The 57671-nt window shown below is 32.0% G+C and carries 66 protein-coding genes and 1 pseudogene; 56 read left to right on the forward strand and 11 right to left on the reverse strand.

The genetic code is table 11. From position 1 onward, the window contains the following. Nucleotides 1–149: 149 nt before the first annotated feature. The 3 genes and pseudogenes from ACTXGU_RS00005 to ACTXGU_RS00015 form a co-directional block, all read right to left on the reverse strand. Nucleotides 150–713, reverse strand: a pseudogene (locus ACTXGU_RS00005) (DUF3898 domain-containing protein); the annotation flags it as partial. A 19-nt stretch (nt 714–732) separates the two neighbouring features. Next, the gene (locus ACTXGU_RS00010; RefSeq protein WP_443479443.1) at nt 733–1854 is read right to left on the reverse strand and encodes a tyrosine-type recombinase/integrase; all 1122 of its coding nucleotides are present in this window, start codon (nt 1852–1854) and stop codon (nt 733–735) included. Between the two features lie 88 nt (nt 1855–1942). Continuing rightward, complete coding sequence (locus ACTXGU_RS00015) at nt 1943–2161, reverse strand: helix-turn-helix domain-containing protein (protein ID WP_443479444.1); 219 nt, start codon at nt 2159–2161, stop codon at nt 1943–1945. 150 nt (nt 2162–2311) lie between these two features. Here ACTXGU_RS00015 and ACTXGU_RS00020 point away from each other — a divergent pair, with 150 nt between their 5' ends. From ACTXGU_RS00020 to ACTXGU_RS00030, 3 genes are all read left to right on the forward strand, one after another. Further along, nucleotides 2312–2677 (forward strand): hypothetical protein, encoded by a 366-nt coding sequence (locus ACTXGU_RS00020; RefSeq protein ID WP_443479445.1) that lies wholly within the window; start codon nt 2312–2314, stop codon nt 2675–2677. After that, on the forward strand, nt 2677–2898 hold the full coding sequence (locus ACTXGU_RS00025) for a hypothetical protein (RefSeq protein ID WP_443479446.1): 222 nt from the start codon (nt 2677–2679) through the stop codon (nt 2896–2898). Before ACTXGU_RS00020 ends, ACTXGU_RS00025 begins: the two co-directional genes overlap by 1 nt. 132 nt (nt 2899–3030) lie before the next feature. Then, nucleotides 3031–3231, forward strand: coding sequence for a hypothetical protein (locus tag ACTXGU_RS00030; protein WP_443479447.1), 201 nt, complete (start codon nt 3031–3033; stop codon nt 3229–3231). A gap of 71 nt (nt 3232–3302) precedes the next feature. Here ACTXGU_RS00030 and ACTXGU_RS00035 read toward each other — a convergent pair whose 3' ends face one another. Then, nucleotides 3303–4037, reverse strand: a complete 735-nt coding sequence (locus ACTXGU_RS00035; RefSeq protein ID WP_443479448.1) for a helix-turn-helix domain-containing protein — start codon at nt 4035–4037, stop codon at nt 3303–3305. Nucleotides 4038–4300: 263 nt separating this feature from the next. Between ACTXGU_RS00035 and ACTXGU_RS00040 the strand changes: the two genes are divergently transcribed. The 33 genes from ACTXGU_RS00040 to ACTXGU_RS00200 all read left to right on the forward strand — a co-directional run bounded on the left by ACTXGU_RS00040 (nt 4301) and on the right by ACTXGU_RS00200 (nt 34852). Next, entirely contained in the window at nt 4301–4585 is a 285-nt protein-coding gene (locus tag ACTXGU_RS00040; protein ID WP_443479449.1) for a hypothetical protein, read from the forward strand. Between the two features lie 19 nt (nt 4586–4604). After that, a complete protein-coding gene (locus ACTXGU_RS00045) occupies nt 4605–4901 on the forward strand; it encodes a hypothetical protein (protein WP_443479450.1) in 297 nt (98 codons plus the stop codon). A gap of 165 nt (nt 4902–5066) precedes the next feature. Continuing rightward, on the forward strand, nt 5067–5447 hold the full coding sequence (locus tag ACTXGU_RS00050) for a hypothetical protein (protein ID WP_443479451.1): 381 nt from the start codon (nt 5067–5069) through the stop codon (nt 5445–5447). Further along, on the forward strand, nt 5447–6268 hold the full coding sequence (locus ACTXGU_RS00055; protein ID WP_443479452.1) for a helix-turn-helix domain-containing protein: 822 nt from the start codon (nt 5447–5449) through the stop codon (nt 6266–6268). The genes ACTXGU_RS00050 and ACTXGU_RS00055 overlap by 1 nt, the downstream gene beginning before the upstream one ends. Nucleotides 6269–6381: 113 nt before the next feature. Continuing rightward, nucleotides 6382–6918: a helix-turn-helix domain-containing protein gene (locus ACTXGU_RS00060; RefSeq protein WP_443479453.1), complete on the forward strand. Its 537-nt coding sequence runs from the start codon at nt 6382–6384 to the stop codon at nt 6916–6918. A gap of 73 nt (nt 6919–6991) precedes the next feature. Next, nucleotides 6992–7246: a hypothetical protein gene (locus tag ACTXGU_RS00065; protein WP_443479454.1), complete on the forward strand. Its 255-nt coding sequence runs from the start codon at nt 6992–6994 to the stop codon at nt 7244–7246. Nucleotides 7247–7287: 41 nt separating this feature from the next. Continuing rightward, entirely contained in the window at nt 7288–9474 is a 2187-nt protein-coding gene (locus ACTXGU_RS00070; protein WP_443479455.1) for a hypothetical protein, read from the forward strand. Nucleotides 9475–9709: 235 nt separating this feature from the next. Further along, nucleotides 9710–12592, forward strand: a complete 2883-nt coding sequence (locus tag ACTXGU_RS00075) for a hypothetical protein (RefSeq protein WP_443479456.1) — start codon at nt 9710–9712, stop codon at nt 12590–12592. A 286-nt stretch (nt 12593–12878) separates the two neighbouring features. After that, nucleotides 12879–13067: a hypothetical protein gene (locus ACTXGU_RS00080; protein ID WP_443479457.1), complete on the forward strand. Its 189-nt coding sequence runs from the start codon at nt 12879–12881 to the stop codon at nt 13065–13067. Nucleotides 13068–13305: 238 nt separating this feature from the next. Next, nucleotides 13306–13806 carry a hypothetical protein gene (locus ACTXGU_RS00085; protein WP_443479458.1) on the forward strand — a complete coding sequence of 167 codons (501 nt, stop codon included), beginning with the start codon at nt 13306–13308 and terminating at the stop codon, nt 13804–13806. Between the two features lie 10 nt (nt 13807–13816). Further along, on the forward strand, nt 13817–14290 hold the full coding sequence (locus tag ACTXGU_RS00090; protein WP_443479459.1) for a hypothetical protein: 474 nt from the start codon (nt 13817–13819) through the stop codon (nt 14288–14290). Between the two features lie 13 nt (nt 14291–14303). After that, on the forward strand, nt 14304–14552 hold the full coding sequence (locus ACTXGU_RS00095; RefSeq protein WP_443479460.1) for a hypothetical protein: 249 nt from the start codon (nt 14304–14306) through the stop codon (nt 14550–14552). Between the two features lie 292 nt (nt 14553–14844). After that, the gene (locus tag ACTXGU_RS00100; protein WP_443479461.1) at nt 14845–15120 is read left to right on the forward strand and encodes a hypothetical protein; all 276 of its coding nucleotides are present in this window, start codon (nt 14845–14847) and stop codon (nt 15118–15120) included. 68 nt (nt 15121–15188) lie between these two features. Continuing rightward, nucleotides 15189–15809: a hypothetical protein gene (locus ACTXGU_RS00105; RefSeq protein ID WP_443479462.1), complete on the forward strand. Its 621-nt coding sequence runs from the start codon at nt 15189–15191 to the stop codon at nt 15807–15809. A 229-nt stretch (nt 15810–16038) separates the two neighbouring features. Further along, nucleotides 16039–16710: a type II toxin-antitoxin system PemK/MazF family toxin gene (locus ACTXGU_RS00110; RefSeq protein ID WP_443479463.1), complete on the forward strand. Its 672-nt coding sequence runs from the start codon at nt 16039–16041 to the stop codon at nt 16708–16710. A gap of 232 nt (nt 16711–16942) precedes the next feature. Further along, on the forward strand, nt 16943–17680 hold the full coding sequence (locus tag ACTXGU_RS00115) for a hypothetical protein (protein WP_443479464.1): 738 nt from the start codon (nt 16943–16945) through the stop codon (nt 17678–17680). 89 nt (nt 17681–17769) lie between these two features. Beyond that, nucleotides 17770–23409, forward strand: a complete 5640-nt coding sequence (locus ACTXGU_RS00120; protein ID WP_443479465.1) for a phage tail tape measure protein — start codon at nt 17770–17772, stop codon at nt 23407–23409. An 83-nt stretch (nt 23410–23492) separates the two neighbouring features. Continuing rightward, entirely contained in the window at nt 23493–24263 is a 771-nt protein-coding gene (locus tag ACTXGU_RS00125; protein WP_443479466.1) for a hypothetical protein, read from the forward strand. A gap of 15 nt (nt 24264–24278) precedes the next feature. Continuing rightward, a complete protein-coding gene (locus ACTXGU_RS00130; RefSeq protein ID WP_443479467.1) occupies nt 24279–24722 on the forward strand; it encodes a hypothetical protein in 444 nt (147 codons plus the stop codon). A 14-nt stretch (nt 24723–24736) separates the two neighbouring features. After that, the gene (locus ACTXGU_RS00135) at nt 24737–25069 is read left to right on the forward strand and encodes a hypothetical protein (RefSeq protein ID WP_443479468.1); all 333 of its coding nucleotides are present in this window, start codon (nt 24737–24739) and stop codon (nt 25067–25069) included. A 131-nt stretch (nt 25070–25200) separates the two neighbouring features. After that, nucleotides 25201–25665: a phBC6A51 family helix-turn-helix protein gene (locus tag ACTXGU_RS00140; RefSeq protein ID WP_443479469.1), complete on the forward strand. Its 465-nt coding sequence runs from the start codon at nt 25201–25203 to the stop codon at nt 25663–25665. A 111-nt stretch (nt 25666–25776) separates the two neighbouring features. Next, on the forward strand, nt 25777–26328 hold the full coding sequence (locus tag ACTXGU_RS00145; protein WP_443479470.1) for a tyrosine-type recombinase/integrase: 552 nt from the start codon (nt 25777–25779) through the stop codon (nt 26326–26328). Nucleotides 26329–26570: 242 nt separating this feature from the next. Then, nucleotides 26571–28325 (forward strand): hypothetical protein, encoded by a 1755-nt coding sequence (locus tag ACTXGU_RS00150; RefSeq protein WP_443479789.1) that lies wholly within the window; start codon nt 26571–26573, stop codon nt 28323–28325. 14 nt (nt 28326–28339) lie between these two features. Continuing rightward, nucleotides 28340–29632, forward strand: coding sequence for a phage portal protein (locus tag ACTXGU_RS00155; protein ID WP_443479471.1), 1293 nt, complete (start codon nt 28340–28342; stop codon nt 29630–29632). Next, nucleotides 29625–30479: a minor capsid protein gene (locus ACTXGU_RS00160; RefSeq protein ID WP_443479472.1), complete on the forward strand. Its 855-nt coding sequence runs from the start codon at nt 29625–29627 to the stop codon at nt 30477–30479. The genes ACTXGU_RS00155 and ACTXGU_RS00160 overlap by 8 nt, the downstream gene beginning before the upstream one ends. A 113-nt stretch (nt 30480–30592) precedes the next feature. Continuing rightward, complete coding sequence (locus tag ACTXGU_RS00165) at nt 30593–31171, forward strand: DUF4355 domain-containing protein (protein WP_443479473.1); 579 nt, start codon at nt 30593–30595, stop codon at nt 31169–31171. 49 nt (nt 31172–31220) lie between these two features. Beyond that, nucleotides 31221–32105, forward strand: coding sequence for a phage major capsid protein (locus tag ACTXGU_RS00170; RefSeq protein ID WP_443479474.1), 885 nt, complete (start codon nt 31221–31223; stop codon nt 32103–32105). 58 nt (nt 32106–32163) lie between these two features. Beyond that, nucleotides 32164–32484, forward strand: a complete 321-nt coding sequence (locus ACTXGU_RS00175) for a hypothetical protein (RefSeq protein WP_443479475.1) — start codon at nt 32164–32166, stop codon at nt 32482–32484. Continuing rightward, on the forward strand, nt 32477–32626 hold the full coding sequence (locus ACTXGU_RS00180) for a hypothetical protein (protein ID WP_443479476.1): 150 nt from the start codon (nt 32477–32479) through the stop codon (nt 32624–32626). Before ACTXGU_RS00175 ends, ACTXGU_RS00180 begins: the two co-directional genes overlap by 8 nt. Further along, entirely contained in the window at nt 32613–32927 is a 315-nt protein-coding gene (locus ACTXGU_RS00185) for a phage head-tail connector protein (protein ID WP_443479477.1), read from the forward strand. Before ACTXGU_RS00180 ends, ACTXGU_RS00185 begins: the two co-directional genes overlap by 14 nt. Before the next feature lie 12 nt (nt 32928–32939). Continuing rightward, nucleotides 32940–33659, forward strand: a complete 720-nt coding sequence (locus ACTXGU_RS00190) for a hypothetical protein (protein ID WP_443479478.1) — start codon at nt 32940–32942, stop codon at nt 33657–33659. 39 nt (nt 33660–33698) lie between these two features. Beyond that, entirely contained in the window at nt 33699–34445 is a 747-nt protein-coding gene (locus ACTXGU_RS00195; RefSeq protein WP_443479479.1) for a hypothetical protein, read from the forward strand. 65 nt (nt 34446–34510) lie between these two features. After that, on the forward strand, nt 34511–34852 hold the full coding sequence (locus ACTXGU_RS00200; protein ID WP_443479480.1) for a hypothetical protein: 342 nt from the start codon (nt 34511–34513) through the stop codon (nt 34850–34852). A 55-nt stretch (nt 34853–34907) separates the two neighbouring features. On the opposite strand, the gene ACTXGU_RS00205 is transcribed toward ACTXGU_RS00200, so the two are convergent. Both ACTXGU_RS00205 and ACTXGU_RS00210 read right to left on the reverse strand, forming a co-directional pair. After that, entirely contained in the window at nt 34908–35417 is a 510-nt protein-coding gene (locus tag ACTXGU_RS00205; RefSeq protein ID WP_443479481.1) for a hypothetical protein, read from the reverse strand. Nucleotides 35418–35572: 155 nt separating this feature from the next. Then, on the reverse strand, nt 35573–36394 hold the full coding sequence (locus ACTXGU_RS00210; protein WP_443479482.1) for a hypothetical protein: 822 nt from the start codon (nt 36392–36394) through the stop codon (nt 35573–35575). Between the two features lie 185 nt (nt 36395–36579). On the opposite strand from ACTXGU_RS00210, the gene ACTXGU_RS00215 reads away from it, so the two are divergent. The 3 genes from ACTXGU_RS00215 to ACTXGU_RS00225 all read left to right on the forward strand — a co-directional run bounded on the left by ACTXGU_RS00215 (nt 36580) and on the right by ACTXGU_RS00225 (nt 38479). Next, the gene (locus tag ACTXGU_RS00215; RefSeq protein WP_443479483.1) at nt 36580–36729 is read left to right on the forward strand and encodes a hypothetical protein; all 150 of its coding nucleotides are present in this window, start codon (nt 36580–36582) and stop codon (nt 36727–36729) included. Nucleotides 36730–36842: 113 nt separating this feature from the next. Continuing rightward, nucleotides 36843–37586 (forward strand): hypothetical protein, encoded by a 744-nt coding sequence (locus tag ACTXGU_RS00220; protein WP_443479484.1) that lies wholly within the window; start codon nt 36843–36845, stop codon nt 37584–37586. 56 nt (nt 37587–37642) lie between these two features. Then, nucleotides 37643–38479 carry a hypothetical protein gene (locus ACTXGU_RS00225; protein WP_443479485.1) on the forward strand — a complete coding sequence of 279 codons (837 nt, stop codon included), beginning with the start codon at nt 37643–37645 and terminating at the stop codon, nt 38477–38479. 106 nt (nt 38480–38585) lie between these two features. Here the strand turns inward: ACTXGU_RS00225 and ACTXGU_RS00230 are convergent, their stop codons facing one another. Continuing rightward, nucleotides 38586–38804, reverse strand: coding sequence for a helix-turn-helix transcriptional regulator (locus ACTXGU_RS00230; protein WP_443479486.1), 219 nt, complete (start codon nt 38802–38804; stop codon nt 38586–38588). 191 nt (nt 38805–38995) lie between these two features. Here ACTXGU_RS00230 and ACTXGU_RS00235 point away from each other — a divergent pair, with 191 nt between their 5' ends. From ACTXGU_RS00235 to ACTXGU_RS00250, 4 genes are all read left to right on the forward strand, one after another. Next, nucleotides 38996–39193, forward strand: coding sequence for a hypothetical protein (locus ACTXGU_RS00235; protein ID WP_443479487.1), 198 nt, complete (start codon nt 38996–38998; stop codon nt 39191–39193). Nucleotides 39194–39210: 17 nt separating this feature from the next. Then, nucleotides 39211–39549: a hypothetical protein gene (locus tag ACTXGU_RS00240; protein WP_443479488.1), complete on the forward strand. Its 339-nt coding sequence runs from the start codon at nt 39211–39213 to the stop codon at nt 39547–39549. Between the two features lie 190 nt (nt 39550–39739). Further along, nucleotides 39740–39883, forward strand: a complete 144-nt coding sequence (locus ACTXGU_RS00245; RefSeq protein ID WP_443479489.1) for a hypothetical protein — start codon at nt 39740–39742, stop codon at nt 39881–39883. A 41-nt stretch (nt 39884–39924) separates the two neighbouring features. Continuing rightward, nucleotides 39925–40128, forward strand: a complete 204-nt coding sequence (locus ACTXGU_RS00250; RefSeq protein ID WP_443479490.1) for a hypothetical protein — start codon at nt 39925–39927, stop codon at nt 40126–40128. 281 nt (nt 40129–40409) lie between these two features. Here the strand turns inward: ACTXGU_RS00250 and ACTXGU_RS00255 are convergent, their stop codons facing one another. Further along, entirely contained in the window at nt 40410–41477 is a 1068-nt protein-coding gene (locus tag ACTXGU_RS00255) for a DUF3900 domain-containing protein (protein ID WP_443479491.1), read from the reverse strand. Between the two features lie 226 nt (nt 41478–41703). Here ACTXGU_RS00255 and ACTXGU_RS00260 point away from each other — a divergent pair, with 226 nt between their 5' ends. From ACTXGU_RS00260 to ACTXGU_RS00275, 4 genes are all read left to right on the forward strand, one after another. Then, entirely contained in the window at nt 41704–41886 is a 183-nt protein-coding gene (locus tag ACTXGU_RS00260) for an H-type small acid-soluble spore protein (protein ID WP_443479492.1), read from the forward strand. A 136-nt stretch (nt 41887–42022) separates the two neighbouring features. After that, on the forward strand, nt 42023–42940 hold the full coding sequence (locus tag ACTXGU_RS00265; RefSeq protein WP_443479493.1) for a CobW family GTP-binding protein: 918 nt from the start codon (nt 42023–42025) through the stop codon (nt 42938–42940). A 175-nt stretch (nt 42941–43115) separates the two neighbouring features. Then, on the forward strand, nt 43116–44126 hold the full coding sequence (locus ACTXGU_RS00270) for a permease (RefSeq protein ID WP_443479494.1): 1011 nt from the start codon (nt 43116–43118) through the stop codon (nt 44124–44126). 33 nt (nt 44127–44159) lie between these two features. Continuing rightward, the gene (locus ACTXGU_RS00275) at nt 44160–44930 is read left to right on the forward strand and encodes a TIGR03943 family putative permease subunit (protein WP_443479495.1); all 771 of its coding nucleotides are present in this window, start codon (nt 44160–44162) and stop codon (nt 44928–44930) included. Between the two features lie 76 nt (nt 44931–45006). On the opposite strand, the gene ACTXGU_RS00280 is transcribed toward ACTXGU_RS00275, so the two are convergent. Continuing rightward, nucleotides 45007–45573: a hydrolase gene (locus ACTXGU_RS00280; RefSeq protein WP_443479496.1), complete on the reverse strand. Its 567-nt coding sequence runs from the start codon at nt 45571–45573 to the stop codon at nt 45007–45009. Nucleotides 45574–45801: 228 nt separating this feature from the next. Here ACTXGU_RS00280 and ACTXGU_RS00285 point away from each other — a divergent pair, with 228 nt between their 5' ends. The 9 genes from ACTXGU_RS00285 (at nt 45802) to ACTXGU_RS00325 (ending at nt 53548) form a co-directional block, all read left to right on the forward strand. After that, entirely contained in the window at nt 45802–45903 is a 102-nt protein-coding gene (locus tag ACTXGU_RS00285; protein ID WP_443479790.1) for a DUF5412 family protein, read from the forward strand. A gap of 341 nt (nt 45904–46244) precedes the next feature. After that, a complete protein-coding gene (gene thiM / locus ACTXGU_RS00290; protein WP_443479791.1) occupies nt 46245–47060 on the forward strand; it encodes a hydroxyethylthiazole kinase in 816 nt (271 codons plus the stop codon). 3 nt (nt 47061–47063) lie between these two features. After that, nucleotides 47064–47876, forward strand: a complete 813-nt coding sequence (gene thiD, locus ACTXGU_RS00295) for a bifunctional hydroxymethylpyrimidine kinase/phosphomethylpyrimidine kinase (protein ID WP_443479497.1) — start codon at nt 47064–47066, stop codon at nt 47874–47876. A gap of 18 nt (nt 47877–47894) precedes the next feature. Then, nucleotides 47895–48575 carry a thiamine phosphate synthase gene (gene thiE / locus ACTXGU_RS00300; protein ID WP_443479498.1) on the forward strand — a complete coding sequence of 227 codons (681 nt, stop codon included), beginning with the start codon at nt 47895–47897 and terminating at the stop codon, nt 48573–48575. A gap of 168 nt (nt 48576–48743) precedes the next feature. Then, the gene (locus ACTXGU_RS00305; protein ID WP_443479792.1) at nt 48744–48863 is read left to right on the forward strand and encodes a YjcZ family sporulation protein; all 120 of its coding nucleotides are present in this window, start codon (nt 48744–48746) and stop codon (nt 48861–48863) included. Between the two features lie 615 nt (nt 48864–49478). Beyond that, a complete protein-coding gene (locus tag ACTXGU_RS00310) occupies nt 49479–50750 on the forward strand; it encodes an ammonium transporter (protein WP_443479499.1) in 1272 nt (423 codons plus the stop codon). Nucleotides 50751–50979: 229 nt separating this feature from the next. After that, complete coding sequence (locus ACTXGU_RS00315) at nt 50980–51963, forward strand: DUF294 nucleotidyltransferase-like domain-containing protein (protein WP_443479500.1); 984 nt, start codon at nt 50980–50982, stop codon at nt 51961–51963. A gap of 1 nt (nt 51964) precedes the next feature. Next, a complete protein-coding gene (locus ACTXGU_RS00320) occupies nt 51965–52693 on the forward strand; it encodes an exonuclease domain-containing protein (protein WP_443479501.1) in 729 nt (242 codons plus the stop codon). Between the two features lie 300 nt (nt 52694–52993). Continuing rightward, complete coding sequence (locus ACTXGU_RS00325; protein WP_443479502.1) at nt 52994–53548, forward strand: GNAT family N-acetyltransferase; 555 nt, start codon at nt 52994–52996, stop codon at nt 53546–53548. A gap of 118 nt (nt 53549–53666) precedes the next feature. Here the strand turns inward: ACTXGU_RS00325 and ACTXGU_RS00330 are convergent, their stop codons facing one another. Then, a complete protein-coding gene (locus ACTXGU_RS00330; protein ID WP_443479503.1) occupies nt 53667–54710 on the reverse strand; it encodes a ribonucleotide-diphosphate reductase subunit beta in 1044 nt (347 codons plus the stop codon). Between the two features lie 424 nt (nt 54711–55134). Continuing rightward, nucleotides 55135–57366, reverse strand: coding sequence for a ribonucleoside-diphosphate reductase subunit alpha (locus ACTXGU_RS00335; RefSeq protein ID WP_443479504.1), 2232 nt, complete (start codon nt 57364–57366; stop codon nt 55135–55137). Nucleotides 57367–57671: the final 305 nt, after the last annotated feature.

Here is a 57671-nt window from a genome sequence, read left to right on the forward strand (position 1 = left end):
CAGTTATAGAGTTATCTCTATAACTGTTTTCGTACTGTAGAATATGTTATAAGATAAAAATTAATAACAAGGATGATTATAAAACACTGTAATATCAATGATTTTTTATAATTATATTGCTCACATTTCGGCTTTTTTCCGTATGACTCTTAAGATTTATTGCGGATTTTTTCCAACACCACATCCAACTCATCAGGGCGCAATAGCTCGATCGGAGAATATCCTCCTTGCTCAAACTGTATCGAATCTGCCTCAACGAGCAATACATATTTATTATTTACCTTAGCCAAATGAATACTATCACCATAATCACTCAGCAATCCTTTCACGGCAATATGGTCAAGCTTCATCTTTAACTCCGCATCTGGTGAATGCTCAATAATTTGAGCGGTTGCTTCAACAACTTGTTCTGTGGTGAAACGTTCTTGCAATTCACGCTTTGGACTCGTAGCCCACACTTCCATCGCTGTTTCGAACTGCTCTTTTTCTTCACTTTCTGTATCATACGTTTCTTCAATATGGGTCTGTACCATTGTCATTACTTGCGATTTGATGATTTCTGGCATCGATTCTCCATATTCTACAAATTTCAGGAAATCCTCGAAATAGCGTGCATGGGAAGATTGATGGATTTTCAGTTCATTTTCCTCTATCATGCCTTCTTCTGGCATGTAGGGGACAATCCATATATGTTTTATGTTTAATGTAACTAGGTCACATGGTAAGTCACAGTTAGTCTATAATTTCATCTAATTTATCACTCACAGATCGCTGCATATTTGGCAATACATGCGAATATATATTAAATGTTGTTTCAATATTGCTGTGACCAAGTCGCTCGCTTATGAGTTTTATATTGACATTTTGCTCAACAAGTAAAGTAACATGTGTCGCACGGGTATCGTGAAATCGAATTCTTGGTAGTCCTAACTTTTCTGTTAACACGTAAAACTCTTTACGGAAATTACGAGGAATCATTGGCGAACCATATCGAGTAGGAAGAACTAGGTCATTGTCTCGATAGATACCAGTACATCTTTCTTTTTCCCATTCGATTTGCTCACGGTGTAATAATAACATGTTTAATAATTTATTCGAGATAGCAATAGATCTTACACTAGAGTTATTTTTTGCACCCTGTTTAATTTCACCCGATTGTGAGACTGTTTGACGAATATAGATGATTTTGTTTTCGAAGTCAATATCTCTCCAACGTAAACCGAGAATCTCTCCTTGCCGCAAGCCAGCTAGTAGTCCTAGTTGTATACCGATTAAACATCTAGTTACACGGCACACATGTGGTGCATTTTTGAGGAAATAGTTTACTTGTTTAAGAGTCCAGACGGTCATTTCACGCTTTCTACGCTTTGGTAACGTAACTTCTTGAGCTGGATTATTCTTAATAAGACTACGTAATTGTGCTTTTTTTAATGATCCGTAAATAATACGAAAAATTAGATGGGTGGTATGGGCTGAATGACCTTGCTCATGTGAATCATTAACTAAATTTTGGATATGACTGTATTTAATCTCTTGTAATTTAATATGACCAAGCTTAGGCAGTATATTATTTTCATAAATAATAAGATGTGTTTCGTATGTTGAGGTCTGAAGTTTAATTTTTCTTTCTCTCCAATACTCGCCCATATACTGAGCATAAGTTAATTTAGAAATATCTACAAATTCATTATCTAAAACTTCTCTTTTTACTTCTAAAAAAGCCTTCATAGCCTCATCTCTAGAAGCAAATCCCCTACGTCTAATTTGTTTTCTTTTACCGGTAATTGGATCTTTCCCAGCAGAAATACAAAATTCCCATTTGCCAGTCTTATCGTTTTTCTTTACGGTCGTCATGCTACAAGAGCCTCCTTAAACTCTCATAGCATGTCTCTACACTAAAATTATTTTATCATATCCCATAAAATAACAAAACGATGCTTACTTATTCGGCATCGTCTTTTGCATTCTTTATATGAGATATAACTTCTTCAATACTACAATCTAGATAATTACAAATATCATCAATCACTTTCATAGAAATATATTCATCTTTTCCTATTTTAGCAATTGTTGCAGAAGACGCCTTAATACTGTTCTGTAATTCTTTTTTAGATATTTTTTGTTTATGCAATGTTGTGATTAATGGAGCATATGAAATCATAAATGACCTCCTTATAGTAAAGATTTCTTTAATAAGTATAACATATCTTTAAAAAACTAAAATAATTTGTTGACAACGAAATTCAGAAAGGTTAATATATCTTTAGAAAGTTAAATATTATTTTATAAAAATAAACGAAAGGGTGAGCAAATGTACGAAATAGTTAAATTTCTCGTTGATGAGTCAGAAACAAATGGCTTAGGGAAACTCATTCAAGTGGAAGGCTGGTTAATGGCAGGATATAAGCTTAATGAAAATCATTGCTTATATATTAGTTCCGAACAGTTGATTTTAACAAGAAACCTTCACAAGTCTGATTTGGATATCTATTACACAACTTCATCTGTCCTGTTAGGGAAGACTCCTAATGATATTAAAGATGAAAGGGAGTATATTAACAAGTTTCTACAAAAATTAATGTTTACCCCATTATTAGACTGGCTTTTAAGCGAAAGTTTCGAGAATCATCTAGAAGACATTTCTGAAGATTTTTGGTTAACGGACGGTGTTGAGTAATGGATCATGCTATTTCTTCATTGCAACCATACTTGGAATGTGAATTGGATGAATTAACGGAAGAATGGCAGTCAAAAAAATACAAAAAATTATCCGATTTTCCTTCATATCCACCAGCTAAAGCCTTAGTAGACGCTATACATCGTTTAGAAAAGTATTATTACGGTGAATTTAAAACTATGTCCTTGAAAGAAGAAATGAAATGGAGAGAGGGTTTCTAATGGTGGTTACAACTAAAGAATGGAAAAGTCTTTCGTCAAAAATGAAATATTTATTACTTGTTGGATTATCCACGGTACAAAAAGAGAAGTAATTTAATCGGAATAAAAATTTAAAATTTGGGAGAGATACATATGAACGAATTAAATATTGATAAAGTATTAGAGTTAGAATACATGATCGAAGCATTAGAAATCCAAGTAGGAGCGATAATGGGTGGCTTAGAGGAATCAGAAGTACGTATCCCAGATAAGGAGTATGAATTTTATGAAAGAAGATATACTGAGTTTAATGAAAAGTTAGCTGAAATTAAGATGCATATTTTAGTGGACTAATATAACTTTAGTAAGTAAATTATAGATAAGTAATAGAGCCATCTAACAAATGGCTCCTTATTACTTTATTGTTAAAAATTTTTAATAAAATGACGTAAGTGTGGTTTACCAAATGCAGTATTTTCTTCATCAACTCTATTCAACTCTTCATATAAAGTATTTAAAACTTTTATGAAACCTTTTTCATCAAGAGTTTTTATATTTTTTTCTGAGAAAAATTTAATAATAAACTTGTATAATTTGACGTTTGTTGATAATGAACCAAACGTATCATTCAGTCCTTCTATAAGTTCATATCCATTTTGAGGATTATGTTCATAAATATTGTTGAGTACTTTTTCTATATTTTTAATATTTTCAGCAAGTATATCATCTAACAAATCATTTCCATTATTTTCATCTTTAAAGTTAGAACGTTCTTTCATTTCCCATTGAAGTCTTTCTTCCTCTTCTAAATTCTCATAATATTCTGCTTGTCTTTCCCATTCTTCGAAATCTTCTTGAGTGGGTTCGTTCATGGCTGCAATAGCTTGCTCTTCCTCCCAAGCTATTCTTTCTGGAGATAAAAAACCAAAGTAATACAGGTAATCTTCAATTTTTTTCTCTTCAACTCCAAGTTTCTTAAATATTTCATACAAAATTTCATAATCAGGGTTTTTATACCTTCCATTTTCAAGGTGGCTTATATAGGATTCACTTTTTCCAATGGATTTAGATAATTCAATCGAATTAATCTTATTCGATTTTCTTAAGATACGAATAAAGTCACCTATACTACCATCGAAATTTAAACTGTATTTATTCACTTAACTTTCACCTCACATAAAAAATACTAACATATAGAGAGGTATAGTACAATATTCTATTTTTATATACATAATTATATTGATTTATAGTTATTTTTTGTGTTTTATACAAAAATATATAAAAAATTAAATAATATACACTAATATATTGACTTATACTATATTTTTGGTATTATTAATGTATAGAAAAAAGAAGCGAGGATATGGGAAGGTAGTTTTAGAGCTTTAAAAATACATAATTAATCAAAACTAGGAGGGATATCATGTCAGTTTCAGCACCTGATAAAACGACTATAAATCGCTTACAACACATATTAAAAACAGAATTCATACTTTCGATGGATTTAGATGAAAAATATATTGAATTTCTTCAAGCATCTTTGGAGGATAATTGCAGTTTCATATATTCATATAGTGATAAACGAGAGGACGTTAAATTTGCTCCTATAGTCGCAGAAAGGGAAATGGCAGCGTATAACATCAATCCTAGCGAAGAAGAAATCAGCATGGAATGGGGCAATTTTATAACAGTTAATTCATATTATTAATTTTAAAGGGGGACTAATAATGCAAACAGTAGTAGATATTCATAAGGTGAAAGTAAATAAAGCTAAAAAAGTCGATTTTTACAAACTAGAAGAAGTAGCTAAAAATTTAGCAGATGAAAATCTAGAATCATTAAAAAACAAGATAAAAAGTATGCCTCAATTTCCAGCAGAACACATTCTCGATATATTTAGCTGCAATATCATTAATAAGGCTTATGAAAGGTACACAAAGGAAGAAATTCTCCAGTTAGTTTCATCAGGAGTTATTTTTCATTTGAAAAATTTGTTGGATGATCAATTCTATGAAAAATTATAAAAAGATAAATGAGCGAAAATATTTTATTTCTAGGGTATGAAATCTAGCATTGTGAATATATTAATATTTGAATGGAAAAAATAGGAGGTGGTTAAGATGTAATAGATTAATTGTTTCTTGTTACTTTGCCATAGGAAAATACATAAAAATTTGGAGGAATAGAAAATGAAGAAAATTAAAGCACTAAATGGAAGAACTGTAACTGAAGAGGATCAAGATTTTCAATATCCGTTATCTTGGTCAAAAGATGAAATTTTAGGATTTATGGATGATATTTTTGACTGGATACTCCATGAAGACCATTATTACAATCTTTATAAATATCTTCGTGAAACTCATGATCATGATGGTGGGGAGTTTCCAAATCCAACAAACGAATATACAGAGAAATTTGAAAAACTCTATCATAAATTTTTGAAAGAAGAAGAAATGATTGAACTATTTGAACAGTTATATAAGGAAGAAAAAGTAATTAATGAGCAACGCCGAAAAATTTGGGAAATGGAACAAATGGTAAAAGCAAAAGTTCAAGGGGGAGTAAATTAATGTCAAATATTGAGACTTTAAGAAACGATGGGGATTTTGATTACATAAAAAAGGAAGCATTGATTCATTTTGGATTTAAACCAATTCCAACAGGGGATTTTATTTACTGGTACGAAAAAGAAAGATGGGATTTTGAGTCAGATGAAATCGAGGAATTAAAGGCTTACAAAGGTGATTATGTTGATTTACTTACTGATGAAGAGAAAGCTATTATAGGTGAAGTCAACGAGGAAGATGACAATCCAAATAGAGTAGTCAAATGGTTATTAGAGGATGGAACTGCAATGGATGTGACAAGAAGCGATAGACGTAAAGAACGATATAAACTAGCCAATAAACTAGATTGGTTTAAGCGTGGTCAGGAGTTGAAACAACAACGTGAATCATTAGGACTTTCGCTGACTAAATTGGCTCAGATGATTGGAACGTCCCCGTCACGCATTAGCAATTTTGAGCAAGGTGAACCGGTAATGATGTCAAATCAGTTGGCACAATCTTATAAATTAGCCTTGGAGCATTATGAATTAAAAAATAAAGAAACACAAAATGCAATTAATAAAGTTAATCATGTTTTTGTACATGAATACGGTAAGGATTTCTTTATTATTTATTTGGCTATGGATAATGGGGAATTAGTACATATACAGGATATAGAAGGACTTCAATGGGCTTTATTTATTGCATCAAATAAATTTAAGCAATTAGAAGTTGACGTAATTCTTGAAAGTGATCAAGGAGAAAAAATGATTGTTGATAAAACAAAAGAAATTACTCACTTTCATCACAAACTTTGTCATGATTTTTTAAACAAAAATAAGTAAACAACTTCAATGCATAATACATAGAAACATAATGTACTTGTTTAACAGAGAAATAATTTGGATGAGTGAAAGTAATCCAATTACATATTTTAGAAAATAGGAGGAATTATAAAATGACAACAAATTATGAAACTGCTAAACAACAATTTATTTTAGACAATACAAAGGAATGGACACAACGTGGTCAGAGATTAAAAGAACGAAGAGAGAAGTTGCAAATATCACTAACTAGTCTTTCGAAAATGTTAGGAACATCCACTTCTAGAATCAGAAAATTTGAGAATGGCGAACCAGTAACGCTTTCTAAATCACTTGAAAGTTCTTACCAAATGGCTTTGGAAATGCATGAATTAAAGCAACCAAAGAATATGATAGATCACATTCATATTCAACATCATGGGGGCGGATATTATACATTGGATTTAGCACTGTTGGACAATAATTCAATTTATTTAGAAGAAACGAAAACATTAAAGGGTGCGATTCAATTAGCCTTTATTAAAGGTTCAATGCGTTTAGATGTACCCGTAATTTTGGAAAGTGCTAACGAGAGTAAATTAAATGTTGGTAAAATTAGATACTCATATTTAAAAACACATTTAAAAAAATGGCAAGAGTTTATGGATGAGAATAAATTCTATAAAAACTAGATAATTCACATAACAGAGACAACAAAATAGGACGAGGTGAGAGATAGTCCAATTACAAAAGGAGAGAAAATATATGTCCATTTACGATTTAGCAATGCAAGACCCGCAGTTTCGAAGAATCATACTAGTGGAATTTGGATTTGGTGATCACCCGGTAATTAAAGTAGAGAAATGGCTAAAGAAAAACTATCCCTATAAGGTAGCGGAATGGAAAAAGCAAGTGGCAAAGGGGAATGTTACGCAATTACATAGGGAAGGTATGGCAAGAGAAGAAAGAGACAGACTGCTGGATAAAGCTATGAGTTTAAATGAAATATTTAGAGATTAATAGTTATTCCCTAGTTTCAGGCAGTGAAAAGGAGGTTAAATATGCAGCAAAAGAAACTCATAGAGGATTTGGAGTACAACAGGAAATATAAAGAAATAAACGGACTCAAGGATATGCAAAATTACTCTTATTATTTAGCTAATAAGGAAGTTACATTGTACGCTGTAGACGATTTAATCACATACGAAGAGAAATACCAATACATAATTGATAATGTGTTAGAAGCTTTTAAAATGCTTATGGAACAACGTGGTAAACAAGCAACAAATGAGCAACTTGAATTTGCAGAAACAACTACAAAAATTTTACTTGGTGAATTAATCAACAATGAAAGTGTACCAGTTATTCCTGCTCCTTGTGGATTTGGAAAATCTTCTATTACATACTTATTTACTTTAGAGATATGCAAAGCTATTAAACTAGGGAAATGGCAGCATGGCATGATTATCGTTACTGATAAGCTAGAACAACTTAAAGATTTAAATGAATATATATACGATCATCTAGGCTATTACAATAATGAAGAAAATATACCATATTCTTATGTTTTAGAAGGTTGGACAGAAAGAAGCTATGAAGAAGGAATGTGCAAGAATAAAGAAATGAAAAGGTACGAAATGGGAATGTGTCAAGGTTGTCCTTTCTTTACTAGCTGTAAGATTTCTAAACAATCAAGTATACAAAAGGACTCACCGATTCTACTTATGACTAAAGCAAGGTTAGAAACTTTCGCTGACAGTGTAAATCAATACACGTACTATATCGATGATAACGGTGAAAAACAGTATAGGACACTATTAATTAATGACGAGAAGCCTAAAATGATAAATACTCTTGATGTCTCACGTTCATTAGTAAATAAAATAGATAGTGATTTATCCCTTATTGAAATTAGAAGTAAAGAATATGAAGAGAAAAAGGTCAAATTGATGGATAAATGGGAAATTATCCGTTCAATGGTGTTACATAAGTTGGAAACATACTCAAAATATGAAAGAATTATTGTTTCTAATATTAATAATGAACCTATCTTGCTCAACGATGAAGAATTTATACTGCTTTGGGACGAGCTAATGGGGAAGAAATATAGCTTTGAATTACAACACATACATAAAGTTTTAACGGTTGGCGGTTTATTTTGCAAGACGAACTTACGAGGATCTTTTATTAGCACATTAGGAATGAAAGAGACTATACATAATGAGAATTTTAAAACGGTAATTTTTGATGCTACTGCATTAACTGACCCAGAGTATTCTTCTGGTAAAGGTGAAGCATACGAAAATATAGTGAAGTTTGTAGACATAAGAAACACTAGGGAATTTCCTAATTTAACTTTTAACTTTTATATGAAACACAAACTCAATAAGTCAACATTTAAGAGTAAAAATTATCTAGTGAAAGCTGTTTCTAATTTTATTTCTACTTTGAGTACTAATGGATTCACGTACGTTGTTACATATAAGGACATTGCACCACTTTTATTCAATCAACTTACATTCAACAGGAACGTTTCTATTAACTCTCATGCTTTCAATAACAAGGTGAAAATTGTAGCTGAAGAAGATAAGACTTTCTACTTTGGAAACACAAAAGGCAGCAACAAAGCAGAGAAATGTGAAAACATGATTCAAGTTGGTTGGAACAATTTACCTGATTACACATATGCAACTAACTACCTTTGTACAGGGTTTAATGAAGAGAAGAAAATGGATATCATACGGACTTGTTCCAATATCGAACATTCTGAAAGTTTTGCTAAATACTTAATGATGGAAGATTACAAATTCAAACATCAACACTTACACCAGTTTAAATACTTCTGTATGCTAACTGATTTTATTCAAGAAGTTTTTAGAACAAAACTAAGAGATTATACATATGACGATCAAATAACTATCCATTGCTTCTCTATTGATCCATTGCTTATTGGAATGGTGGAACAATTATTCCCAGATTGCAAGATTAAGAGACATTACGATGAACTGAGTTCCTTTACTGAAGCAAAAGTATTAGGTAGACAGAACAAAAAGGAAAGTGTTGCTCAAAGGGTAATGTCATGGTGGAATAACTATGACTGGAATGGTAATGAATTACATATACGAGAGATATTGAAGGTTAATAACATAACTCAGCAACAATTTAATAAGGCTAAAAGTAATAATAAGCAATTTAAAAGTTTTATTGATAAACATAAAGGAAGTAAAAGTAGATATTATAAATGCTGAAATACCCCTAATCTCTTATAAATATATATAAGGAAATAGGGATATTAGAGAAGAAAAATCATATATTGAGCGAATGAACGAACGTGAATGTAGCGAACTTATGAGAATTTGCAACTCTTTTCCGCAAATTGTCATAAGACATCTTTGAACTATATAACGCAAGGCTTCTACATAATAGATTAAAGGTCAAACTTGGTCAGAAAATAGAGAGATGAAAATGGAGGAATAATTAAAAATGGAAAAAGGATACTTACAGAATCAAATATATACATATAGCTTGGATACTGATTGCTTCTATACTGCTACGGAAGCAGCTATAAATAAAAAGAGATTAAAATATTTTGGGATGATAAAAAAATTAGACAAGATAGTAGAACGTATTGATAAATACAACGCACTAACAGATGAATTAGAATGTTCAAAAGAAAGAAAACTTGAAGCTGAATCTGAAATGGAAATATTTGATAAGAAAAGTGATGAATTCAAGCAATCAAGAAAAGATGTTAAAAGATTAACTAAACGGATTCCTAAACTAAAAGAAAGAATAGTTAAACAAGAAGAATTGGTTAGAAAATTAGTAAAAAGTAAAAAGGATATTAAAGAGATCATTTCAGATGTGGAAAAGAAATCTGAAAATGTAAAAAATAGACTAAAAAAACGAATTGATTATTTAGAGAATAGATTGAAAATCGAAATATATATTCACAAAGGTATTCGGACGCTCAGAAAAGACGCTTTGATTGATAAAAATAAAATTAGTCAATTTGAGTCAACACTAACTAGAACATTAGGTATTAATAAGAATGAAACGACAACAGAAATATTTGTTATACGTGCTTTTAGATATTCTGTGTTCAAGAGTCTAATGTTAAATGGATTCAAATATGAGAATGAATTATACCAATATTATACAAGTAGTGCTGGGGGCATAAGAAATAAAAAGTCCATTTTCATGAAGAAAAAAACATACGAAAAATATAATAAAACTTTACTATGCGGACTGACCATTGAGGATATCAATAAAAAAGGAGGCATGAACTTGAATAAGTTTAATAGTTATCAAGCATTGTGTCTAACTGCCAGTGCTCCTTGGAATGATACCTTTGACATTGATAAATCTATAGTGGTTAATGACTTCGAGACAACAATATATACCGAGGTCGATGTAATAGATGATGAAACGTATGAAATTGAAAGAGTGAAAAGAGAACCATTAACAATTAATCACACTGATGGTGCTGGTATTTGCTTACCAAGTGTCAGTGATAAAAGTTTCCAATTTAGAATGCCGGGATTTAAAGGTCTTATGATTCCGTTTCCATTTGATGAATACATAAATGATAAGTGTACAGGTCAAAAGGTAATAGTTGAGGATATATACGGCAAAAAGCACGATATTCTCGAAGAAGGAATTTCCATCATATTTACTAAATCCCAGTTCAAACTTTGGAAATTCTTCATTGATGATGCAGATGAAGAAAACTCATGGGAGATATACAAAAATAATTTCAAGGATTATAAATGTGAAGCTGTCAAATGTAAGATTGAAGAAGATGAGGACGGATTTCAAGACAAAAGGATCTCTTATCAGGTACTTCAAACGCTTAATGAAATGAAAAAGGACGACTTAGACTATCTTGCTAGAAGAACAAATTATGACATTGATCGAATTGGGAAAGATATAGATGTTACTCTAAGAGTGTTAGGGGCTACAGATAGCAACAAAAAGAAAGATTACTTCCAACAAGCATTAGAAATATATCCTGAGTTATTAGCTGATCCATACGGTAAAAAGGTAATGACAGATGTAAGGGAAAGTTATATTGAGGATGCAAAGGCTGGAAAATTGTTGATTAGTGGAACAAAACGTACATATATTGCACCAGATGTTTATGCTTTTGCAGAGTGGTTATTTAAAAAGGAAAAGAAACCAACAGGAATATTACATAATAATGAGGTAAGTTGTGCTTTATACGAACATAGAAAAGAGCTTGATTTACTTCGCAGCCCACACAACTATCGGGAACACTGTGTAAAAACTAATGTCCTTAATGAATCTACTGAAAAATGGTTTATCACAAAGGATGTTTATACAAGTGTTCATGATCCGATTAGTAAAATTTTGATGTTCGATGTAGATGGAGATGACTCGCTTATCGTTTCAAATGAATTGTTCGCAAAAATTGCAAAGGAACATATGAAAGATATACGCCCATTGAAGTATAAATTAGCAGTTGCAGATGCTGAGGAAATTAATAATCCTAATATGTATGCTAAATTAAAATCCGCTTACAGTAAAAATATAGGGACTTTAGCTTTCAGTATTGCAAAAGTATGGAATCAACCAGATGTAGATAAGGATAAGCTTAAAATTATCGCTCAACTTTGTTTTGAGTCGAATGCAACAATAGATTTTGCAAAAACTTTGTGGATGCCTGTTAGACCGCCTGAAGTTAATAAGAAAATTAAAGAGTATACTAAGCAAAAGTTACCGCATTTCTTCAAGTATGCGAAGGATAAAAAGGATAATCAAATTGTACCAATTATTAAAGATAAATTTGTAAGTGTAGTCAACATGTTAGATGAGATTATTATTTCCAATAGGAATGATTTTTCAAGCATTGATGCTCAATTGACATTAGACTATACGAAATTAATGAAGAAAAAGCATAATCAAATTAACCTGAAAGATGAACAGGCAAAGGCAATAATTGAAGTACATACGAAAGAGAATCAACAAAAATACAGAACGATGAAAAAGCAGCTTAAAAATACTGAGGATAAAGACAGTACAACAAAATTAGGAATCTATGAGACTATTCGTAATAATATTTTAAAAGTAAACGATGATGTAGAATATGTGACAGATGTTTTAGTGAAATATCTATATGAAAACAATAGTGAGCATAAAGAAACATTGTGGAAAGCGTTCGGACAGCAAATTGTTATAAATATGAAAAAGAATATTGTTAACACTAATTGTTGTAAGGAATGTGGAGAATATATAGCTCCTAGACGACAATATTGTACTGATTGTGCAAAGGAGAGAAAAAAAGTAAGTAATAAAAAGGCAGATAATAAATACAAAGGTAAAAAGCGAGAAAACAAAGTAAGTTGAATAAATGTTGATATTGTGGAACCCTTGCTGTATAAGGGTTCCTTTAGTTTAATAGAAAAATAGAAAGTTCTCTATAAGGGAATGTGTAATTCTTTATTATAACACTATTGTTTAATATAATACAAGTATTATATTTTACCCTAATTCTAAAACTTTAGTTTTTTTCATTTTCCTTTTTTAATTATTCGCTACCATTTCGTAGCAATAGGCGTTAAGTCGCCTATTTTTTTAATGTAAATATATTGTTGTAATTAATTTATAAATGTAGATAAAGGAGGGGGTTGGTTTGGAGAAACTAACGGCTGAACAAATTGATCAATTATTTTTGATTAAACATCGGAAGAAAATTAAGAATAAAGAATTGGCTGCTATGGTTGGGTATAGTGAGACTCATATTAGTCGATTTTTTAACCACGATGGAACATTATCATATGAAGCAGAACAATTGGTAAAGCGAACAATTGAAGAAGCTTAAAATATACAGGGCAGAGGTGTAAAACTCGTAAACTTACTCCCTGTATAAATAAAAGGGTTCTACAGTATTAGTCATTAAACTTACATGAGGCTGACAAAAGCAACGGTAGTCAGTTTGTATTGTGTAAGATACATGCGTATTTTGATATGTATGTCCTCCGAGATGCACAAGGGGTAGAAGCTTTTCTAAGGCTCCTACCTTTGATTGTGCATATTTAAATTAGAAAAGGAGAAAAGTTATGGGAATGCTTAGTAATATTAATACGTTTCTCAATGTATTCCGCAGCGATGAGGGACTGTTGCGTTTTTTATATTATGCACCAATTGATTTAAACACTAATCAGCCAGATCCTTTATCAGATTTATTGGATGATATTTTGAGTAAAGATGAGGATGAGATATGGGCGATAAGAGATAGACATATCATGACTACTTTAGATATAGAAGATTTATCTAGTGAAAAGCTATGTAGATTATATGTTTATTTAGGTAGAAGAAGTCCCGAAAGAAATAATTACACATTAGCCAGTCAAGAAATTGTGGTAGATGTATTATGTCATAATAATTTTCAAAAAGAATTACGTTCATTGAAAATAAGCGACAGAATAAATGAGTTGCTTATTCACGAAAATATAGCTGGTGTTGGTAAGTTGCGTTACGTAGAAGGACATGAGATTAATCCACCAAAGGATTATGCTGCATATCGACATGTATATGAAATTACAGTAAAGAAGAAATAGGAGGGATAATATGGCAGTAAGTATAAAGGAAATTAAAGAAGAAGTGTCAGTTTATGATGAAATGGTGTCATTTGAGGTTGAGTTAAATAATGAAGAAAGGGAAATTAAATTTTATCCTTACTTTAAGCCGACTAAGATTAACAAGATGATTGAAGAATTATCTAGGTTTTTTGCAAATGCTGAGAAAGAAAAGATACATATTCCTGAAGAGAAACATCCTGAAATTGTCATGTATTTTATTATCAGACATTTTACAGATTTAAAGTTTGGGGCAGCAAAGAAAGCTAAAACTATTTTTCAAGAGTTTAATATTGTTATTAATTCATCCGTTTTTAAAATTTTGAGTGAATCGTTCCCTAAATCTTCTGTAGAGGAAGTTTTTGAGCGAATTAATGAAGTTGTTGCTAATACAGATAAGTTAATTTCGATGCAATCTGTTGTTAATACAATGAGCAATGAATTTGCAGCAAAGTATAAAAAATAGGAGGGTTTTCATAGTGGAGCCGAGAGATAATAAAAACTTGATAGTGACAATGACTGTTCAGGAATTGGATGAATTGGTTTTTCGTGCTGCCTTTAGAGCTTCTAAAAGAACCGAAGAAATTGGTTTTAAAGGTTATTTGCCGTTTTGGACAAAACTTAATGATGACGTAGAATTATTAATATCTCAAATGGATAGGTTACAAGAGAAAATCGATGCTTCTAATAACAAATTATCTTACACCAAAAGAGGCGGAATTAAATAATGAATCATTATTACTGTGATCATTGCAAAAAGTACTTTAAAGAAGAAGTGAATAAATGTGACAATTGTAAAAGTGTGGAAATTAAAGTGATTAAATTTACAATTCAAAACTAATTTTTATTTGTTTTTTTAATCGACACACGAACTTACCCATTAATATCATACTATAAAAACTAGAATACTTCAAGGGGAATTTAACATGAAAATTATAATGAACGGCTACGAGGTTATAAAAGTAGTCAAAGATTATCCACATGATTCAGCAGTGCAAAAAGACAATGATGAGGATTTAAATGATGAGTGAATATACATATGTTGTTAATAAAGATTTAGAAGATGAAATAGAAACAAGATCGAAGCATGAAGCAATAAAAAATTTCTTGAAATGTGAGAATTCGAGTTTGTACATATACAACACAATGCACGTATTTAATTTTGATGAGGTTATTTTTTATTATGAAAATAGTGGATATGACCAAGATTATTGTGAGATTGATAATTTAATATATCGTGCCCTGATGGAGTATGAAGAATATGTAGATAGTTTGTATCAATATGAAGAAGAGTAATTATTGAAAATATACTGAGTATTAAAAGGAGGAACTATAAATGAGAATTAGAAATGGAGTAATGCAACGTGGAAAAATTAACACAAAAGGAATTGAAAGAGAAAAAGATTATTGAACATGAAGAATTGAAACAAAGGATGATAAAAGAATTAGACCTGCATCCAATTGACGAATTTCACGATGATTATTATTGTGATTATAAAAATCAGAAGATATATAGCTTTAAAAATTTAAGATTTACTGATATGAAATTTGGAACAACTTTTAGTGGGTATAAAAACGTTAGCTTAATGAGAAATGACGGTAAACAGAAGACATACAATCGTTCTTGGATTTTTTATTCATCTTTTAATAAAGTCCCTTTAATGTCATGGAGACAGAATGGGGAAAAAGGAACCATTCATCATATTAACTCAAACAAGAAAGATGACTCTCCAGAAAATTTAGAGTGTCGTGGCATGAAGGAACAAATGGATGATCATTGGAAAGAAATGCAACAGAAGAATAATAAAAAGCAATTTAGAGTGAAATTTAGTGATGAACATATTATAAAAATGTTTAATGAGTTTAAAGAATCTGGATTAAAAATAACAAGGTTTTGTACCTTATATTGTGAAAAATATCAGATTGATCCTGTACATATGTACAACATTTTAAGACGTAAAGCTAGAACAAATTTAGCTTATTAATTTTAAGACCGCAATAGCGAGTCTCTTCTTGGTCTAGTTCATAGTGAACCATTCTTTTCTTAAATTTGTTGATTTATTTTAAAGAGAGTGTTAGAAGGGTGCAAGTCCCTTGTAGACCTATACCTAATAAATTGCTTGTAATGCTAAAAACTGACAAAATAACACAACTTTCTTCCCTATTATTCTCGAAATATAGTAAAATAGAGAGAATGGTGGGAGGGGATAGTTATTGAAATTTTCAGAAGTATTAGAGAAACATATTTATACAGTACATTTTGATCCAGTTAGACACTGTGAGTTTAATGGTAGGCATCTTGCATTAGTTATTAAAAAGAACAAAGATAAGAAAACATTGATTGTAGTGCCTTTAACTACTAAATCAAATGGGGTTGGAGTCAATAAAGAGAATATAGGAAAGATATCGACTCTACCTAATAATATTAAAGTGCATGACTCTTATGTAGTTTACAATCAAGTCAGGACAGTTAATAGTAATCGATTACAAAAGTTACTTAATAATAATCAACCAATCAATTGCCCTGTGAATGATATTTTATTTAGTCATGTGTTATCTTTGTGCGTTAATGAACTATTGATAAATGTAAATTCACTAGACAGTATAAGATATCATTATGAGTGTTACACAAAATTAACGATAAAAGAACTTATAAATACAGGGTATTTGATTAAAAAGTTATTAGAGTCTGATTTTAATAAGTTTGAAACTGAGTTTAGACAGTTGGTAATTAAAGTGAATAATCTATGGGATGATAAGCTGCAAATTTCTGACAACTATAGTGAAGTTGATTTAAAAAGTGGAATTGACACTATTATAAGTAATTGTCTAGATAATTCAATTTTAGATATCTTAAATTCTGAGAAAAAAATTACTGAGAATTAAGATTAATACTTGATATCATTAAAAATACATGGTATATTTAATTCAAGAAATGGATATGATGTCCAAACCTGTTATGAAAAGAGCTGTGATGGCTCAACCTGATAAGAATTTTAATAAGACTCCTCCTTAATTGGTGGGGTCTTTTTGTGTTTTTAAATTTTGGTAATATGTTACTTTAAAGAAGGAATAATCTCATATATTGTCGAATTATAGACAATATGGAGGTGTATTTATGGGGAAAAATCTAATACCTTTTGATAAAATAGATCAACTATTAACTGATATTAAAGATATAACAAGTGGTACAGAGGATATAGTATCTAGTATTAGTAAGGAAATACCAATTGTTCGTATGTTAGAAGTTACCAAACATATTTGGAATCATCATAAAGAAAGAAAAATGAAAAAGTTTCTAATAGGACTATCAAAGAAAATATCTGAACATGAAGGATATGAAATTTCAGATAGAATAGAATTGCGAAAGTTTTTAAGTGATGATTTTACTAGAGACAAGTTTTTTAATATTCTAGATGAAGCATTAAATACAAATTCAGAATTATCATCTGAAATTCTTGGATTTTATGCAGGTGTTATATTACTTTCATCGGAAAATTTAAATTATAAGCATACAGTAATAATAAATGCTTTAAGAAATATGAACGATTGGGATATTAAGAACTTTCAAAAAGCATATAGTTTTTTTATTACTATGCCTATAAATCAACCATTGAATTCTGTATGTTTGTATCATCGAGTATCAATAGAACAATTAGAAGAACAACAATCACTTGAAGACAGTATTTATAATGATGAGTTTAATGAATTCAAGTCAACATTAATAAAATTATCTAATTTGCAGATTTTAACATTGAGTCAAATTTTAATGTCTGATGATCCAACTACCTTTATGAGAACTAAAATTGCTGATGAATTATATAATTTAATAAAAGTGTTCCAATTAGAAAAGTAAAATACAGAGAATATTCTTATCGAAAAGCATCCATTTGAGGGTGCTTTTTTTGCGTTTATAAAACTATTTGAGAAAGGGGGAATATAATCATGGCACAACCAAACGGTTTGACGGTAACGATTCAAGGTAAATTGAAAGAGAAAGAAACAGAGCAGACGATTAAAAGTCAACTTGCAAAGATCGAGAAAAAATTAAATATTGGCGTTGGAATAAATGGTAAAGAATTACAAAATATAACGAAACAAATTGAATCTATTCAGAAGAAAATAGCTAATACGAAAGTAAGTCCAGTTTCTTCTAAGGATATATCGAGTGTAAAAGAATTATATTCTTCAGTTGAGAAAGCAGTTGAAAAGTATAAACAGTTTGGTCAGGTTAAAGTCAACCAAACGCTAAATCCATTGAATCAGCAAGTTGAGAAATTTAATCTTGCCGTTACTGATGCCACTGGTAAGGTATCTAAGCTCTATTTCGAAAATGCTAAATTAAATAGTAGTATGCAAGGGTTAAGTGGATTTGCATTAACTGGTAAGACTACGAGTGATAATTCACAAAAAATTAGGGAACAGCAATTACAAACAGAACAAAAGATTAATAGTCAAATAGAGCAACAGAATAATAAAATTGCAAAGCAGATAGAATTGTTTCAAAAGGAAATGCAGATTAATGCAAGAAACTTATCTGCTCGTAATACTAATAATTCTAATTTTGATACGGCTGGATTAAATTCTTGGTTGAATAGTGTTCAGAAAATTTCTTCCAGTACTCCTAATGCAACTCATGAAATGGATAGATTGAGATTACAGTATCGTGACATTAGCTCTGAAGCTAGAAATAGTGCTATTAATACTAATGGATTTGGTGATTCATTGGCTCGTACTGTTGGTACAATGGCTAGGTTTACTATTGTGTCTGCTGCTATGTTCGCACCTTTTACTGCTATGGATAAGCTTATCGAAAATATGTATAAGCTAGACGAATTATTGATCAGTATACAAAAAGTTATGCCTAATGGAACGGATATGGCAGAGGTATTTAATACTGCTTCTGATGCTGCCTTTTCTTTTGGTCAGACAATTGATGGAGCACTTTCTAGTTTAGGAAACATTAGCCGCCTTGGATTTAAAGAGGTTGAAGCTACTGCTGTGAACGCAAAATCATTGTTGCTCAGCACAATTGGAGAAATGACTCCTGACGAAGCAGCAAATGGACTTGTTTCACAATATCGACAATGGGGATTGGCAATTGAAGATTTAGATAAAGTTGTTGATAGTCTAAATAATGTCAGCAATAATACTTGTTCCACTGTAAAAGGATTATTAGATGCACTAAGTAAAAGTTCGGGAGTAGCCAAGAATGCTGGTTTGTCCTTCGATCAGTTGGTAGGACAGGCAAGTATGTTATCGGAAACTCTAAAATTATCAGGTAATGAAGTGGGGAATTTCCAAAAAACTTTATATAATCGCTATATGCGAGATTCTTCACAAAATTTCATCGAATCTCTAGGTGTACAGACAAAAGAAGCAAATGGAGAAATGCGTAATGCGTTTGATGTACTATTAGATTTATCCAAAGTTTCTAAAACTCTTGATAGTCAGACTCTTAACCAATTAGCTCAAGTACTTGGTGGAGGATGGATGAACTCAAAAGTTTTGACTATGTTGGATAATATGGACAGGGCAGTTGAGAATACTAATACTTCTATGAATAGTTACGGTAGTGGAACACAGGAATTAGCTACTTATCAAGAAGGATTAGCTTATCAAACTAATAACCTTATTGCAAGTATGCAAGAACTAGGTTGGACAATTTCTGAAAATGGTGTTAGATCGGGACTTGTTTTGTTATTAAAAGGTACGACTGATTTAATCAAAGGATTTAACGAATTCACGAGTGCCACTCATGGACTTAATATCTATCTTCCTTTGGCTGGTGCAGCTATTTATGGAGTCGTTAAGGCTGTGAGAGCTCTTCGTATAGGATTAACAGCCTTAAAGTCATCATTTGGAATTTTTAGCATAGGAATAGTGGCAGTCGAAATGCTCGCCTCCGTTTTTATGAAAAGCACCAATGCAGCAGGCTTACACACTGAAGCATTATCTGAAGCTGCTGAATCTGCATCAAAGAATTCGAGTGAGTTAGAATATTTAATCGGTAGATATAAAGATCTAGAATCTCAATCTGATGGTTCTGCTCAAAAACAACAAGAATTACAAGGTGTATTAGAGGGTATCCAGAAAATTAATCCTGCACTTATTGAGTCAACTGGTAAATATGGAGATAAGCTAAAATTAAATAAAGGAAATGCAGAAGAATATTTAGAGTCTTTAAAAGCCATGACGAAAGAGCAAGTGGCTATGGCTAAGGCTGCAAATGAAGCAGAATCATCTCTTTTAAATATTGATATTGAAAAAGAAAATGACAAGCTCGCTGATATGAAAGATGATCAAAAGCGTATGCTTGATGATATGTTGGCTTATAAAGATAAATATAATGTTGAGGCTAAAAAAGACGCTGAAGAGGATTATAATAATCGAATTGCTGAATTAGCTAAAAAACAAGAAGCAGCTTTACAAGCTAATGATGAAGATGGTTATCGGAAATATAAAGGTCAGTTTATCGAAGCACAAGAAGAATTTCGCAAGTATATGGAAGCCATATCTAATTCAGATGACTTGCAGAAATATGCTGACCAGTTACAAAAAGTTCAGGAATTAGAAGGGAAAAAAAATAGTCTTGAAGAAAGACAAAAGGCACTAGATGGATTAACAGATAGTACTAAAAAGAATTCTAATGCAAGTGCAGAAAATGAGAATACTTTAGACCAATTAGCAAAGAAAACAGGCGATTTAGAAGAAGGAGCTTATGATGGAGCAGGCGGAATGCAAACTCTATCAGATAAAATCAAAGATGCTAAAGGTGACTTTGAAGCACTTTCTAAAATTGTCCTTGATTTAGCCAAAGCTGGTGATTTTGAAAATTCTATTGCTGTTACACAAAAGGATCTATATGAATCAACCGCAGAAACCATTGCCCCTTTGAACGGATTACTTGAAGATTTAGCAGAAGGTAAGCAAATTACCGCAAATGAAGCTATTAAATTAGCAAATTCTGTCGAAGGACTGTCCGACAGTCTTAGTATCGAAAATGGACAAGTAAAGGTAAATGAAAAAGGCGTTGTTGCCTTACGTGATGCTCATATTAAATCATTCAATGGCATTATTGAGGCTCAAAAGAAATCAGTATTATCTTCTAAAGAAACTGTTGCTAAAAAATTAGAATATTTTAGAACAGAAATAATGGGTATTCAATCTGTTGCTGATGCAGAAAAGAAACGTGCTGAAATATCTGCTCAAATGGCGGAAGCTTTTGGAAATGGTAATGGTGAATTAGGAGCAGAATTAGCTAAACAGTTTACTGCTATTAATTCACTTGTCGAACCTTTGGATAAATTAAATGATTTACAGAAAACTTTAGATTTCACTAGTAAGGGTTTATCTGAAATTGGAACTGAAGCTGAGTCAGTGGATAAGGCAACTGATAAGTCTACATACGTAACTGATAAATATAAGCAAGCACAAGAGAAGTTAAATCTTGAATTAGCTAAAATTCAGTCAAAGAAAAAGGATTTAGTTGGATATTCTAAAAAATATCAAGATTCAATTAAGGCTGAAATAAAGCTTACTGAAAAGCAATTAAAACTTAATAAAGAACAAACTAGAGATTTAGAGAGTCAAATTAAATCAGGTAATATCAAGCAAACTGGTAAAGTAACTAAATCTGACTCTGCTTCTTCTGAATCAGTAGTAACAGGCGGAATCTCTTCCCCCTACTCTGGTTCACTTGTTAACAAAAATCTCAAACAGCAAACTCGTGTATCGGCTTCTGAATTAAATAAATGGATTAATTCTAGAGCAGGTAAAGGTTCCGTTATGTACAATTCAGGTCAAGCTTTTATAGACGCTGCAAATGCTAGTGGACTTGACCCATTATACCTTGTAGCACACGCTGCACACGAAACTGGTTGGGGTAACAGTAACATTGCTAAAAGTAAAAACAACTTCTATGGTATTGGTGCATTTGATGCTTCCCCTTATGCTTCTTCATACGGATATAACGGTGCAAATGCAGGTATTATTGAAGGTGCTAAATGGATATCTGATAATTATGCTAATGGTCGATATGGTCAAGATACTCTTCAAAAGATGAGATTCAACAACGGAACCCATCAATACGCAACTGATCCGGGTTGGGCTAATAAAATTGCTGCTATTATGAGCGGCTCAGGGTTAACAGGTAATACGACTGGATACTCTTCTGATAAAGCTGTGACTGCTTCTACAGGAGTTAGCTCCGATAAATCTTCCGAAAAAGCTGATAGAGCACAGGCAATCGACAATGCTAAGTCGAATGTGAATATTTTAAAGGAAGAAGCTGTACAGTTACAGGATCAAATTAAGCAATTAAATATGGACTTAATTAATTCTATTGTTGCAGGTTTTGACCATGCAAAAGAGTCTTATTCTGATAATTTAGCTCAAATTGATTTAGTTCAAAATAAAGAAAATGAAACATCTAAAGAATGGATTAAGCAACAGCAGAAGAAAGAAAGTTTAGTTGGTAAACAATTAGAGCAAGAAAGTAAATCCATCAAATATTTAAAACAGCAAGTTAAAAGTAATAAAGAATTAACGGAAGCACAGAAGGATCAACTTAATGATAATGTTCAGGAGAGAATGAAAGAAATGATTTCTCTTGAGCAGCAATTATTAGATGAGCGTTTGAACATGGCAGATAAAGTAATTGATGCCTATAAACAGTCTGCTGAAGCCGTTAAAGATGCTCAATTGAAGGTTATTGATGATGTGATTGAAGGGATTAATAAGGAAGCAGACGAAGCTGATTATAAAAAGAATCTAGAGAAGGCACAAAAGGATAGACAAGATTTATTAGATGAAATAGCTAAGTTACAATTGGATGATTCTTATGAAGCTAGGTCTAAAGTATCTGATTTACAGAAACAATTAGCTGATCAAGATGAAAATATTGATGATATGCAATCTGATAAGTTTAAAGAAAAACGTATTGAAAACTTGAATAATCGAAAAGATGCAATTGAAGAAAAATATAACAATCTAGTCAATAATGAGCAGAAGTTTGCTGATATGCGTTCCAATATTATCAATGGCAACATGGAGCAAATTACGAAAGATTTAGACGGTTATTATGCAAATATCAAAGCCAATACGACTGTTCTCGGTAAAGCTATGAGTAATAATATATTGGATTTGATTATTCAGGCAAATAGATATATGAATGGTAAAGACTTTAAGCCTATTAAAATTGCTTCTTTCGCAACAGGAGGAGAAACAAATTGGGCAGGTAATGAAGGAAAGATATCTATTCTTCATCCAAATGAGAAGATACTCAATAAAGATGAAACGAAGGAATTTAAAGATTCGCTAACAACGTCTCAAAAGTTGGCTTCGACATTGGGTAATTTAGATGTTAGCAAATTGATAAATATAAATGTAAATGTCCCACAGGCTCCTGCTTCTGCAAGTGCTGTGACGAATAATAGTAGTACATCATATAGTCCAGTTATTCACTTGAGAATTGGTAATATATACGGGACTGATAGAGATGCTGTTGTTAAACTCATTAAAGCACATGCTGATGACACGTTAAAACGTGTCTATAATAGGTTTAAATCTACGGGAGGTAAATAGAAACAATTTAAACTGTATATTCGATATTATTTGGAGTCGGTTATTTTTATCGGCTCTTTTTGTTGTGCTTGAGGTGAGTAAGAATGATTAAAGAAAGTTTATATTTTATATATAACGGAAGAAAATCTAGTGATTTTGGTGTTGTTAATGTATCTATGCAAACACCATTAACTGAACACTTAATTGCAGACAGAAAGATATATGAGATGTATGCAGCAGGTAAAGACAAGCCTTATTTTAGCCATGTGAGGAAAGAGCCTTTAATGTTTGACATTTTTCTTTACTTTGAACATGGGTTTGGTAACGATAAATATTCAAATAATTTATTAGAGGAAATTGAAGAATGGTTAGATGTTGACGAATATAAGATATTAGCTTTTGAATCAAATCTTGATGTTATTTACTATGCAATGCCATATGAAGAAGTGACTTTATTTCACGATGGATTAGGTCAAGGTTATCTTCAGGTACCGATGAAATGTAATTCTCCATATAAATATAGTCATGTAATTAAGACACCTTTTTATAATACAACTTCTAAAAATGAGTTTGAAATAATGAATAAAGGAAGAAATATTTCTCCAACTATCGAGATTAAGAAAATAGGAGATGGAGATTTAAAAATATACAATAAACGTAATTATACTAATCCAGTCATAATAAAGAATCTAAAGGATTCAGATACATGTAGAATAACGAAAAACTATTTTCATATTGATAATTTTGATTATTATAAGAATGATTACAGTGATTACTTCAATTATAGACGAATAGAATTTGCTTACGGAAATAATGAGATCGTCATTGAGGGCAGTTGTTATATAAGTTTTACGTACCAATTTGAATATACATAAAAAAGGGGAAATAAAATGAAAAAAATAGATGAAATCATAAAAGAGGTAATGGAAGCATACCCAGAAATAGCAAGTAAACAAGTATTGATGGAAAGTATCACTCAAGGCTTTTTTAGATTACATGGATTAATTGAACTGACAAACCAAATAAGCAGGAATCCATTTTTATCCTACTTGTTTGATGATGTAGATAATGTGAAAATCATTCCTGTATTTGATTTAAGATTAAGTTATTTGACCAAGGGTGACTTAGAGTTCGAATCCATTTTAGCAGATAACTATGATTATTTGAGAGATTGTTTGCTTGATATTAGATATAAGTTTGTTCCTACTGTCAGTAAGGATGATTATTATAAATGGGTAAATAAGATGTTTGAACAAGGGAACTTTACTGAATCAGGTTGGCAAGTAGTTAATGAGATAATTGTTTATGATGATGAGCCTTCTTTAATTCACTAGAGAGGGTTTTTATTATGGAAAGAAAATGGAGGAATGGATATATGAAATATGTTAAACGAATTGGAGAAATCGAGGAAACTTATGAAGGAACATTAGATGAAATTGTAGATATGATGAAATTGCTAATAGAAGCCAAGTCTGAAAAACAGGCAGTTTCTTATCACATCAATGAAGATAATAAAAAGGAATTATTTGAACGAATGGAATCTTTATTTAATGTTAAGCCTAGCGTAAATGAGTTTCATGATAAATTAAAAGAAATTTTAAATGTAGCTGATGAATTATCAAACGATGCAATTAGTTATCTATTTTTATCGAATGTGAAAGCATATTTTGAGATTGATTGACTCAGGTTTCGTGATGACCTGAGTATTTTTTATGAGGAGAGAATAATTATAAATAGGTTTTTGTGTCAGTGATAAAGAAGTGTAAATTTACACAAAATGATGTTAACTTGTAAAGGGGTGAAATTGTAAAAATGGATGAGCTAATGAAGCTAAATGAATTAGGTTTGACTGAACAACAAGATGAAGCTGCATGTCTACTTGCTTACGGAGGCATGGAGAAACAGATGATTGCTAAAGCTGTAGGAGTATCACGAACCACATTATATAAGTGGGAAAAGAAGCCAGAATTTATAGAGGCGGTAGACATATACAAACGTGACAAAAAAAATGTATCACGCTCGTTGATGCTTGGATTGCTTGAGGAAGCTGTCAAAGTACAGGCGGCATTGCTTAAATCTGAGGATGAAAGTATCCGACTAAAAGCCAGTGATCGTATTGTTCAACATGTTCTAGGTAAACCATCAAGTAGTATTGAATTAACAACTAATCTAAATAATAATGAAGGTTCTACTCCTAAAGATATACTGGAGATGGAAGACGAGGAATTTGAACGAAAAATGTTAGAGGAATATGAGGATGTTGAATCTGATGATTAATTAGACAATGTACGTTTTTGTATGTATTCATACATTCATATTGTTGATATTACTATACTTATGTATTATAATAAGAATATAGATACAATATCGTACATTGGAGGTATGAAAATGGATGAAAAGAACGTACAACCACTAAGAACAAGAGAAGAAATTGAGGAAATGAAATGGTCATTAAGAAGACATTGTAGTGAACGAGATCACTTTATGTTTGTATTTGGTATTAATACTGGACTTAGAATAAGCGATATTGTTCCATTAAAAGTTAAAGATGTAAAGAATAAACAACATGTTATTAAGAAAGAAACTAAAACAAAGAAGATTAAACGATTCTATCTTAATAATACTTTACGTGAAGAGATTGCTACATATATTCAAGGTATGGATGATGAGGATTATCTATTCCCGAGTCGTAAAGGTGATAAGAATATATCTACAACTCAAGCCTATAGATCACTTGTTAAAGCAGCAAAGATGATAGATAGAGATGATATAGGTACTCATACAATGCGTAAAACGTTTGGCTATCATCATTATCAAAGAAATAAAGATGTAGCGACTCTTCAAACGTTATTTAATCACTCTGCACCGTCCATTACACTAGGATATATTGGAATAACAGACGATGAAGTAGAAGCAACACTTATAGATTTTTCACTATAAGACCTGAAAATGGTCTTTTTTATTTGGAATAAAGAGAGATTCATGATGCAACTTTGACTGTCAGACAGCAATAACAGCCTTATATGAAGCTTTATCTATTCAGATTATATATGTATCAGCGATGATATGAGGTCATAAGCAAGCGATATGAAGGGATGAGGGGGTACCATTCTGTCTAAAAAATGGTGAAATATGCCCGCAACAACCTTCATAAATTTTTTCTGAAATTTTTTTTATTGGAGGTGATTACAATCGCATCACAAATTGACAAAATTAATAATAAGAGAAATCGTGATTTGTTACGTGAGTATCTAGCTAAAGACTACATGAAAAAAGGATACTCGCCTAAAGAAGCAATTCAACGTGCAAAGTATCTTATGCAAAAATATGAAAAAAATCTATTCGGTGAAAAAGGTTTAGCTTGGAGCTTAGGTAAGAGATCGTTAGAATTCTTTTGCTTGTATTACTTACAAGATGTATTTGTAAACGATGATGATTGTGCTCCTATCGCTCCTGTCCATAAACAAATATGGCTAGATATTGAAGATATGATTTTACGAAATACTCACGCTCGACAAGGGTATATCCTACCAAGGGGTACAGGGAAATCTGCATTTGGAAATTTAAGTGCAGTAGTGTTTTGTCATGCGTACCGATTAAAAAGGTACACATTAGTAGGGTCAAGTATTGGTAACACTTCTCGAAAATTTATTAAACAAATTAGGGATTCTATTGTAGATAATATTTACATGGAGCATTCCTTTGGTAAATTAATCGACTCATCCAATAGAAGTCTAATAAACAACGCTGATATGATCGAGTTCACAAACAAAAGTATGGTCGAAAGTATTTCCAGTACGTCTCCTATGCGTGGTCGTAAATATGGGAAAAATATCCGTGTTGAACTTTTAATTTTAGATGACTTTCAAGATGATGACGATGTGAGGACGGAAACCGCAAGGGAACAGAAGTGGAAAAGATATTCAGATGATGCTACTAAGGCTATTCAGAAACCTAAGAAAGATGAAAATGGAAAGATTGTTAAACAAGCCCATATGATTGCATTAGGAACTTTGCAACATCCAGAGGACTTCTACTCTAGATTACACAAAGACCCTACTTGGAAATTTAGAAAAGAAAAAGGTGTGCTTGTAGATGATGTAGATGAATTTTTCAATGAAGGTCTATGGTTAGAATTTAAAAAGCTTCTTACTAATAATAAAGATGAGAATCGTTTGGATACTGCTAAGCGTTTTTATTATGACCATGAAGAAGAAATGCAATATCCTTTATTATGGTCTGAATTTTGGGATTGTTTGGATTATGCTTTAGATTATTATTCAAATCCAGCTTCATTTAACCAAGAGGTACAAGCTAAACTAGATTCAAAAGGTCAAAAGAAATTTAACACTATTATTACTGAATCAGATAAATCAATTAATGCTCATGATTTTACTAAAACAATGTTAGTTATTGACCCAGCTGGAACTAAGAATAAACAAAAACGAAAAGACTATTATGCTTATATAGTTGGGAGCCTTGGTGAAAATAATATTCGCTATGTAAGAAAAGGATTAGTATTTAAGCATGAGTATGAGGACTATATACAACAAACCTTAAAATTACTTAAAGAATATCCAGAAATTACACATATTTCAATAGAGAAAAACACGTATTCAGGAGCCGATGTTATCAGACTTCAGGAATTAGTTAGTCTTGATTCTGAATTGAAAAGACGTAAATTTGAATGGATTAATAAACATCAAACGAAAAATAAAGATGACAAAATTAATACAATTGTCGGAGATGTTAACTTAGGTCAAATTGTCTTTAATGAAGAAGATGAGGAGCCAATCGAACATTTAAAAGAGTTTGCTGGTTGTGATTATAGTCGTACAGATGACTTTGCAGACTGTTTAAGTGAATTTGCAAAACAAATATTAGAAATAGAAATTTTAAAGTCAGTCAAGAGTGTTCCTAGGGATTGGCTTTTTTAGTATGAGGTGGAAAGATGGAGCAAGAAAAAATAATATTATTACTCTTAGATGAGATGGATAAAAGGAAATCATATTATGAAAAATTAGAAAGATATTATAATGGCGATCATGACATTTTATATGAAAATGCTTTCTTTGATCAAACCAAAAATGATAGACGAGCAGTATTTAACTATTGTCGTAAAACTGTACAAAATTATGTTGGTTATATGTTAGGTAAGCCTATATCGTACCAATCTAAAAATGGAAATAAACAATTTATTAATTCCATTGAAGCTCATTTTGGATACTGGGAAAAGGAACATAATATCAAACTAAAAGAACTTAGTGAAGTATATGGCGTTTCCTATGAGGTAGCATATTCTACTAAGAATAAAGAATTTCAATGTGCTGCATTTAGTCCATTAGAAATGATTACACTGACAGATGGGACAATAGAAAAAAATGTTTCATTGGCAGTTAGAAGATATAAGAAAAAATTTGATGATACTACCTATGTAGATGTTTGGGATAGTACATTCATAACTAAATATTCACTGAAAAATCAATTATTAACTGTGATAGATAAAAAACCACACTTATTTTCTTCTTGTCCTGTAAATGAAAATCCTAATAACGATTTAAAAAAATCTGCATTTGCTGATGTTATAAGTATTGTAGATTTATATAATGCTGCTAACTCAACTGCTGTGAATGAGATGTTAGACCATAGAAGTGCATATTTAGTTATTGAAGGAGCGGATTTGGACTATGAAGAAGCGGTAAAAATGAAACAAAATGGTATACTAATTACTCCTCCGGGAAGCAAGGTTTATTGGGCTACGAAAGATATTAATAACAGTTTCTTTAATGAGATGTTAGATAAGTGGCAAGATGAAGTATATATTCAAACAAATACTGTGAATTTAAATGAAAACTTTCAATCTAATACAAGTGGTGTTTCTATTCGATTGAAATTACAGGAATTAGAAAACTTAACTGCTCTTAAAGAAGCCACTTTCGAGAAAGTCATTAAGAAGCGTTTAGAATTATTCTGTGATTGGCTACAAACCGCAGAAGGTAAAGAATGCTCCTATAGAGACGTAGTTATCTCATTCAGTAGAAATGTTCCTGTCGATGAAAAGACTATTGCCGATATGATTGTGGAATTAAAAGACATGCTTCCATTAGAAGATTTATTGTCATGGCATCCTAGAGTATCTAATCCTCAAGCAGCTATTGAACGTTTAATGAAGGAACGTGATGCAATGGGATTAAATGAATTAGATAATGCATTACAAAATAGAAATGTGAATAGAGATGAATAGTTTAGATGAAGCAATCATTGAAATTATCGAAGAAAACATTAAAGATATTGAAACAAGTGAATTAGAGATTGCTGAACTGTATAAGAAACAAGAGGAAAGTACTATCGATTACATAAGTAAGCTATTTATCAAACTTGGTAAAGATGGATTGCTCAATTACTCGGAAATGTTAAAGTATAATCGTTTGCAATCATTTCAGAATTATTTGGAGGAACAAGTCAAATCACTCATTGATAAAGAATCATCAATTGTTAATGGACTGCTATTCTTATTGTTCAGTCAAGTTTATTATAAACAGGCATATACGCTTGAAAAGTTTACTAAATCAAAAGTTAAATATCGAAAATGGGATAAAGATGAGATCAATAACATCGTCAATTTTAACTGGAATGGTACTTCTTATATGGATAGGATTAAAAATAATCATATTTCATTAGTGAGTAAAATTCTTACATCTTTCACACAAAGTTTAAGGAAAAATGAGTCTATAGATGCTATCGCAAAGAATGTAAATAAGTCGATGAATATTCGATATAGCCACAGTAAATCTTTAGTGGAAACTGAGGCTTTTAGGGTTATTACGGATTCACAAGAAAAATCTTTTGTAGATAGTCGAATAGTTGAAAAATTGTTCTTCCACGCTACATTAGATGAGAAAACAACAAACTTTTGCAGAGAACATCATGGACTTATTTATCCTATTGAAAGTTTAGATAGACCTATGCTTCCGGCACATATTCATTGTAGAAGTATATGGCTACCAATATTAATAGAAGAAACTAGCCAAAAGGAATATCAGGAATTTGCTACTTATGACGATTGGTACGAATTTAATATTTTAGATTAAGTCACTCGTATGGGTGGCTTTTTGTCTTTTTTCTATTTGTAGACGGCATAAAGAGCAAATAGAACACAAATAAAACACATTGAGGCATGTACTTAATGGGTTAGGAGGAAGAAATGGATTTAAAAGAAGTAAGAGAGTTCCTAATGGGACAGAAAGATACAGACAATGTAAAAGCATTGTTAGGAGAACTTTATACGCCTACTGTAGATGGAGTTAAAGGGTTCCTAGAAGATAATGAAGACGGTAAAAAATTACTTCAATCATTATCAGATTCACGAGTAACACAAGGGATTGAAACTTTCAAAAAGAATAATCTCGAAAAATTGATTGAGGATGAAATGGCAAAAAGAAATATGTCTGAAACTCCTGAACAAAAGCAAATAAGAGAACTAAAAGAACTTATTGCTGCACGAGATAAAGAAGCTTTAACGAAAGAATTAAAGGCTGAAGCTTTGACAACTCTTTCTGAAAAGAAATTACCAGTGTTTTTGGTGGATCAATTATTAGGCAATGATAGTGAATCAACTAAACAAAATTTAACTAAGTTTGAAGAACAGTGGAATGCTCAAATTCAAACAGTTAAAGATGAAATTTTAAAGAATAATGGAACGGTTATTGACGATGGTTCTAATGGTGGAGGTTCCACAGGAAACTTCATGGATGCTATTCTAAGTAACCAAACTCGTAAGTAATTAACTTATTAAAAAACAAACTATAAAATTATAAAGGTGGAAATTAAACATGGCATTTTTAAAAGATCAATTAGCAGGATTTGTACCAACAGAAAGTTCATTTGAAATTATGAAAGATGTAACTCAAGGTTCAACTACATTAAAACTTTCTAAAGTAGAAGAAATGAAATCTGATAAAAAGAAATTCACTGTTTTAGCTAATGGAGCTGGAGCTTACTGGGTTGGTGAATCTGAACGTATCCAAACTAGTGAAGTATCTTACATTTTCCCAGAAATTGAAGCTAAGAAATTAGCAGTAATCATCCCTGTAACTAAAGAAAAATTAAATGATACTGTAATTGATGTATTTAGTGAATTAAAAGGTGAGATCGCTAAAGCTTTCTATAAAGCTATTGACTCAGCTTGTTTATTTGGAACTAATTCTCCATTTGCAAAAAATATCTTTGGTGCAGCAACAGCGGCAGGAAATACAGTTGCAAAAGGAACGAATACAAGCCTAGATTTAGACGTTTCCGATGTAATGGCACTAGTTGAAGATGGAGGGTTAGACGTTGACGGTTTCATTGGTCATCGTGGAATTAAAAATAACTTACGTAAATTACGTGATGCTAATGGTAATGCTCTATATGTCGATGGTGTGAACCAAAAAGAATTATATAACATTGCTGTTGAATTTGCTGATAATGCGAGTTTCGATAAAACTAAAGCAGAACTACTTGCTGGTAATTTTGACTATTCTTTAGTTGGTATTCGTCAAGGGATTGAATATGAAATCCTAAAAGAAGCTACTTTACATACTATAACTATGGGTGATGGAAAACCACTCGCTTTAGCTGAACAAGACATGGTGGCTATCAAAGCAACTATGCGTTTAGGTTTCTTACCTATTAAGGATGAAGCTTTTGCTGCATTAACTCCGCAAGCTGGAGCTTAATTTATACATAGAATAGGAGGCTTTTATAGTCTCCTTCCCTTTTGATGGGAGGTGTAACATGAAAAAATATGCAAAGGGAACACATTTGGTTTATTTGACTGATAAAGCATATGAGACTATCTATAAAGATTTAGGTTATTTGGAAGTAATTTCTTCTAAATACGAAAGGTCATATTTGGAAACTTTGTCTTATAGAGGACTATATGCTCTGTATTCCAGAAATGGTTTAGTTGAACATATGGCATCTCATATGAAGGAATCGAAGGAAGAAATGATTAAACAATTAGAATTAATTGAAATCAGATTTAATACTCCTGAGGAATCAGTCGAACAAAGTGTTCTTGATGAATTGAATGGAGATGGTGTAAATAATGAATAAGTATCAAAATAAAGATGGACATATTATTTTTGCTACTGAAAAAGCTTTCAAAGTTTTATATGAACGACAAGGATATGTTCCTTTTAAGGAAAAGAAAACTAAGTCGAGTCAAAAAAGTGTGAATTCAGATGGAACTAACTAATATTAAATTATTATTGGATATCACTGATACAACACAAGACGGTTTATTAAATCTTTATGTTTCTATGGCTACTGATTATATTTTAGATGAACTGAATCTTAATACATTACCACAATCACTTAATACCTTAGTGTACGAAATGGTTGTGTTTTTATATCGAAGCAAAGGTGTAGAGAATTTAAAATCTAATGAAGAAGGAAGTTTAATTGAAACATATATCACTGAATACCCTCCCAACATACTGAAAAGATTACAAAATTATAAAGATCGAAATAGGAGTATAAGAGTTATTGTTACGTAACTCTTATTTTTTATGTTGTTAAATAATATTTTTAATCGTCCTGCAGTAGTTGAAGGAGTTGGAGAGATTTACCCCATTCAATTAAAGGATTGGGATGAATTTGAATCGTATCTCAGTGTGCTCGTGTTATCAAAATCAAACTTTCCTACAGAAGATGAGTCTATCCCATTGCTGGATAGGATTTTATTTTACATTTCTAATAACCCCGATGAACTTGAAAAGTTGATTAACCTATTTAATTTAACAACTAGATCAAGTTCATTTAATTTGTATTCTTTGGAAACTTATTTTTTCCGTGATGACGATGGAAAATTAATAACTTCATTGAATTATGAGGAGTTTCGTAAAGTTGTTCTTCATCAAAATGTAATCTTGGAGCCACGTATATTTAAAGACCCACGTGTCGCTGAGTGGGCTGAGAAGGCTTTGAAACTAAAAAATAAAGATGCAGCTAACATTACTTTGGAAGACATGATTAGTACAGTATCCGTTGTTAAATGTAAGGATTATGACGTATTGGAAAAATACACTATGTATCAATTGAAAACAGATTTTCAACGGATTAATCAAATTAAGTCCTATGATGCAACGGCTAACTTGCTAGGCAATCCTTATGCTGCGAGTGAAGTTAAACTTAACCATTTTGCAGAGTATTTGGATTTATATGCTGATCCATACAAGGATGTATTCAAGAAAAGTAGTTCATCAAATATAAACCAAGCATTCAAATAATAAAAAACTATAAAAATAAAAGGATAAGGTGAATATATTATGGCAGTAATTACAGATGTTTTTGAAATGATTTTAATTGATGATGATGGAGACGTAATTGGTAAAACAACTTTACAAGATTCAAGCATCGAGGTACAGGTACAAGCAAATGACGTTGTTGGTGGCAGAGGTGGAGAGGTTATTGGCGTATTACATTCAAATCGTACTACTACAATAAATTATAATGATATCTCGTTTGATTTTGAATGGGTAGCCAAGCAATTTGGACAAGATGTTGTCACACATGCCGGAATTGCCTATCACATGCCTAAATGGTACTTAGCACAAGATATTGGTGGTGCAACAAAAATTACAGTTGAGAAAACTCCAGCAACAAACCATGAGATGAAAATTTATAAAGAAGATGGACAACGTGTGACTGGTTTTTCTGTATCAGGAAATGAAGTAGACTTTACTTCTGCAACACCGGCTGTTGCAATTGGAGAATCACTGGAAGTAAAAACCTATATCTATAACACTCCTGCACAAACACAAGAATTCTTCATTGATAACAAAGTATTTGCTAAAGGAGTGAAAGCTGTACTTGAAACCTTAGAAGTAGATGAATCTACTGAAACTGCTACACATAAAATTCAGTATGAATTCTACAAAGCTATTCCAGATGGTAACTTTACAATTAACACTGCTTCAGAAAGAACAGCACAAGCGATGGGTTCAAGTTTACGAGTGATTAAACCTCGTACTTCAACTGTTGTAGGTATCGTTAAACGTATTCCAATTGCTTAATTAATACATAGGGGACTCTCATTTAAAAAAGGGAGTCCTTATTCTTTTATAAAGAAGGTGAAAAAATGAAATTAAAAACAGGGTATTTCTTCGGTGCAAAAGGTGCATTTCTCGGCTACGATTCTGACGGCAGACCGATATACGGCAGTCCTAAACCAGAAATCCCATTTAAATTTACATGGGAACCATTTTCCCCATTACTGGCAACTAATACATATGGTTTATCTACTATTGAAGTTAGATATCGGTTATTTGTCAGAAAAAGAAATGTAATTCCTAGTACATATGATAAATTTAAAACAAACACTGAATTCGTTTACAATGGATATAAATATAAGATTACTTATACTTTGAAATATGATAATCATTTGGAAGTGTTGATAACTGAAGTAGGAGCATACACATAAAAAAAGAATAGTGTAAATTTACACTATTCTAAATGTTGTTATCATGTACTTTGATTTAAATAAAAAGCCTAATAAAATTCACAATATTTACAACTAATCCTAAAATTTGCCCTGCAATTATTATATATTTAATTTTGTTTAGCAGTGGTGTATTCTCATTTTGAATATTATTTGGTTTGTTAATCTTTTTTAAAGGAAATAAACGAGCAATAGAAACCCCTATAAATAATAGACCAAATAAAATAAATCCAAGTACTACTAAATTAGGTGTTCCAGGTACTGCAGCTTTAAACATTAGAATAAAAAATGTAAAAGATAATCCAATTCCAGCTTCTAAAGCACCATCATCTTTTGTATAATTTGTTATTTCTGCACCAAAACCACACAAACCAATAACCAAGCACCCACTTGCCACGATTTGTAAAACCATTTCATTACCAAAAATTTCCCAACCGAAAAATAAAACAAAAGAGGCTATTAAAGAAACTATAGCTATAACAAATCCTATATGTGGATTTTCTTTTGGATTACTAGATTCATTAGTTTTAACTTGAACTTTAGCCACTAAATTCTCTCTCCACTCTTAATATAATAAAAAATAAAAATTTTTTGTTACCTATTAATAGTTACCTATTTCAAGTTTACACTTTCCCTCAAATAATTCAACAACTTCATCTGCTTCTGTATATTCACCATCTCTCCTCCTAAATCATTTTCTCCTTAAAAAGCCTCATCATTTAATATGTCTTTTACAAATTGTAAAGCACTTAGCGTATTTATTAATCGAAAATAATCCTCAACCTTCCACAGAGAAGGATCATCCCGTCCGTGAAGAATCCAATTCCTATTAATAACCTCTGGTCTTTCTTCATCAAAATTTCTTGATAAAAATAGTGATTCTTGAAAAAAGTGGAACACAGAGTACATAGCAATTGCACTAAATTTATTACTTTCAATATCAACATCTTTCTTCCATGAGTTTAATAGTCTTGCACCAATTAAATTATTATTAGCAATAAGACTAATTTCACCTTCTATAATAGCTATCAAGTTTGGAATAGCCACTTTAAATATCCCTAGTTCATAACATTTAAAACATTCTTCAACCAACGAAGTCCATCGAGAATCTATAGTATCAATTATAGTTTTTTGTGCATCTTTGTAGTTAGGTAGATTTCCATTTTCATCTTCATAACTGTAATATGAATAAAAGTATGCATCTGTTTCTTCTGCTGACATATCTATTAATTCTCTGTTCAAATAATCTCTTGGTAACATTTCTCCTGTTAATGTCCACCCATATTTTGAATTATTTGCAGTTATTTTTCTAACTTCTTCAAAATCAATTTTTGGAAAGCTTATTCGTGGTAATTCAATTTTCGGTATCTTAATTTTAGGGAATTCATAAACGAATTTTGGTATATCAAAGGCTTTTTTATTATAAGTACTCGAAATTATTGTATATATTTCAGGAAGTTTTGTTAAGTATTTAGTAGATTCAGCTATTCTATTTGCTAAATTAGTATATTCATCAAATTTCATCTGTCAATCCCCATTCTAAAATATAGATAAATCTATTTTATGTACATATATTATAAATGATTTAGCTTCCTTTTTCTCCTATTTAATACTTTAGAACTGAAAAAAATTGTATTATTTGTGAACTTACAGGGATAATTAACTACTAAAGAGAATAATCTAAGTAGTCAGAAAGGAGGGAAGATAGCATGAAAGATAATGAATATGACCAGTTAACTCAATTTAAAAATGAATATGAAAATGTACAAACTCCCGCAGATTTAAAAAGTCTTATAGACTCCTTCTTAGAAGCGTTTCCATTAGAACCTCACCAAGTAAAAACTTCACGCATTTCTTAAATTAACATTCGAATAAATAATTTTACGCATCCAAAAAATATAAAATATTTTTACTATTTCCTTACAATAACATGGTAAAATGTTACTAAACATTGTTATAGGGGGGAGTTGCTTTGAGATTAATAATCACATTGATTTTATTGTTGCCGTTGATTGCTGGATGTAGTTCGGTAAATAAAGAACCAAAGAAAACAGAGACGGCAGCAAGTGAGACAGAAGAAACAAAGGAAGACTTATACACTAGAAAAATAACAGAGGAAGAACAGAAGTATATACAACTAGTACTGGATAAAAAGTATGAACAATTATTAGAATTAACAAAAAATAGTGCTGATGAAGTAAAAGTTGATTATAATAAAATTTCTTTTGCATTTAGGAAATATCAAGAAGGGCAAGAATTAGAGAAAAATGGAGTAGACGAATCTAATATTCCACAGATTAAAGAACTTGAAGTTAAGTATTATTATGCTTTAACAAAATTAGAAGAAGTCAAATTTATTCCAGATAAGATCAAAAAACAGGTTAAAGATTTAGAAAAAAGATTACAGGAAAAAGAAAATCGTTATAGACCAATAGTTGATAAATATGACGAGCAACAAGAAAAAGAAAGAGAACAGCAACGAATCGAAGATGAAAAAAGAGAGCTAGCTGAACAGGCAAAATTGAGAGCAGAAAGTCCTAAAACCGTATCAATTGGTATGACAAAAGAAGAGGTATTAGCAGATGGTTGGGGAATGCCTGATCATGTTAATCGAACTACAACTGCTAATGGGACTGATGAACAATGGGTTTATGGTGAATATAGTAGTAAATATTTGTATTTTGAAGATGGAGTTTTGACAACGATACAAGATTGAAAAAGGATACAATTTGACTAATCTAACATTAATAATGAAAAGGAAAATTAATTATCATGATAAATACAACTGATCTAAATAGCGTGTATTCTTCTTTAGCTAATGTCTTTGGTGTAAAGTCAGCCGATATAAGATACTATATTATGAAAAACAAATTCAATATTTTAAAAGGTTACCCTGAAGATGTTAATATTGAAGAATTTTTAATGTTTATTAAGAAATTAAATGGTAAAGCAACGATAAATTTTGAAAAAATAACTATATCTCAACTTACTTCAAGAATATATAAAAAAGATATCTCAAAAGAGCCAATCTTTAACTTGTTTGATGCCCTAACTAAAGAAACTGATATGAGTGTTTATTTAAATGAAAAAGGTATTGAATTTAAGGAGATTGAAGGAATATTAGAGGTATATTACAAAAATCAAAGAGTTGATTGGTCAAAGTATTTTAATGGATATGAATCCGCAGCAGCGAGAATGGTTTCTAATCGTCTTGAAGGTAATAGTTTTGGGTCAATAGATAAATGTGTAAATGGTTTTTTATTTAATGGTAAACTTCACGAGAATAGTGACGTTTACCATATATATAAGTTTCCAGAAATATTAGAAAATATGTTAAGGTTATTAAATTTAAGTAATGTTTCGATGAATTGGGCTAAAATATCAAAATCTTATACTATTACTTTTATGGCAGATATTGAAAATGTGGTATTCGATTTTAGTGCCAGTTTAAATAATAAACAAAAGCAGTTTAAGATAATTAGATATTGTTTATATTATTTAAGTAAAAAATTTTTTAATGACTGGGATGAGAATTGTAATCCAAAAATGCGATTAAAAGATGATTTAAATGTTAATGCAGAACAAATTATTAATGTTATGGAAATTTAATAAAACAGTTGATGCCTTAAGATGAATCCTATTGTTTTATTAAATTACATTATGATATAATCTGTATGCGTTGAATAAAATGCGGTGATTACACAGTTAAAGGACTCTACTTGAGTCCTTTAACTGTGAGTATGTAACTGTTTTTCTTACGTTTATCGTTGTATAACCAATCATAAAAATCTTTTTCAAGTGCCATAAATTTTGCACCAAATCTGTAAACTGTAAATTCCCCACTGTGCAATAATTCATAAACTTTATTTTTCCCTAGTCCAGTAATATCCATAATTTCTTTAACTGAAAGCAATTCCTTTTTTCTTGTTGTCATTTCTAGTAGCTCCTATTACTCTATATTATACAAATTAAAATATACCACAACGAAATAATAGAAATCAAAAGTGTAAAATCATAACTTACCATTTTACACACCCCCCCAAAAAAATCTACAAATATTTACAAGTTTTTAAAGGGAATATCTCTATTTATGCCGAAAGTAGTAGGTAGATGGGAGGTGTTTATATGTCTAAAAGAACAATTATTATTAATCAAAATCATAAATTTTTAAAAAAATTACAAGTAGATGAAGAAACTGTTTTAACAATAGGTAATTTTAAAATGAAAGTATCCGAATTTACTGAAATACATTCTCATGAAAAAGAACCTGACGATATTATGAGTATTCCAGCACAGGTTTCAACACTTGATATTAAATTATAAAATCTAGGAGAGTGTTAATGGTCTTTACTAAAGAGTATAAATGTAGATATTGTAATAATGTTACAGGAGTATCTAAGGGTGAAAAAAATTATAGTTTAGTTATTCCAGAAGATATAGTTCCTCGAGATGCGTTTGAACAAGTATATGCAAATAGTTATAAATATGAACATCATCATTTCTGTAACTGGAAATGTTATAATCTGAAAGTTTTAGATAATGCGATTAATGCTTTATCTAAAACTTTGGTATTTCCTGAAGAAAATTTCTTACCTTTACATATGGAAAGGGATATAGATAAAGCAAAATGTACATTAAATAAACTAGTTGCTTTTAAAGAAACATTAATTGAAAAATAAACATACCCCCTCAAATTTGAAGGTTATATCTCACTCCACAACAATTGTGGGGTGTTTTTTTGTGCTAATTTCAATATGATTTGGTAAATCCATCTAAATTATTCAAGTTAATTGAACTATTATAAGAAATTACCGAGGAAAGTGAACTATTAAAAATGGTACTATTACTCAATGAAAAGGAGATGATCAAATGGAGAAATTAAATGAAGAAGGCTTAGAATTTTTTAAAGAAATTGAAACGGAATATGGGTTAATTCATATCTATATTAATCACAACTCTACGAAAGAAAAAGCAAAAGAAAAATTAAAGCGATACTTATTAACTGATGAGTAATTTTAGTGCAGTGAAATAGTAATTAAATAGGAGATAACAGCATGAGAGAGCAGCAAAAAGGAACTAATATTAAGTTAGATTTAAAAAATGACTTTACACATATTGAAACGGAAGAATGCGATACATATGTCTCAAAAGAACGAATAGATGGATTTTTATATAAAATATCATTTACAAAAAATAAAGAGGAACATGAAGAATCGCTTAAGGCAATAAAAGAATTCTTTATTAGAGAATTCTATTAACTTCTTTAAGTTAATGATTTCCAGAATTTTTTACTAAATAATCCGAATCAAAAAGATAAACAGGTCTCTGAAATAGAAACCTGTTTTTTTATAGTGTAGGACATGCTATAAGAAATAATTTTTTGTTCCACATTAAGAGTTTTTCCGTGTGACTCCGGTCACATTTGAGGTCACATTTCGATAAATTTTCCTGTGACTCCTACAATCTTTCGCATATTTTTCTTCGAAATAATGTCTCTTCACTATTAAATCGCCTAAACTCAAAATCCATCCAATTTGCCTTAATACCCTTTACGCTTCACCTTTTCCAACACCACATCCAACTCATCAGGGCGCAATAGCTCGATCGGAGAATATCCTCCTTGCTCAAACTGTATCGAATCTGCCTCAACGAGCAATACATATTTATTATTTACCTTAGCCAAATGAATACTATCACCATAATCACTCAGCAATCCTTTCACGGCAATATGGTCAAGCTTCATCTTTAACTCCGCATCTGGTGAATGCTCAATAATTTGAGCGGTTGCTTCAACAACTTGTTCTGTGGTGAAACGTTCTTGCAATTCACGCTTTGGACTCGTAGCCCACACTTCCATCGCTGTTTCGAACTGCTCTTTTTCTTCACTTTCTGTATCATACGTTTCTTCAATATGGGTCTGTACCATTGTCATTACTTGCGATTTGATGATTTCTGGCATCGATTCTCCATATTCTACAAATTTCAGGAAATCCTCGAAATAGCGTGCATGGGAAGATTGATGGATTTTCAGTTCATTTTCCTCTATCATGCCTTCTTCTGGCATGTAGGGGTATTGTATGCTTTTCATATTTTTGGTGGTGATGGCCATTTCTACTTGTTTAATCATTGTTTTTTCGTCGGTAATGCTGGCAACTTTTGGTTCGAAATCACATTTCAAAATAAACAGAAACGGTTCATCAAAATATTTGCGTAATTTAGCGGTAGCTACAAGAAAAACACCGCCTCTAATGGCACTCGTATCAATATAGGTAGAGACAATTTTTTCAGCATTTTCTTGAAATGTTTCTCGTGTACTTGCTGCTCTGACCGCCTGAAATAGATTGTAATTAGGATTTGATGTTGCATCATGGCCTGGTTCCACAATGAACCTGCCTATTTTTGTTGGAGCGTTTTCTGATTTTGGATGGCGGTCTACTTTCCGTTTTGCAATCTTTTCAAGCTCACCATCTAAAAATTCTTTTAATGTACTGTCTTCGTAATCAGCATCATTTAATGTTTGAAAATGTTTATATTGTTTGATTGCTTTTTCATCTTTTCCTTCCACTGTCACTATATAAAAGGAAAGATGGATAATTTCAAAATCCATAACTCACCCTGCTTTCTAACATCAGCTATTAAGTATAGAGAAGGTTCAAACATAGGTCAATCTCTAATGAAACAAAAATTGGTTATGATGCGCTGAGAAAATAAAGAATAGGAAAAGAAATAATTGGCATAATGAAAAAGTAACCATTGTCGAGAATGGGAACCAACTTAAAGATCTTTACTTAACAGTTGGAGCTGAATTTCTAAAAGGGAAGTAGGTGGGAAAATTGGATATAAACAGAGCAAAGCAAATTCTTTCGTCTCCAGCAGAAATTGAAGTGCAATACAATGGTGTTTCTATCTGGATTGATGAAATTAAAGAAGCAAATGAAACAGCTATTGTACATTTAATCGGAGGAATGAAAGAACCAACTGAAGTAGATATAGCAAGCTTACAAGAAGTCGAGTAAAAAGAGAAATAAATATATTCCTAACAACTTTCAGCTTAGAATCATAGGACAATGAAAATAAGAATTGTTGTGATTATATGCTGTACTAAATGAACCATCTCCTTCATATATATACATAAGTGAAGGAGGTTTTTTTATGTCAAAAACGGCTGTATATTTAATTAACGGCTTTTTAGGGAGTGGGAAGACAAGTACATTATTAAAGTGTAAGGAGTATTTTAAAAAAAACAACAAAAAAATAGCGATTATCTTAAATGAGTTGGGGAATGCCAATGTAGAGAAGCATTTATTTGCAGATGAATCGTTATTCGAACTGTTGAATGGCTGTGTTTGCTGTTCGATTAAAGAGGATTTAAAAACCACCTTAACTGAATTAATGACGATTGTTAAGCAAGAAAAAATAGATGTAATCCTTTTAGAGGGAACTGGCGTGGCAAATCCTGGGGAAATAATCGAAACATTTGCAGAAAAACAATTTGCAGAGCATTTTACGATAGAACAAAGTATATGTGTGATTGACAGTGTCCATGTAACAGACTATATAAGCGTTTTTTCTAGTTCAAAAGAAGTAAGACAATTGCAGAAGGAACAAATGGAGAGGGGGAGTCTGCTTGTATTAAATAAAATGGACCAGCTTCCAAAAAAAGAGAAAATAGAAAAAATAAATAAACTTGTACGCAAATACAATCAAACAGCACCTATCGTCTATTCCACATATGGAGAAGGAGTGACTAATTATTTAGAAAACCATACATTTGTTCTTCCTGAAAACACCGGCGATAACCATTCAAACCATCTTCATTTAAAAGCAATTAAAATTGAACAACGTAAAGAATTATCAAAAAGAGACATAAAAGAATTGCTTTTAAAGCATAAAGATAAATTGATAAGAGCAAAAGGTACGGTTCAAAACTGTGATGATATGGAGTGGTATCATTTTCAATTTGCATCTGGTCAACTCATTTGGGAACAACTAAAAGATCATCCATCTTATGCTAGAGGACAAATTATTTTAATTGGTGAAGGATTAAAAGAACAGGATGTTCATTTATAGAAAGATGGAGAATATAGTAAACGAGAATAAAGCGTATTTTTTGGCTTTTAGTTAAATCATGCGTCTAGTTATAATGAGAAACTAGATGGCATATTGTTTAATAGAAGAAAAGACAAGCTTTTTGTGGTTTATCACGAATATAGAAGGGTTAAATAATAATAGAAGGAGTTTATATATGTCTATTCCAACATCGTTAAAAGATATCGTTATTTTTACATTATTCTTCTTAATGATGTCTTTATTCTTTTTTGGGAATGAGGCATTTATTCAATCAATCGGAATAGCGTTATCTGAAGATGGCAAAACAATTTTTATTCTTTTTTTAGGCATTTTTTTAGAAGCTTTGCCTTTTCTTTTATTAGGTGCTATCGCTTCGTCGGTTATTAATCTATTTATTTCAGAAAATATGATTGCAAAGTTTATTCCGAAGAATCCAGTAGCGGCAATAGGAATGGCGCTTTTAGCTGCGGTCATTACACCTGTTTGTGAATGCGCCATTATTCCTGTTGTCCGCAGGCTTATTCAAAAAGGAGTTCCTATTCATGTTGGTGTCGTATTATTAATGGGAGCCCCTATTTTAAATATTATTGTATTTGGCAGCACTTATTTTGCTTTTCAAAATAACCTGCAATTAGTATATGGGAGGTTCCTTGTTTGTATTGTAGCTGCTGTGGTCGTAAGTTCCCTTATATATTTTATTTTTGGAAAAGGAAATGTTTTGAAAATACAAAAGGATGATTTGATAAATACTGTCCAAGTAAATCGAAATAGAGGGGAATCGAAGTGGAAAGGAATACTTCATCATACATGTCATGAATTTTTTACGGTAGGCAAATATTTTATGATTGGTGCATTGTTTGCGAGTTTTGCTCAATTGTATGTGCAAGGTTCTGCAGTTGTACAAGCTGCGGAAACTTCTTTTCAAGGAACAGCTGTTATGATGGGACTAGCTTATGTCTTATCTTTATGTTCAGAGGCAGATGCATTTGTTGCCGCTTCCTTTGCGAAAATTTTCTCCGCACAAGCATTATTAGGATTTTTAGTATTTGGCCCCATTCTTGATTTGAAAAACACGTTTGTGATGTTGTCTTCCTTTAAGATAAAGTTTGTGATGTTGTTTATGTTTTTTGTGACAATCGTTGTATTTCTTTTATCGATTTTAGCAGGTAGTTTCCTTTCATTATAATCTTTGAATCAGAAAAAAGGAGGGGAGAAGAGAATGTTGAAAATAAGATGGAGTCCAAATTGGCAATTTTCGAATGAACTTCAAGGAATCATTTTAATTAGTTTTAGTTTACTTATTTTTAAATTATACGTTAAAAACACACTTACTTTGCTTATTGCTCCAAAAATGATTCCGTTTCTGCTATTTTCAATGGCAGCTTTATTTTTATTAGGTTTCTTTCGATTGTTAAACAGCAATCTACAAGGGGCAGATTGTGATTGTGATGTTTGTGATCAAAACACCTCTATAATTAAACTACTTGCTCCCTACCTTTTGTTTGTTAGTCCATTATTTTTCTTTTTTACTATTCAAGATTTTTCTATTAATAAAGAATTGTTATCCACTGCAGGGTATATTTCAGATACGAAGCAAGGTACAGAACAGGATTTAGAAAATATTATCGTAAATAAAAAACTGGTTGTGAATGATGAAAATTTTTTTATGGTTATGGATTTACTAAATAATAAACTGGATTCATTAGTTGGAACAGAAATAGAAATAAACGGTTTTATTTATAGAGAAGAAAATTTCTCCGCAAATGAAGCTGTTATTGCAAGACAATTGATGACCCATTGTGTTGCCGATACTTCTATTTATGGATATTTGTTATCAGGAGATGTGCAGTCATTAAAAACAGGCAGCTGGTATAAAGTATCTGCCATCATAAAAAAAGAAGAAAAAGATGGGGGTACGATGCCTGTATTGCAAATAAAAGGTGTAAAACAAATCGAAAAGCCGATAGAGCAGTATTTATATGATTTATAAGTAGATTAGTTCATTAGAAATGAACTAATCCCCTACTAATTGATAACAGATACTACCCTTCAAGAGTAAAACATTGTTAATTCATAGATTTTATTATTTCGCTAGTTGTTCGTATTTTCCCTATTCTAGGGAAGATAAAGTTTTTTACATGATCGTGCTCCTCTTGTGAAAATCCTGTCATAGCATCAATACTAAATATAAGATTATAACCATGCATAAATGCTTCTCGAGCTGTTGTATCTACACCAAGTCCTGTTGCTATCCCGCATAATACTATAGTATCTATTCCTCGGCGACGCAATTGCAAATCTAAGTCAGTTCCATAAAATGCTCCCCATTGTTTTTTAGTTACTATGTGATCTGATTTAGAAACGTTTAGTTCTTGAACAAATTCATCCCAACCATTAGGCATATTTAATGGTGGCGGAGCAATATCTAGTTTAGGGTGGGGTATATCTTTCATATCCTTGCTTGAAACACGAACCAAGGAGACAAAAGCACCTGTTTTGCGAAAAGAATCTGCTAGTGCAGAAGCATTATGAATAACTTGTTCTGCAGAATATGGAGCATATTGGTTTCCTAGCCATTTTTGTAAGTCAATTACAACTAATGCAGTTTTTTTTAGATCAATAAGATTTTCCATTTTCAAACACTCCCATACATTAATTAAGGACCTTATTGTTTTAAAATACAAACAATAGGTTTGACTATATGTTTATATTTTTGTACTATAAGTCAAATGGTGTCAAGTTAAGTGTTCTTAAGGATGATTATTACACAGGATATTGCTATAAAATTGTTAAGGAGCAAGGTTGCCTTTCTACATCAGTACAAGATATTGCAACTGATTATGGTATAAACAGATTATGCTATTTGTGAAGAACTAATTTTTAACAAAGAAAACAAAAAATCAAAAAATATTTATTGGAATTATCATAAAGAAACAGCAAAGATTAAGTTGAAAGATGGATAGAATCTTGCAACAAACATAAAAATACTTTAAAATTTAAGGAAACTGAATAGTGTCGGGAGCTTGAGGAATCAGGCTGAGAGGATGACTAATCTGTCATTGACCGAATGAACCTGTTGGATAATGCCAGCGCAGGGAGGTGTATATGTAATTGTGGAACAATATGATAAATACAGGTGTATATAATAAGCCATGTTCGAACTTTTCAAAACCTTATCGTTGGAGCGAGAGGGAAGGAAAGAATCAACCATGGCTTTTTTATTTGGAAAAAATACAATGTTAGAAATTAAGTACCTATTACACAAGAAAATGATAAAAAGTGAGGAATACATATGGAAGAAATAATGAAACCAGTTAATGTAGCAAACATGCTGACTAGATTAAGAGAAAGAGCTCCGCTTATTCATAATATGACGAATGTGGTCGTTACGAATTTTACAGCAAACGGTTTATTAGCTCTAGGAGCATCTCCAGTTATGGCATATGCAAAAGAAGAAGTGGCAGAGATGGCTACGATTGCAGATGCACTCGTGTTGAATATCGGAACATTAACGGCAGAAACGATTGAAAATATGATTATAGCTGGAAAAGCAGCTAATAAGGCAAATACACCGGTTATCCTGGATCCTGTTGGAGCAGGTGCTACTTCCTTTCGTACGGAAAGTGTACAGAAGATAATGAAAGAAATAAAGATTTCTTTATTGCGTGGCAATATTGCCGAAGTAGCAAATGTTGCCGGCATTAAAACGGCCATTAAAGGAGTAGATGCAATGGGAGTGATGGAAGATCCAATTAAGATAGCCAATGCCGCATCTGCAGCGATTCAAGCACCGGTTGTTATTACAGGCGAAAAAGATGTAGTTACAGATGGGGAAAATACTTATTTAATAGGCAATAGCCATCCGCTATTAACGAAAGTCACCGGTGCAGGCTGTTTGTTAACGTCAGTTATCGCTTCCTTTATTGCAGTGGAAAAAGATATTGTAGCTGCAAGTGTTGCTGGATTGGTTACTTATGGGGTGGCAGCAGAACTTGCTGCCAAACAGATTAAGGAGTATGGACCGGGAAGTTTGCAGATAGAATTATTAAATCAATTATATTTAATAAATGAAGAGCACATTGCCCATTTAAACAAGATCGAAAAGCTAGGAGGAGAATAAACAATGAGTATTCGAAAAGCATTAACGATTGCTGGATCAGATAGTGGCGGCGGTGCTGGCATACAAGCAGATCTTAAAACATTTCAAGAGTTAAATGTATTTGGAATGACAGCAATCACTGCTGTTACAGCACAAAATACTCTTGGTGTAGATGCTGTTTATCCGATGAGCCTTGAAGCAATTGAAAAACAAATAGATGCAGTAGCTACTGATATTGGAACAGATGCAGTAAAAACAGGTATGTTATTTAGTAGAGAAATCATTGAGCTGGTTGTGTCAAAAATAAAAAAATACAATTGGTCACAAATTGTAGTTGATCCCGTTATGATAGCAAAAGGGGGGGCTGCTTTGTTAAAGCAAGAAGCAATTGATGCAATGTGTCAGTATTTATTGCCGATTGCGACTGTCATTACTCCTAATATACCAGAAGCAGAAGAACTGACTGGAATTAGTATCAATACTTGGGATGATCGCAAATTAGCAGCAGAAAAATTATATGAGTTAGGGGCTAAAAATGTCATTATTAAAGGTGGACATGGAAGTGGTGACCTATTAATAGATTTATTATTCGATGGCAAAAACTATACGGAACTGCAATCAAAAAGATTTTCAACAAAAAATACGCATGGTACTGGCTGTACTTTTGCAGCAGCAACAGCGGCATGCTTAGCTAATGGTAAATCAATGGAAGAATCTTTTCGAATTGCAAAGGATTTTGTTTATTATGCCATTAAAGAGGATTTGCATATAGGGAATGGCCATGGACCAACAAACCATTGGGCGTATCAAAAACAGCAAAATCATTCAATGAAGTAATAATTGGGGAGACAATAGATGACCAAGTATAAGCAGGATTATATAAAGAATTTATTAAAAGTTTATTTTATTATGGGCAGCAATAATAGTGAATTAGATCCTGAATATGTATTAACAGAAGCGTTAAAAGCAGGAATCACGATATTCCAATTCAGAGAAAAAGGAGCAGGCTCACTAACTGGCTCAGAAAAAACAGCGTTGGCGAGAAAACTACAAAACAAATGTAAGGAATATAATGTTCCTTTTATTGTGAACGATGATGTAGACTTAGCGCTTCAGATTGGAGCAGATGGTGTTCATATTGGCCAAGAAGACGAAAAGGCAGAAGCAGTAAAAAAGAAAATAGGAAATAAAATAGTAGGTGTTTCTGCGCATACAGTAGAAGAAGTGAAATCTGCTATAAAAGCAGGGGCAGATTATGTTGGAATAGGTCCTATTTTTCCAACAAAAACAAAAAAGGATGCAGAGCCAGTCCAAGGAACAAGGTTACTAAAAGAATTGCAAAAAAATAAAATTCAAGTTCCAATAGTAGGGATTGGCGGAATTACAAATGATAACGCAGGTGAAGTAATTTGTGCAGGAGCGGATGGTGTTGCTGTTATTTCAGAGGTAAGTATGGCAGCTTATCCCTTTGAAAGTGCAAAAATCTTAGTAGAGACGGTAGCAGCAGAAAAGATTAAATCAGCAAAAAGCCAATAGGTTTTTTGCTGAATATAGACATTCACCCAACCGAATGATCAATTTGTGCATAAGATGTTTTGAAAGGAAGTGTTATTGTGATTAGTTTTGATTACAATATATCTGCTTCCCCGTTAACTTTATGAAGTAAGGTTAATGAGTATACAAAAAACAAAGGGAGATGTTCTTATGTACGGTTACGGATATGGCGGATACGGATATGGTGCTGGTGGATGCGGTTCAGGCTTCGCATTAATCGTTGTATTATTCATCTTATTGATTATCGTTGGTGCAACGTTTATTCACTAAATTGAAATGAGGGAAAGGCAGACAATTCTAGTGTCTGCTTTTTCTGTAATATTTTGAAAAAACTGAATTTTTAAAAATATTATTTTTTGGCTGTTTTCTAAAAGTTTGTTGCTATTTGATTAAGATGAAAAACCTTTAAATGTACTGAGCAGCCTGAATACACGTAGACTCCTGCGGGAAAAGCGAGATAGACGAGACCCTGCAGGAGCAAAGCGGCGAAGCGGCTCGACGCTCGCCCGCGGAAAGCGAAGTGTATTCAGGCTGCGGGTTAGATAGCAACAATCTATACGAAAAGGGCCTCATTTTTATCGTTCTTAACGGGTACGAGCGATTACTATTTTACGAGATATATTATTAAAATTGTTGGAATATCACTTTGTGTATTCAACTAAAATATTTTAATTTTTTTATTATAGTTTTTTTGTATTTTTATAGTAAAAAATGAAAAAAAGGAATGTTTTATACATAAATATTAGAAATATTTCTTTTTTTTGAAAATTAAATCTAAAAAGGATATTGACAGATAATATAATATCGGTAAAATAAAGTTATTAACGTGTTAGATTATATGACACTTAATGTTAGTATTTATACATAAAGGGGGAAGAAATCCTAATGGAACAGTTAGAATTTTTAATGAACAGCTTGTGGACGATGGTTGCTGCAATTTTAGTTATTTTTATGTTAGGTGGATTTATTTTACTTGAAGCTGGTTCCACAAGAATGAAAAATGCTGGTCATATTGCTGGTAAAACAATTTTCACTTTTGGTATTGCTTCTTTAGTATTTTGGGCGGTAGGATATGGTTTTATCTTTGGAGGAAACGGAAACTTTTTTGTTGGGTTGACTGATTTCTTCTATTCTGGAGCACAAGCAGATGGTGCAGGGCTTCAAACAACAGTATTTTTTGTTTTCCAATTGGCATTCGCAGGAATTTCTTTAACGATTGCGCTTGGTGGTTTTGCTGAACGTGCGAAATTATCTGTTTATCTTATTTTCTCAGTACTATTCTCAGCTTTAGTTTATCCTGTTGTTGCACACTGGATTTGGGGCGGCGGCTGGTTGTTCGAACACGGTAAACAAGACTTTGCTGGTTCAACAGTAGTGCATTTAACTGGTGCAATGGCTGCATTAGCTGCTACTATTTTATTAAAGCCTCGTATTGGTAAATACAATGCAGATGGTTCTGCAAACCCTATTTTTGGTCATAACCAAGTGTATACAGCATTAAGTGTTATTATTCTTTGGGTTGGCTGGTTTGGATTTAACGCAGGTAGTACGGTTTCTGTAGCAGACGGATTCTTTGGATTTGTTGCATTAAATACGAACTTAGCTGCAGCAGCTGGATCTGTTTCTGCTTTATTAATCTCTTGGATTGTATTAGGGAAATCTGATATATCTACTATGTTAAACGGTGCATTAGCTGGTTTAGTTGCAATCACTGCATCTTGTGCGTTCGTTGATACTTGGGCAGCGGTAGTTATCGGCTTTATTGCTGGTATTCTAGTATTCTACAGTGTTCGATTCTTTGAAAATAGAAAAATTGATGATCCGATTTTTGCATTATCGGTACATGGTACTGCAGGGGTTTGGGGAACATTGTCAAATGGGTTTTTTGCTACAAAAGAACTTGCGACAGTAGGTAAGCCAGGATTATTCTATGGTGGTGGATTCCATCAGTTAGGTGTTCAGGCAACAGGTATTGTAGTTTCTGCATTATTCGCTTTTGTAGTAAGCTTTGTTATCTTATTCGTTATCAAAAAAATCAGCGGACTTCGTGTAACGGAAGAAGAAGAAATCATGGGCTTAGATATTAGTGAACATGGTACTTACGGATATCCAGAAGTTTTTCTTTCAAAAGAAGAAAACAAAAATAATATAAACTAAAAGCTTTTTTATGATTTGATTAATAGATGAAAGCCTCACTTTTATAGTGGGGCTTCAAATCTTTTAAAGTAATTTTTCTAAAGGATTTATTAAACAGTTAATATCCTAATATCTACATATAAAGTTTTTAAATAATTAGGATCAATATGATACAATAAACTAAATTAGGTGAAGGCTTGCTTAAACGTATTAATCTAAATCCTATATCTATTTTTAAGGAAGTGCATGGATGTGCTCTCGAATTATAAGAATCAATCAAATTAAACAAGAGAAAGAGACCCAAATAATCAATTGTGCAAAGTCTAATATTCAATTAAATAAATGTCATGATGGATTTATGAAACAAGTTTTCAATATATCTTTGGAAGAATTTACAAAAACACATGGCTATCCACCTTGTGATTTTGTTTGGTTTGTTACTGGGAGTGCTGGTAGATTTGAACAAGGATTATTTAGTGATCAGGACCATGGTATAATATATCAAGTGAAGGATCCAGCATTTCAAGCATATTTTATTCAATTTAGCAAAGAATTAAGTGATGCCTTAAATGAAGTTGGATATCCTTATTGTGAAGGAAATGTTATGAGCAGCAATCCATTATGGTGCAAATCGATAGAAGAATGGCAATATCAGCTGCTGAATTGGATGGAAACTGAAAGTTGGGAATCCATTCGTTATTTGCAAATATTTTATGATTGCAGGAAATTATTCGGTAATGAACTTTTCGTAGAAGAGCTTCGTTCGTATATACATGAATATCGTTCTTTGCACCCTTCTCTTTTAAAACGTTTTATGAATAATGTGATGCGTATTAAAAAAGGGGTAGGTATTTTCGGACAATTTTTTGTGGAAAGAACAGGCCCACACAGGGGTTCTATTCACTTGAAAAATACTTTATATTTACCATATGTAAACTCTATCAGACTTCTTGCAATAAAAGAGGGGATTCAATCTACTTCAACGATTAGTCGTATAGAGGAATTGAGAAAAATAGAAAAGTATGAATCATTGCTTCAGCCATATGAAAAATATTTTATAAAAATTCTTCAGTATCGTAGTACACTTTTTAAAAACGCTAAAACATACAAAGATGTTCATTTTTTAAATATAAAGAACTTAAGTAAGCAAGAAAGACAAGAAATTAAATTATTGTTGCGAAGCGGAATTAAGTTATACCATCAAGTTCAAAGGATAATTGAAAAAGGGTGTTAAAATGGGTGTAGAATCTTTTCTCCATTATATGAGAGAGTTATATGGAAAAGTTAATCCAAGTGTACTTAATACAAATTCAGATGGCTTTAATTCACAACAGCTTGCATTTATGAGACGACTGCAAAAAGATTTAAAAGTAGAAGTGGCTTCCCGCTTGCCTTTAAAAGATTTAAAAACGGTAATATTTGATATAGAAACCACTGGTTTTTTTCCTGACAAAGGCGATCAAATTATTTCAATTGGTGCAGTGAAAGTAAGAGGTTGTGAAATATTAGATGATCAGTTTTATTCATTAGTTCGTATAAATGAACAAATACCAGAAGAAATAGTTACATTAACCGGAATTAAAAATGATGATTTAATAGATGCGCCGTATTTGTCGGAAGTGCTTGTGAATTTTTTTGATTTCGCTAAAGATGATACATTAGTTGCCCACCATTCATCCCATGAAAAAAATTTCATGCAATCTGCTTGTTGGAAGCAATTTAAAACCCCGTTTAAGCATCGAATTGTTGATACATCTTTTTTGTTTCAAACAGTAGAACCGAAACAGTCTATTGTAACATTGGAAGATTGGTGTATATTGAGCGAAATTCCTATTTGCAATCGCCATCATGCACTTGGAGACGCAAAGCTTACCGCTATTCTTTGGACCAAATATTTAGCGAAAGCACAGGAGCTGGGATGTAAAACGCTCCAAGATATTTACGAAAGAGTAGCGAGAAGATGAACTTGCCTGCGAAAAAAGATGAATCTATTTTCTGATTAATTTTTCAGAGTGTAGACAAACTCATTTTTGCAGAAACCTCAGGCGGATCGAAAACGGTTGACTTTCGAGGCGTGAAGCCTTAGGAGGAGCGGAGTTACCGTGGTTGGGTAATGAGCATCCGAGTAAGTCGAACAACGAAGAAAGCGAGCGTTTGTCGACAGCCTGAAAGATGAATCTATTTTCTGATTCATCTTTTTTCCATATATCTAACCTTTTCAAATAGATTGATGAATTGCTGAAAATTAGAAGGGTGTGGAGAGAGTGGAATCTTTAAATACAGAGCGATTAATGTTAAGAAGCTGGCAAGAAACAGATAGTCAGGATTTATATGAATATGCATGTAGTGACTTAGTTGGTCCTTACGCAGGCTGGGCACAGCATAAAAGTGAAGAAGAAAGCAAAGAAATTATCAAGTCGTTTCTAATGAAAGAGTATACATATGCAATTGTTTGGAAAGAAGAAAATAAAGTGATTGGCAGTATTGGAATTCATGAAAGAAAACCAGATAGTACACTTGCTCATTTGAAACAGAGAGAAATTGGCTATGCATTAAACCCTAAATATTGGGGGAAAGGTATTGTGCCGGAAGCAGTTAACCGGTTAATTGATTATGGTTTTACAACTTTAGAATTAGATGTTATATGGTGTGGGCATTTTGATTTTAATCATAACTCCAAAAGAGTAAATGAAAAATGTGGCTTTACTTATCGATTTCAAAAAAAAGGAATCTTGCCATTGTTCAATAATAAACTAGTAACTAGTTATTATTATTGTATGTTTAAAACTGATTATAAAAAAAGAGCAGTATTAAAATAAAGTGAACATTCCTCATAATATAGGATTAAAGGATAAAGTGCTATCCTCATAAATGTCTACAATCTATAAACTTGCAAGATTTAGAGCTTCACATGAGGATAGCACTTGATATTTATTCTTATAGTTCGTCAAATCCGTTGTCGAGATGGTTGACTTTTACATATTGTCGTGATTTTTGTTCGAAAAAGTCCGATTTGCCAAGATCCACTTCTTCATATGCTTTTATCCATCTTAAAGGGTTTGTACGGTAGCCTTCAAATGGACGATCATATCCTAATTGGTTGGAACGCACATTTGCATAAAATTTAATATAATCCTCTACATCTTGTAAAAGAATGCCGTCCATTTTGTTGCCGATAATATAGCGGGCCCACTCAATTTCCAAGTGTGCTGCTTCTTTCATCGTTTCTTGTACAAAATCTGCTAATTCTTGGGTGTTATATTCAGGATATTGCTCTAATACTTCTTTATAAATCTGTACAAACAAATCAACATGAATTTGTTCATCTCGATTGATATAGTTAATCATTGTACTTGTTCCAACCATTTTTTGATTTCTCGCTAAATGATAGAAGAAAGCAAAACCTGAGTAGAAGAACAGCCCTTCTAGTACGACATCATATACGATCGATTTTAATAAGTTGATTGGCGTTGGATTTTCTGCAAAATCTTTATATCCATTTGTTACAAACTCATTTCGTTTTTCTAGTATTGGTTCTGTTCGCCAAAACTCAAATACTTCTTCTTGTTTTTCCATTGGAACTAAACTTGATAATACATAGGAATAAGAATGGTTATGAATAACTTCTTGCTGTGCCAAGATAATCATTAAAGCAGATAAACTAGAGTCTGTTAAATAATCTGCCACTTTTCCTGCGTAATCTGTTTGAATACTGTCCAATAATGCAAGCAGTCCGATTATTTTTAAAAAGGCATCTTGTTCGTCTTTAGATAATTCGGGAAACTGCTTCATATCTTGACTCATATTAATTTCAAAAGGAGTCCAGAAATTGGCAAGCATTTTTTTATATTTAGGAAAAGCCCATTTAAAACGAATATCATCCCAATTTAAAATATTCGAGCATTCTCCATTAATAATGGCAGTTGAGCGGTTAGGTGCGTTTCTATTCATTATCGGTCTTTTGTGTACTGTTTCGGACATTTGGAAGCACTCCTTTTTTATTTTTTTGCTCAGTTAAATTCCATTGTTGATTTTCAAAAGGTCAGGGAATCTACTCCCTTTCCGCGGACGAACCGGCAAGCCTCCTCGCTTGTACCTCGAGGTCACTGAAAAAGTGGATGCTATGAAATATAGATAGGGAAAATCAAGCATTTAGAGGTTTTCGTTCGGTTTTCCGAGGCTTACCACACGCTTTCCGCGGGGCGAGCGCCGAGCCTCCTCGTCGCTTTGCTCCTGTGGGGTCTCGTCTTTCTCGCTAATCCCGCAGGAGTCTTGCAGATTCCCTTCCCATAAACAACATTATCGTTTAACTGAGCCTATTTTTTATATAATCAAAACTTATAAGTTTCAGTAAATCAGCACAGCAAAAAATCCTATTTTTGCTGTGCTTTCATTTTGTAAGATATCAACTTGAACAAGAATCACATTCTTCTATTTCTGAAGAGGTAGAACGTAAATAGTACGTTGTTTTTAAGCCGTTTTTCCATGCAGCTAGATGTAAATCTAAAAGTTCTTTTGCTTTTACAGTATTTTGTACATATAAATTGAAAGAAATGGCTTGGTCAATATGTTTTTGTCTTTTTGCATTTTGTAATATGCTCCAATGTTGATCGATTAAATAAGCAGATTTATAATACCAAGTTGTTTCACTGGATAAATCTGGTGCTGTCACAGGAATCTTGTAATCTTTTTTCTCTTCTGAATACACTTTTTTAAATACTGGATCAATACTTGGAGTACTACCAGCTATTAAAGCAGTAGATGCGTTTGGTGCAACAGCAAGCAAGTAGCCATTACGAAGTCCTGTTGCTGCTACATTTTCTTTTAGCTTGTTCCAATCTAAAGAAGATGTTTCGTTATCGTACTCTCTTTTCGTAAAATAATCCCCTGTTTGCCAATCAGACCCTGGAAATGCTGGGTAGGCTCCTTTTTCACTTGCAAGCTGATTACTCGCTTTTATCGTTAAATAGCTGATTTTTTCGTAAAGCTTATCTGCATATTCGACTGCTTCTTCACTTTCCCAGCGAATTTTCTTCAGTGCTAATAAATGATGCCATCCAAATGTTCCTAAGCCAATTGCGCGGTATTTTTTGTTTGTTAATTCTCCTTGTATAACAGGAATTGTATTTAGATCAATTACATTATCCAACATGCGTACTTGTATTTCAATTAGTCTCTCTAAAGCATCTTCCTCTACTGCTTTTGCAAGGTTGATGGATGAAAGATTACATACAACAAAGTCGCCTGGAGTTTTTTCAATGATAATTTTGCCGTCTTCATAGCGTTGTTCTGTCATAATAGTTGGACTTTGATTTTGAACAATCTCTGTACAAAGATTTGTGCAATAGACCATTCCTTTGTGATTATTTGGGTTTTTGCGATTTACTTCATCTCGATAAAACATAAAAGGAGTGCCTGTTTCTAATTGGCTTCTTAAAATTCCTTTCATAATAGAGATGGCAGGAACAACTTCTTTCGATAAATCAGGATGCTGCACACATTGTTCATATTTTGTACGGAAAGATCCTTCACCTTGCTTTTCATCATAAAAGTCTTCTAAAGAGAATCCCATAATGTTTTTTACTTCGTGCGGATCAAATAAATACCAGTCTTCTCTATTTTCGACCTTTTCCATAAATAGGTCAGGTATACATATGCCTGTAAACAAATCGTGCGTACGATATCGCTCATCACCGTTATTTAGTTTACTATCTAAAAAGGAGAAAATATCTTTGTGCCAAATGTCTAAATAAACACTGATTGCACCTTTTCTTTGACCAAGCTGATCAACGCTTACAGCCGTATTATTTAATTGTTTCATCCACGGAATCACACCGGAAGATGCACCTTTAAATCCTTTAATCGCACTGCCTCTGCTGCGGATTTTTCCTAAATAAACGCCAATTCCGCCACCATTTTTTGAAAGGTTTGCAATATCAGTATTGCTATCATAGATAGATTGTAAAGAGTCATCGATAGTATCAATAAAACAGCTTGATAGCTGCCCCCAATTCTTACCGGCATTGGAAAGGGTAGGTGTTGCAACTGTCATATACAAATTACTAAGCGCCCAGTAAGCTTCTTTTACATGTTCGATACGAGTAGTAGATGGCTCTTTGCTCATTAAAAGCATACTAATGATCATAAAACGCTCTTGTGGCAATTCAAACACTCTTTTTTGATGATCACGGGCGATATAACGGTCTGCAAGCATACGTAAGCCGATATACGTAAATAAATGATCTTTTGAAATCGATAAACATTTTTCTAATTCATCTATTTCTTCTTTCGTGTATGTATCCAATAAGATTGGGTTGTAAATGCCGTTTTTGGTTAAATGAGTAATTAATCCGTAAAAATTGCTGTATACATCTTCTGTTAGTCGATTTTGTTTTGCTTGGTCATATAAATCAACTAATAAAAGTCTTGCGGCAACATATGTCCAATCAGGTTCGACTTCATCCATATAACTTAATGATTCTAAAATTAATTGATGCATATATTCATGTGTATTTACAGTTCCTTTTATGTCGGAATATTGCTTCGCTCTGTTTATTAGTTGGTGAAAATCCAAATGAGGAAATTCGGATTGTAACTTCTCTAAAATACTAATTTTTGTATCTGTAATAGTATTCAATTTGTTTCCTCCTTAAAAAAGATAATAAAAACCACGCAAACATTTGAGTGGATGAAACGATGGCATAAAACAACACCGCTGTCGTTTTATGCCATCGTTTCATCATCTCAGGGGCCCTTTAGAGTATAAAAACGTAAGGAATGGGAAGGTCTCCTAGCTTGTGCAAAAAAAAGTCGCTTCATTGGAAGCGCAAAAGAGACTTTGGATAAATAGAAATTGCAATTACTATATATAGTGATGAAAAGATAAAAATCATCTATATGTTGATTTGATAGTATCATACTATGTATATTATCGCAATTATT

Origin of the sequence: Niallia sp. 01092, assembly GCF_052318935.1 — a bacterium.
Classification (GTDB): Bacteria; Bacillota; Bacilli; order Bacillales; family Cytobacillaceae; genus Niallia.

Bases quoted from the DNA above. Each gene is read 5' to 3' on its own strand.
- ACTXGU_RS00125 (WP_443479466.1), top strand. From the start codon at position 23,493: ATGATTAAAGAAAGTTTATATTTTATATATAACGGAAGAAAATCTAGT.
- ACTXGU_RS00025 (WP_443479446.1), top strand. From the start codon at position 2,677: ATGGATCATGCTATTTCTTCATTGCAACCATACTTGGAATGTGAATTG.
- ACTXGU_RS00315 (WP_443479500.1), top strand. From the start codon at position 50,980: ATGTGCTCTCGAATTATAAGAATCAATCAAATTAAACAAGAGAAAGAG.
- ACTXGU_RS00165 (WP_443479473.1), top strand. From the start codon at position 30,593: ATGGATTTAAAAGAAGTAAGAGAGTTCCTAATGGGACAGAAAGATACA.
- ACTXGU_RS00230 (WP_443479486.1), bottom strand. From the start codon at position 38,804: ATGACAACAAGAAAAAAGGAATTGCTTTCAGTTAAAGAAATTATGGAT.
- ACTXGU_RS00045 (WP_443479450.1), top strand. From the start codon at position 4,605: ATGCAAACAGTAGTAGATATTCATAAGGTGAAAGTAAATAAAGCTAAA.
- ACTXGU_RS00075 (WP_443479456.1), top strand. From the start codon at position 9,710: ATGGAAAAAGGATACTTACAGAATCAAATATATACATATAGCTTGGAT.
- ACTXGU_RS00265 (WP_443479493.1), top strand. From the start codon at position 42,023: ATGTCAAAAACGGCTGTATATTTAATTAACGGCTTTTTAGGGAGTGGG.
- ACTXGU_RS00275 (WP_443479495.1), top strand. From the start codon at position 44,160: ATGTTGAAAATAAGATGGAGTCCAAATTGGCAATTTTCGAATGAACTT.
- ACTXGU_RS00320 (WP_443479501.1), top strand. From the start codon at position 51,965: ATGGGTGTAGAATCTTTTCTCCATTATATGAGAGAGTTATATGGAAAA.
- ACTXGU_RS00305 (WP_443479792.1), top strand. From the start codon at position 48,744: ATGTACGGTTACGGATATGGCGGATACGGATATGGTGCTGGTGGATGC.
- ACTXGU_RS00020 (WP_443479445.1), top strand. From the start codon at position 2,312: ATGTACGAAATAGTTAAATTTCTCGTTGATGAGTCAGAAACAAATGGC.
- ACTXGU_RS00140 (WP_443479469.1), top strand. From the start codon at position 25,201: ATGGATGAGCTAATGAAGCTAAATGAATTAGGTTTGACTGAACAACAA.
- thiM (WP_443479791.1), top strand. From the start codon at position 46,245: ATGAAACCAGTTAATGTAGCAAACATGCTGACTAGATTAAGAGAAAGA.
- ACTXGU_RS00310 (WP_443479499.1), top strand. From the start codon at position 49,479: ATGGAACAGTTAGAATTTTTAATGAACAGCTTGTGGACGATGGTTGCT.
- ACTXGU_RS00100 (WP_443479461.1), top strand. From the start codon at position 14,845: ATGATGAGTGAATATACATATGTTGTTAATAAAGATTTAGAAGATGAA.
- ACTXGU_RS00195 (WP_443479479.1), top strand. From the start codon at position 33,699: ATGGCAGTAATTACAGATGTTTTTGAAATGATTTTAATTGATGATGAT.
- ACTXGU_RS00070 (WP_443479455.1), top strand. From the start codon at position 7,288: ATGCAGCAAAAGAAACTCATAGAGGATTTGGAGTACAACAGGAAATAT.
- ACTXGU_RS00015 (WP_443479444.1), bottom strand. From the start codon at position 2,161: ATGATTTCATATGCTCCATTAATCACAACATTGCATAAACAAAAAATA.
- ACTXGU_RS00255 (WP_443479491.1), bottom strand. From the start codon at position 41,477: ATGGATTTTGAAATTATCCATCTTTCCTTTTATATAGTGACAGTGGAA.
- ACTXGU_RS00085 (WP_443479458.1), top strand. From the start codon at position 13,306: ATGGGAATGCTTAGTAATATTAATACGTTTCTCAATGTATTCCGCAGC.
- ACTXGU_RS00250 (WP_443479490.1), top strand. From the start codon at position 39,925: ATGAGAGAGCAGCAAAAAGGAACTAATATTAAGTTAGATTTAAAAAAT.
- ACTXGU_RS00030 (WP_443479447.1), top strand. From the start codon at position 3,031: ATGAACGAATTAAATATTGATAAAGTATTAGAGTTAGAATACATGATC.
- ACTXGU_RS00175 (WP_443479475.1), top strand. From the start codon at position 32,164: ATGAAAAAATATGCAAAGGGAACACATTTGGTTTATTTGACTGATAAA.
- ACTXGU_RS00065 (WP_443479454.1), top strand. From the start codon at position 6,992: ATGTCCATTTACGATTTAGCAATGCAAGACCCGCAGTTTCGAAGAATC.
- ACTXGU_RS00120 (WP_443479465.1), top strand. From the start codon at position 17,770: ATGGCACAACCAAACGGTTTGACGGTAACGATTCAAGGTAAATTGAAA.
- ACTXGU_RS00060 (WP_443479453.1), top strand. From the start codon at position 6,382: ATGACAACAAATTATGAAACTGCTAAACAACAATTTATTTTAGACAAT.
- ACTXGU_RS00055 (WP_443479452.1), top strand. From the start codon at position 5,447: ATGTCAAATATTGAGACTTTAAGAAACGATGGGGATTTTGATTACATA.
- ACTXGU_RS00280 (WP_443479496.1), bottom strand. From the start codon at position 45,573: ATGGAAAATCTTATTGATCTAAAAAAAACTGCATTAGTTGTAATTGAC.
- ACTXGU_RS00160 (WP_443479472.1), top strand. From the start codon at position 29,625: ATGAATAGTTTAGATGAAGCAATCATTGAAATTATCGAAGAAAACATT.
- ACTXGU_RS00240 (WP_443479488.1), top strand. From the start codon at position 39,211: ATGGTCTTTACTAAAGAGTATAAATGTAGATATTGTAATAATGTTACA.
- thiD (WP_443479497.1), top strand. From the start codon at position 47,064: ATGAGTATTCGAAAAGCATTAACGATTGCTGGATCAGATAGTGGCGGC.
- ACTXGU_RS00130 (WP_443479467.1), top strand. From the start codon at position 24,279: ATGAAAAAAATAGATGAAATCATAAAAGAGGTAATGGAAGCATACCCA.
- ACTXGU_RS00145 (WP_443479470.1), top strand. From the start codon at position 25,777: ATGGATGAAAAGAACGTACAACCACTAAGAACAAGAGAAGAAATTGAG.
- ACTXGU_RS00215 (WP_443479483.1), top strand. From the start codon at position 36,580: ATGAAAGATAATGAATATGACCAGTTAACTCAATTTAAAAATGAATAT.
- ACTXGU_RS00170 (WP_443479474.1), top strand. From the start codon at position 31,221: ATGGCATTTTTAAAAGATCAATTAGCAGGATTTGTACCAACAGAAAGT.
- ACTXGU_RS00190 (WP_443479478.1), top strand. From the start codon at position 32,940: ATGTTGTTAAATAATATTTTTAATCGTCCTGCAGTAGTTGAAGGAGTT.
- ACTXGU_RS00330 (WP_443479503.1), bottom strand. From the start codon at position 54,710: ATGTCCGAAACAGTACACAAAAGACCGATAATGAATAGAAACGCACCT.
- ACTXGU_RS00155 (WP_443479471.1), top strand. From the start codon at position 28,340: ATGGAGCAAGAAAAAATAATATTATTACTCTTAGATGAGATGGATAAA.
- ACTXGU_RS00245 (WP_443479489.1), top strand. From the start codon at position 39,740: ATGGAGAAATTAAATGAAGAAGGCTTAGAATTTTTTAAAGAAATTGAA.
- ACTXGU_RS00200 (WP_443479480.1), top strand. From the start codon at position 34,511: ATGAAATTAAAAACAGGGTATTTCTTCGGTGCAAAAGGTGCATTTCTC.
- ACTXGU_RS00210 (WP_443479482.1), bottom strand. From the start codon at position 36,394: ATGAAATTTGATGAATATACTAATTTAGCAAATAGAATAGCTGAATCT.
- ACTXGU_RS00270 (WP_443479494.1), top strand. From the start codon at position 43,116: ATGTCTATTCCAACATCGTTAAAAGATATCGTTATTTTTACATTATTC.
- ACTXGU_RS00185 (WP_443479477.1), top strand. From the start codon at position 32,613: ATGGAACTAACTAATATTAAATTATTATTGGATATCACTGATACAACA.
- ACTXGU_RS00225 (WP_443479485.1), top strand. From the start codon at position 37,643: ATGATAAATACAACTGATCTAAATAGCGTGTATTCTTCTTTAGCTAAT.
- ACTXGU_RS00050 (WP_443479451.1), top strand. From the start codon at position 5,067: ATGAAGAAAATTAAAGCACTAAATGGAAGAACTGTAACTGAAGAGGAT.
- ACTXGU_RS00180 (WP_443479476.1), top strand. From the start codon at position 32,477: ATGAATAAGTATCAAAATAAAGATGGACATATTATTTTTGCTACTGAA.
- ACTXGU_RS00235 (WP_443479487.1), top strand. From the start codon at position 38,996: ATGTCTAAAAGAACAATTATTATTAATCAAAATCATAAATTTTTAAAA.
- thiE (WP_443479498.1), top strand. From the start codon at position 47,895: ATGACCAAGTATAAGCAGGATTATATAAAGAATTTATTAAAAGTTTAT.
- ACTXGU_RS00040 (WP_443479449.1), top strand. From the start codon at position 4,301: ATGTCAGTTTCAGCACCTGATAAAACGACTATAAATCGCTTACAACAC.
- ACTXGU_RS00010 (WP_443479443.1), bottom strand. From the start codon at position 1,854: ATGACGACCGTAAAGAAAAACGATAAGACTGGCAAATGGGAATTTTGT.
- ACTXGU_RS00090 (WP_443479459.1), top strand. From the start codon at position 13,817: ATGGCAGTAAGTATAAAGGAAATTAAAGAAGAAGTGTCAGTTTATGAT.
- ACTXGU_RS00135 (WP_443479468.1), top strand. From the start codon at position 24,737: ATGGAAAGAAAATGGAGGAATGGATATATGAAATATGTTAAACGAATT.
- ACTXGU_RS00115 (WP_443479464.1), top strand. From the start codon at position 16,943: ATGGGGAAAAATCTAATACCTTTTGATAAAATAGATCAACTATTAACT.